This window comes from Gemmatimonadota bacterium (assembly GCA_040388625.1).
In the GTDB taxonomy this organism is placed as follows: domain Bacteria; phylum Gemmatimonadota; class Gemmatimonadetes; order Gemmatimonadales; family Gemmatimonadaceae; genus Fen-1247.
This window is the reverse complement of sequence record JAZKBK010000001.1, coordinates 57672-115342: the sequence shown is the minus strand read 5'-3', so window position 1 is coordinate 115342 and position 57671 is coordinate 57672. Positions and strand designations below refer to the sequence as shown.

At 61.6% G+C, this 57671-nt stretch carries 40 protein-coding genes and 2 tRNA genes (2 of these 42 cut by a window edge); 10 read left to right on the top strand and 32 right to left on the bottom strand.

Features of this window, described 5'->3' with window-relative positions:
• The 6 genes from V4529_00460 to V4529_00435 form a co-directional block, all read right to left on the bottom strand.
• Window positions 1-452, bottom strand: the beginning of a protein-coding gene (locus tag V4529_00460) for an acetoacetate--CoA ligase (GenBank protein MES2356797.1). It extends 1594 nt beyond the left edge of the window; 452 of the gene's 2046 nt are visible here — the first part of the coding sequence; its start codon is at window positions 450-452; its stop codon lies beyond the left edge, outside the window.
• A 179-nt stretch (window positions 453-631) separates the two neighbouring features.
• Window positions 632-1831 (bottom strand): homogentisate 1,2-dioxygenase, encoded by a 1200-nt coding sequence (locus tag V4529_00455; protein ID MES2356796.1) that lies wholly within the window; start codon window positions 1829-1831, stop codon window positions 632-634.
• Window positions 1832-1834: 3 nt separating this feature from the next.
• A complete protein-coding gene (gene hppD, locus V4529_00450; GenBank protein MES2356795.1) occupies window positions 1835-2977 on the bottom strand; it encodes a 4-hydroxyphenylpyruvate dioxygenase in 1143 nt (380 codons plus the stop codon).
• 37 nt (window positions 2978-3014) lie between these two features.
• A complete protein-coding gene (locus V4529_00445) occupies window positions 3015-3218 on the bottom strand; it encodes a hypothetical protein (protein ID MES2356794.1) in 204 nt (67 codons plus the stop codon).
• Window positions 3211-4002, bottom strand: coding sequence for a Stp1/IreP family PP2C-type Ser/Thr phosphatase (locus tag V4529_00440; GenBank protein MES2356793.1), 792 nt, complete (start codon window positions 4000-4002; stop codon window positions 3211-3213). Before V4529_00440 ends, V4529_00445 begins: the two co-directional genes overlap by 8 nt.
• Window positions 4003-4050: 48 nt before the next feature.
• Window positions 4051-5859 (bottom strand): ABC transporter ATP-binding protein, encoded by a 1809-nt coding sequence (locus tag V4529_00435; GenBank protein ID MES2356792.1) that lies wholly within the window; start codon window positions 5857-5859, stop codon window positions 4051-4053.
• A gap of 85 nt (window positions 5860-5944) precedes the next feature.
• Between V4529_00435 and V4529_00430 the strand changes: the two genes are divergently transcribed.
• The 5 genes from V4529_00430 to V4529_00410 all read left to right on the top strand — a co-directional run bounded on the left by V4529_00430 (window position 5945) and on the right by V4529_00410 (window position 12814).
• Window positions 5945-6211, top strand: a complete 267-nt coding sequence (locus V4529_00430) for a GlsB/YeaQ/YmgE family stress response membrane protein (GenBank protein ID MES2356791.1) — start codon at window positions 5945-5947, stop codon at window positions 6209-6211.
• Between the two features lie 126 nt (window positions 6212-6337).
• Window positions 6338-9235 carry an excinuclease ABC subunit UvrA gene (uvrA, locus tag V4529_00425; GenBank protein ID MES2356790.1) on the top strand — a complete coding sequence of 966 codons (2898 nt, stop codon included), beginning with the start codon at window positions 6338-6340 and terminating at the stop codon, window positions 9233-9235.
• An 81-nt stretch (window positions 9236-9316) separates the two neighbouring features.
• Window positions 9317-9390: transfer RNA gene (locus V4529_00420), tRNA-Asn, on the top strand.
• A 174-nt stretch (window positions 9391-9564) separates the two neighbouring features.
• Window positions 9565-10359, top strand: a complete 795-nt coding sequence (locus V4529_00415) for a hypothetical protein (protein ID MES2356789.1) — start codon at window positions 9565-9567, stop codon at window positions 10357-10359.
• Between the two features lie 67 nt (window positions 10360-10426).
• On the top strand, window positions 10427-12814 hold the full coding sequence (locus tag V4529_00410) for a DNA polymerase domain-containing protein (GenBank protein ID MES2356788.1): 2388 nt from the start codon (window positions 10427-10429) through the stop codon (window positions 12812-12814).
• On the opposite strand, the gene V4529_00405 is transcribed toward V4529_00410, so the two are convergent.
• From V4529_00405 to V4529_00395, 3 genes are read right to left on the bottom strand one after another with little or no spacing between them, the layout of a single operon-like run.
• Window positions 12797-14092: an ATP-binding protein gene (locus V4529_00405; protein MES2356787.1), complete on the bottom strand. Its 1296-nt coding sequence runs from the start codon at window positions 14090-14092 to the stop codon at window positions 12797-12799. The genes V4529_00410 and V4529_00405 overlap by 18 nt on opposite strands.
• Window positions 14093-14149: 57 nt before the next feature.
• Window positions 14150-15565 carry an ATPase domain-containing protein gene (locus tag V4529_00400; protein MES2356786.1) on the bottom strand — a complete coding sequence of 472 codons (1416 nt, stop codon included), beginning with the start codon at window positions 15563-15565 and terminating at the stop codon, window positions 14150-14152.
• Window positions 15562-15990 (bottom strand): response regulator, encoded by a 429-nt coding sequence (locus V4529_00395; protein ID MES2356785.1) that lies wholly within the window; start codon window positions 15988-15990, stop codon window positions 15562-15564. Before V4529_00395 ends, V4529_00400 begins: the two co-directional genes overlap by 4 nt.
• Window positions 15991-16279: 289 nt before the next feature.
• Between V4529_00395 and V4529_00390 the strand changes: the two genes are divergently transcribed.
• A complete protein-coding gene (locus V4529_00390; protein ID MES2356784.1) occupies window positions 16280-17710 on the top strand; it encodes a HAMP domain-containing sensor histidine kinase in 1431 nt (476 codons plus the stop codon).
• A 93-nt stretch (window positions 17711-17803) separates the two neighbouring features.
• Here V4529_00390 and V4529_00385 read toward each other — a convergent pair whose 3' ends face one another.
• The 3 genes from V4529_00385 to V4529_00375 are packed head-to-tail and all read right to left on the bottom strand — an operon-like array spanning window position 17804 to window position 22954.
• Window positions 17804-19711 carry a hypothetical protein gene (locus tag V4529_00385; protein ID MES2356783.1) on the bottom strand — a complete coding sequence of 636 codons (1908 nt, stop codon included), beginning with the start codon at window positions 19709-19711 and terminating at the stop codon, window positions 17804-17806.
• 59 nt (window positions 19712-19770) lie between these two features.
• Entirely contained in the window at window positions 19771-21243 is a 1473-nt protein-coding gene (locus V4529_00380; GenBank protein MES2356782.1) for a Xaa-Pro peptidase family protein, read from the bottom strand.
• 52 nt (window positions 21244-21295) lie between these two features.
• The gene (locus V4529_00375; protein MES2356781.1) at window positions 21296-22954 is read right to left on the bottom strand and encodes a DUF885 family protein; all 1659 of its coding nucleotides are present in this window, start codon (window positions 22952-22954) and stop codon (window positions 21296-21298) included.
• 231 nt (window positions 22955-23185) lie between these two features.
• Here V4529_00375 and V4529_00370 point away from each other — a divergent pair, with 231 nt between their 5' ends.
• Window positions 23186-26377, top strand: coding sequence for a hypothetical protein (locus tag V4529_00370; protein ID MES2356780.1), 3192 nt, complete (start codon window positions 23186-23188; stop codon window positions 26375-26377).
• Between the two features lie 221 nt (window positions 26378-26598).
• Here the strand turns inward: V4529_00370 and V4529_00365 are convergent, their stop codons facing one another.
• The 12 genes from V4529_00365 to V4529_00310 form a co-directional block, all read right to left on the bottom strand.
• Entirely contained in the window at window positions 26599-28134 is a 1536-nt protein-coding gene (locus tag V4529_00365) for a SusD/RagB family nutrient-binding outer membrane lipoprotein (GenBank protein ID MES2356779.1), read from the bottom strand.
• Between the two features lie 28 nt (window positions 28135-28162).
• A complete protein-coding gene (locus V4529_00360; GenBank protein ID MES2356778.1) occupies window positions 28163-31261 on the bottom strand; it encodes a SusC/RagA family TonB-linked outer membrane protein in 3099 nt (1032 codons plus the stop codon).
• A gap of 405 nt (window positions 31262-31666) precedes the next feature.
• Window positions 31667-34048: an ATP-binding protein gene (locus V4529_00355; GenBank protein ID MES2356777.1), complete on the bottom strand. Its 2382-nt coding sequence runs from the start codon at window positions 34046-34048 to the stop codon at window positions 31667-31669.
• Window positions 34049-34263: 215 nt separating this feature from the next.
• Complete coding sequence (locus V4529_00350) at window positions 34264-35970, bottom strand: M1 family metallopeptidase (protein ID MES2356776.1); 1707 nt, start codon at window positions 35968-35970, stop codon at window positions 34264-34266.
• A 114-nt stretch (window positions 35971-36084) separates the two neighbouring features.
• Complete coding sequence (locus tag V4529_00345; protein MES2356775.1) at window positions 36085-36639, bottom strand: superoxide dismutase family protein; 555 nt, start codon at window positions 36637-36639, stop codon at window positions 36085-36087.
• A gap of 219 nt (window positions 36640-36858) precedes the next feature.
• Window positions 36859-37068 carry a cold-shock protein gene (locus V4529_00340; GenBank protein ID MES2356774.1) on the bottom strand — a complete coding sequence of 70 codons (210 nt, stop codon included), beginning with the start codon at window positions 37066-37068 and terminating at the stop codon, window positions 36859-36861.
• A gap of 322 nt (window positions 37069-37390) precedes the next feature.
• Window positions 37391-40624: a hypothetical protein gene (locus V4529_00335; protein ID MES2356773.1), complete on the bottom strand. Its 3234-nt coding sequence runs from the start codon at window positions 40622-40624 to the stop codon at window positions 37391-37393.
• A gap of 160 nt (window positions 40625-40784) precedes the next feature.
• Entirely contained in the window at window positions 40785-43070 is a 2286-nt protein-coding gene (locus tag V4529_00330; GenBank protein ID MES2356772.1) for an ATP-binding protein, read from the bottom strand.
• Window positions 43071-43137: 67 nt separating this feature from the next.
• A complete protein-coding gene (gene uppS, locus V4529_00325; GenBank protein ID MES2356771.1) occupies window positions 43138-43833 on the bottom strand; it encodes a polyprenyl diphosphate synthase in 696 nt (231 codons plus the stop codon).
• A gap of 78 nt (window positions 43834-43911) precedes the next feature.
• Window positions 43912-44325: a transcriptional regulator gene (locus V4529_00320; protein MES2356770.1), complete on the bottom strand. Its 414-nt coding sequence runs from the start codon at window positions 44323-44325 to the stop codon at window positions 43912-43914.
• Window positions 44318-44935, bottom strand: a complete 618-nt coding sequence (locus V4529_00315) for a hypothetical protein (protein ID MES2356769.1) — start codon at window positions 44933-44935, stop codon at window positions 44318-44320. The genes V4529_00320 and V4529_00315 overlap by 8 nt, the downstream gene beginning before the upstream one ends.
• A 209-nt stretch (window positions 44936-45144) precedes the next feature.
• On the bottom strand, window positions 45145-45768 hold the full coding sequence (locus V4529_00310) for a type 1 glutamine amidotransferase domain-containing protein (GenBank protein ID MES2356768.1): 624 nt from the start codon (window positions 45766-45768) through the stop codon (window positions 45145-45147).
• Between the two features lie 80 nt (window positions 45769-45848).
• Between V4529_00310 and V4529_00305 the strand changes: the two genes are divergently transcribed.
• Together V4529_00305 and moaC are read left to right on the top strand one after the other, a co-directional pair.
• Complete coding sequence (locus tag V4529_00305) at window positions 45849-46919, top strand: hypothetical protein (protein ID MES2356767.1); 1071 nt, start codon at window positions 45849-45851, stop codon at window positions 46917-46919.
• Complete coding sequence (moaC, locus tag V4529_00300; protein ID MES2356766.1) at window positions 46916-47419, top strand: cyclic pyranopterin monophosphate synthase MoaC; 504 nt, start codon at window positions 46916-46918, stop codon at window positions 47417-47419. The genes V4529_00305 and moaC overlap by 4 nt, the downstream gene beginning before the upstream one ends.
• 12 nt (window positions 47420-47431) lie before the next feature.
• Here moaC and V4529_00295 read toward each other — a convergent pair whose 3' ends face one another.
• Window positions 47432-49498 (bottom strand): ATPase, T2SS/T4P/T4SS family, encoded by a 2067-nt coding sequence (locus V4529_00295; protein MES2356765.1) that lies wholly within the window; start codon window positions 49496-49498, stop codon window positions 47432-47434.
• A gap of 127 nt (window positions 49499-49625) precedes the next feature.
• Window positions 49626-50510 (bottom strand): nucleotidyltransferase, encoded by an 885-nt coding sequence (locus V4529_00290; GenBank protein MES2356764.1) that lies wholly within the window; start codon window positions 50508-50510, stop codon window positions 49626-49628.
• Between the two features lie 97 nt (window positions 50511-50607).
• Between V4529_00290 and V4529_00285 the strand changes: the two genes are divergently transcribed.
• Entirely contained in the window at window positions 50608-51441 is an 834-nt protein-coding gene (locus V4529_00285; GenBank protein ID MES2356763.1) for a metallophosphoesterase, read from the top strand.
• Between the two features lie 63 nt (window positions 51442-51504).
• On the opposite strand, the gene V4529_00280 is transcribed toward V4529_00285, so the two are convergent.
• The 6 genes from V4529_00280 to V4529_00255 form a co-directional block, all read right to left on the bottom strand.
• Window positions 51505-52341, bottom strand: a complete 837-nt coding sequence (locus V4529_00280; GenBank protein ID MES2356762.1) for a carboxypeptidase regulatory-like domain-containing protein — start codon at window positions 52339-52341, stop codon at window positions 51505-51507.
• A 141-nt stretch (window positions 52342-52482) separates the two neighbouring features.
• Window positions 52483-52773, bottom strand: coding sequence for a hypothetical protein (locus tag V4529_00275; GenBank protein ID MES2356761.1), 291 nt, complete (start codon window positions 52771-52773; stop codon window positions 52483-52485).
• An 80-nt stretch (window positions 52774-52853) separates the two neighbouring features.
• Window positions 52854-52927: transfer RNA gene (locus V4529_00270), tRNA-Lys, on the bottom strand.
• A 134-nt stretch (window positions 52928-53061) separates the two neighbouring features.
• The gene (locus V4529_00265; GenBank protein MES2356760.1) at window positions 53062-54102 is read right to left on the bottom strand and encodes an acetamidase/formamidase family protein; all 1041 of its coding nucleotides are present in this window, start codon (window positions 54100-54102) and stop codon (window positions 53062-53064) included.
• 63 nt (window positions 54103-54165) lie between these two features.
• A complete protein-coding gene (locus V4529_00260; GenBank protein ID MES2356759.1) occupies window positions 54166-57285 on the bottom strand; it encodes an efflux RND transporter permease subunit in 3120 nt (1039 codons plus the stop codon).
• Window positions 57282-57671, bottom strand: partial view of an efflux RND transporter periplasmic adaptor subunit gene (locus V4529_00255; GenBank protein ID MES2356758.1) — the end only. It continues 858 nt past the right edge of the window; the window shows 390 of its 1248 coding nt (coding positions 859-1248); its start codon lies beyond the right edge, outside the window — the gene reads right to left on this strand; its stop codon occupies window positions 57282-57284. The genes V4529_00260 and V4529_00255 overlap by 4 nt, the downstream gene beginning before the upstream one ends.

Below are 57671 nucleotides of genomic sequence, written 5' to 3'. Positions count from 1 at the left end.
CTCACCTCACCGCCCAGCTCCGCGAAAGTCAGCTGATGCTGCCGTCCCTTCTCATTCCACGATATGATCGCGGGCCGGTCGTCTCTGAAACGCAGGAGATTCTCGGCGAAGTTGAGCTTCGTTCCGTCAAACCATTTCGGTCCGAGCTCCGCATCCGGCGGCGCCATGCGATCCAGTCCGATGCACCTGCTCGAATCGAAACCGTCTGCGATCAGCCCGCAGAAATCAGCGACCGCACGCCAGAATTCTTCACGATCGAGGATTGACCACTCGTGCAGCACGCCATACGGCAGCGGGATACCGCTCTCGCCAGCCGCGAGCTCGCCGCGCGAGCGCAGCGACGCTATGAACCGCGTAAGGTTCGCGTCGCGCACCTGCTCCGGCGACGGACGCCAGATTGGCTGCACTTGTGGTGTCGTCATTCCCGTGCCGGCGATTCGGAGATTCGTCATTCCCGCGAAAGCGGGAATCCATCTGCTGCCGATCGACTCCCTGCTGTCATCGCATCCAGAGATCGACAACATGGATTCCCGCTTTCGCGGGAATGACGAGGACTACATGGATTCCCGCTTCCGCGGGAATGACGCCTCTGGGATTGACGAGGTTCAGCGACGCCCACCGGCAACGAAACTTACGAGGTCGGCGGTGAGAACGCTGTCTGCTCGTGCTGCGCCGAGATCCACGACTTGTGGTAGTTCGGATCTTCGATGTCGAGTGCCTGCTTCGCGACTTTGAGCGGGCGGAACGTGTCCATCATCACCGCAAGCTCGTCGGTGTACTTGGCACCGATCGACGCCTCCGCCCGACCTGGATGCGGTCCATGCGGCAGACCGTCCGGGTGATGCGTGATCGAGCCGAACTCGATTCCCTTGCGCGACATGAATTCGCTCGACGCATAGTACAACACCTCGTCCGAGTCCACGTTGGAGTGGTTGTACGGAGCAGGTATTGCTTCCGGATGGAAGTCATACGGACGCGGGCAGAACGAGCAGACCACGAAGCCGTCGCCCTGGAACGTCTGGTGCACCGGAGGTGGCTGGTGCACACGTCCAACGATCGGCTCGAAGTCCATGATATTGAACGCCCACGGATAGAAATATCCGTCCCATCCAACAACATCGAACGGATGGTGATCCAGAACCAGCTCGTTGATCCCGTCGTACTGCTTCACGTAGATCGGAAAGTCACCCATCTCGTCGTGCGGCGGAACGAACACGGGACGCCGAATGTCGCGCTCCGAATACGGCGCGCCTTCCACAAGCTGGCCAAACTCGTTGCGATACCTCTTTGGCGAGCGTATGTGTCCCCTGCTCTCCATGATGAGAAGCTTGGGCTGTTCCGCCTTCTTGTCAAAGCGATACTTGTGCATGATGCCGCGATGGATGACGAGATAGTCACCCTCGCCAAAGGGCAGCTCGCCAAAAATCGACTCGAGCACGCCCTTGCCCTTGCTCACGTACACCAGCTCGTCGGCCTGCGCGTTCCTGTAGAAGTGCTTGTCTTCCACATTCGGCTCGACGTACAGCATCGCCACGTCCTGATTGAACAGCAGCGGAATGCGATCCATCGTCGGACTGCCGCCCTTCTTTATGCGCGACGTGAGGAAGTGGCGGTGACGAAGCGTCACGTCCTTGTCTTCCTCGAACTTCATTTCCTTGACGCGGCGCACCGACTTCACAGTCGTCGGCGGGTATACGTGATACAGCAGCGAAGACGTTCCCGTGAACCCTTCGTGTCCCATCAGCTCTTCCGCGTATATCCCGCCGTCCGGCTTGCGGAAGGCGATGTGTCGCTTCCGCGGGATCGCGCCCAACGTGTGATAGGTAGGCATGGCTTACGTATTCCCGCGCAATTCCTGCTCTCGCTCGATCGCTTCGAACAGCGCCTTGAAGTTGCCAGCGCCGAAGCTCTTGGCTCCCTTGCGCTGAATGATTTCGTAGAACACCGTGGGCCGATCCTCGACCGGCTTGGTGAATATCTGCAGCAGATATCCGTCCGGATCCCGATCGACCAGAATGCCGAGCCTTGCGAGCTCGTCGATCGGCTCGTCGATCTTGCCGATGCGGTCCTTGAGGTCGGCGTAGTAAGTGCCAGGCACACCGCTGAGGAACTGAACTCCGCGAGCGACCAGCTGCTTCACGGTTCCGATGATGTCGTCGGTCGCAAGTGCCATGTGCTGTACGCCGGGTCCCTTGTAGAAGTCCAGGTACTCGTCGATCTGCGACTTCTTCTTGCCTGCCGCCGGCTCGTTGATCGGGAACTTGATGCGATCGTTGCCGTTTGCCATCACCTTCGACATCAGCGACGAGTATTCCGTGCTGATCATCTTGTCGTCGAACGTGAGGAGATTGCGAAAACCCATCACCGTCGCATAGAAATCGACCCACACGTTCATCTTGCCGAGCTCGACGTTGCCGACGCAGTGGTCCACGTACTTGAGACCAACCGACGGCGGCTGATACGCCTGCGTCACCGGACGGAAGCCCGGCATGAACAGTCCCTTGTAGTTCTTTCGCTCCACCAGCGAGTGAATCGTCTCACCGTACGTCTTGATCGCCGCGATGACAATCTCGCCGTTGTCATCACGCATCACACGCGGCTCGTGCACCGACTCGGCGCCCCGCTCGACAGCCTTCGCGTAAGCGTCGCGTGCGTCCTCCACCCAGAGTGCCAGGTCGCGTACGCCGTCACCATGGCGATAGACGTGATCGGCGATGACCTTGGCGTCGTCGCTCAGATCGGGACGAATCGCCGTGGTGAGAACGAAACGGATCTTGTCCTGCTGCAGCAGATAGCTCGCCCGGTCGCGGACACCGGTCTCCGGACCGCGGTACGCAACCATGTGGAAGCCGAATGCACTCACGTAATAATGGGCCGCCTGCTTCGCATTCCCCACGTAGAACTCGATGTAATCGGTTCCGTTGATCGGGAACGTGTCTCCTGTCGCAGCCTGCTCTGGTAATGTCGCCGTTGCCATTTGGTACCTCCGTTGTGTTACATGCCGATCCCGGGCGTCAACCCTTTCTTGAAGCGCCGTGCGCCTCTGCCAGCTTCCGGGCTATGCCGCGATAGAACTGCGCGTCGGGACCCTTTCCCTGATCTTCCAGCGAGAGAGAGGCCAACTCGAGCGCGTATAGAATATTTCCAAGATAGAGTCGCGCCAACTCGCCAACATCCTGCTTCGATTCGGACGGTTGTTCGAAAGGCTCTTCAACCAATTGAGCCCGCTCCGGGATTTGTCGGATGCGCCCCGGTCGCCATGGCAGACGACGAGTGCACGCGCACGACGACGACCGTAATGTTGTCTACACCTCCGCGCGCATTTGCTTCCGAGATCATGGCGTCCACAAGGCGGTCCGGGGTCGCGCGGGAGCCAAGCAGCTGCTGCAAACGCCAGTCGTCCACCATGCCGGTGAGACCGTCGCTGGCCAGCAGGAACACGTCGCCCTGACGAACTTCGCCGTCGGTTATGTCGGGCTCAACGTCCCAGCCCATTCCGACGCAGCGCGTTATCACGTTGCTCTGCTTGTGGTTCTTGGCTGCATCGCGCGTGATGAGGCCGGCGTCGATCTGTTCCTGCACCACCGAATGGTCGTGCGTGATCTGGCGCAGCTCGCCATCGCGGAACAGATAGATCCGGGAGTCGCCCAAGTGACCGATGATGAACCGCTCGTCGCCCAGCACCAGCACCGATGCGGTGCTTCCCATCCCCATCTTGTCCCGCTCGGCGGCGCTCCGCTCGAAGACGGCTCGATTGGCGTGGCGCAGCGCAAGCGATACCAACTCGAGCGCGTCGGCACTCTCGAGGTCCTTCAGCTTCTCCAGGTCCACGGAGACGACTTCGACGGCCATCTGGCTTGCGACCTCACCGGCCGCATGCCCGCCCATCCCGTCCGCGACCATGAAAAGGCCGCGATACTCGTTGGCGTCCGCAAAGAAGCTGTCCTCGTTCCCTTTCCGAACTCGTCCGACGTCCGAGCCGGCGGCTACTGCAAAATGCACTAGAGGCTCACTAGAGGCTCACAAGCGTGATCGTTTCAAAGGTGATTCTTAAATCTGCAAGCGCCAGAGGCGTGCGTACAGGCCATCCAGCGCAAGAAGTGCGTCATGTGTTCCGTGCTCCACCACCTCGCCGTGGTGCATCACGATAATATCGTCCGCGTCTACAATGGTACTGAGCCGGTGTGCGATGGCGATTGTCGTCCGTCCCGCCAGAAGGACGCTCAGCGCCTGCTGGATCTCAGCCTCGACCTCGCTGTCGACAGCGCTCGTCGCCTCGTCCAGGATCAACAGGGCCGGATCGGCTGCAACCGCCCGTGCGAACGATAACAACTGGCGCTCGCCCACGCTTATCGACGCGCCGCGCTCGCCCAGCACCTGATGATAGCCATTTGCAAGGCGCCGGATGATTCTGTCCGCCCCTACCTGCTCCGCGGCCGCCTGCACCTGGGCATCCGTGAGCGGCGCCGACAGACGGATGTTTGACGCAACGTCCCCGGCGAACAGGAAGATGTCCTGCTGCACGTAGCCGATCAGCTCGCGAAGCTGCTCCACCGGCATGTCGCGCACGTCCCTTCCATTGACGAGGATCCGCCCCTTCTGCGGATCGTAGAATCGCATCAGCAGACTGACGATCGTCGTCTTTCCAGCGCCGGTGTGCCCCACTATCGCCAGCGTCTGCCCGGGCCGCGCGGTGAAGCTGACGTTGCGAAGCACCCATTCGGGCTCGGTGGCCGTCCTGGACGCCGCCGAGTGCGGGCGGTCATATGCAAACCAGACGTTCTGGAATTCAACGAGGACGGTCTTTGGCCGCTCTCGCGCCAGGTGCGCGTCACCCGAGACATCCACCCATGGCTCCGTGTCCAGCAGATGAAAAATCCGCTCCGAGCTGGCCATCGCGGTCTGGAGAGTGTTGTATTTGTCCGACAGGTCCTGTAGAGGCTGGAAGAAGCGCCGCACCAGTTGCAGAAAGGCCGCTACGGTTCCGACCGTCAGTGTCGCAGCCTCGACGCGCGCGGCGCCCGCGACCAGGAGACTTGCCAGCGCTACCGACGTAAGAATCTCGATCGCCGGGAAGTACAGCGCATAGACCGTGATCGAGCGCAGATGTGCATCCAGGTGGCTCTTGTTCAGCTCATCGAAGCGCCGAGCCTCGTCTCGCTCTCTTCCGAACAGTTGAACGACTCGCATTCCGACCAGCCTTTCCTGCAGGAAGGCGTTGATTCGGGCCAGGCGAGTGCGAATGTCGCGATATGCCTCGCGAACCTTGACGCGAAACACGTGCGAGACGAGAACGACGAGGGGAATCACGCCGAACGCCGCCAGCGCCAGCCGCCAGTCGGTCACGAGCATCGCGATGCTGATTGCGAGCAGTGTGAACAGGTCGCCCATGCCGCTCACCACACCCGCGGTGAACAGCTCGTTCAGCGTCTCGACGTCAGACGTCACGCGCGTGATTAGGCGGCCAGCGGGATTTCGGTCGAAGAAGGCGATCGGCAGCCGCTGCAGGTGACTGAAAAGCTGCAGCCGGAGGTCGCGCATGACGTTCTGGCCCAGTAGTGCGGTGAACCAGGTCTGGCCGTACGAGGTTCCAAGCTCCAGAACGAGCGACAGTCCGTACACTATGACTGCGAGCTTTATCGCTGCATAATCGTGCCTGGGAATCGCGACGTCGATCACGCGTTGCGTCAAAAACGGCCCTACGAGCTGTAGGGCGCCTTCGATCATGAGGAAGAACAGCGCGATGGCGATCAGGGCTCGGTACGGCGCTGCGAAGGCCAGGAGCCTCCGCATCAACCGGCTGTCGTAAGCTTTGCCGAGCGCCTCTTCTTCGTGGAATGACAGGGCGGGCGCGGTCATGCGGCCTTCAATCTAACCGCGCGCAATTGTGGTACGGTGGTTGCCATGATGATATGTGTCGTCTTTCCACAACATCGGAGGTTGTATGAGCATCATTGCCTGGATCGTGCTCGGCTTGCTGGCGGGTGCCATCGCAAAGGCCATTTCGCCGGGGACCGACCCTGGTGGGATAGTCGTAACGATGATCATCGGAATCATTGGCGCCTTCATCGGCGGCTGGATTGGCGGTATGATCACCGGCGTAGGCCTCACAGGTTTCTCGCTGTGGAGCCTCGTCCTGGCCATCGTCGGCGCGCTGATCCTGCTCTGGATCTATCGCATGAGCGTCCGCGGGCGTACCACCACGGTCTAGCGTGCGAATGGTTCCGTAGGGCGCTGGTTGGAGGCAGGCGCGCATGCGTCGGCCGACCATCCTGCGCCTTACGCCCGCCACCGTCAGCTACGGGCTTTCTTCGCCCCTATTCGCTATCTTTCAAGGGTGAAGGATTATCTGGTCGTCCGTGGGGCTCGGCAACATAATCTGAAAGGATTCGACCTCGAGATACCGAGGCGAAGCTATACGGTCATCACGGGGCCTTCAGGCTCCGGGAAGTCATCGCTCGCGTTCGATACGATCTACGCCGAAGGGCAGCGGCGCTACGTCGAGTCCCTGTCGGCCTATGCGCGCCAGTTCCTCGAGCGCATGGAAAAGCCGGACGTCGATTCGATCGACGGTCTGTCGCCAGCAGTAGCGATCGAGCAGAAGAATCCCACCAAGACATCGCGCTCCACCGTTGGCACCGCAACGGAGATCTACGATTACCTGCGATTGATGTGGGCCCGGATCGGCCGCACGTTCTGCCCCCGGTGCGGCCGCGAGATGCGCCCCGATTCGGTTTCGTCGGTCACGGACACGGTGCTGTCGCTTGCGCCGGACACGCGCTTTGCGGTGACGTTTCCGCTCAAACTGTCGGCACGCGTCACCACACCTGTCGTGATCGAGAATCTGCGCGCCCAGGGATTCCTGCGTGTATCGGTCGATGGTGCCATCAAGTCGCTGGATGAGATCGGCGCAGACGACGACCTCACGCGTGCGAAGGAACTTCTCGTCGTCGTGGACCGACTGTCGGTGAAACCCGACGCGAGCAGTCGCCTCGCGGAATCGATCGGCACATCGTTCCGCGAAGGTGACGGTGACGTGGTAATCGTGTTCACCACGCCGGTGCGCTCTCCGTTGAATGGTGAGATGGTCACGCGGCTCAGATTCACGGATCGGTTCGAGTGTGCCAACGACGGCACGCGCCTCCCCGCTCCCACCCCGCAGCTGTTCTCGTTCAACAATCCGCGCGGCGCATGTCCGCGTTGCAATGGATTCGGCGCGATACTCGAATACGACGAGTCGCTCGTGATTCCGTATCCCGATAGATCGCTTCGTGATGGTGCGATCGAGCCGTGGACCAAGCCACGTTACGACAACAAGCGCAGAACGCTGGCGGAATTCGCGAAGAAGAACGGCATTCCGATGGATGTGCCGTGGCTCGATCTGTCGTCCGCGCATCGCGAAATGCTCCTGAACACCGAAGCGCGTCGCGGCTACGTGGGGATATTCCCGTTCCTTCGCGCGCTGGAAGAGAAGCGGTACAAACAGTACATACGCGTCTTTCTCAGGCAGTACCAGACAGCGCAGGAATGTCCTGCGTGTCATGGCGCCAAGCTGCAGCCAGAGGCGCTGAACGTGCTGGTCGGCGGCCGCAACATCGCGCAGGTCGCCGAGCTTCCGATCGACCGGCTGAGCGACTGGCTCGAGACGCTGGAGTTGAGCGACTACGAGATCGCGATCGCCGAGATGATTCTGCGGGAGTCGCGAGATCGGGTGCGTTTTCTGCGCGACGTGGGGCTGGACTATCTCACGCTCAACCGGTCGACGCGTACACTTTCGGGCGGCGAGGCGCAGCGCATCGGGCTGGCAAATTCACTGGGCTCGCGCCTCGTCGATACTCTGTACGTGCTGGATGAGCCGTCGGTCGGATTGCACCCACGCGACATGAACAGGCTGCTGTCGTTGCTGCGCAGATTGCGCGACGCAGGCAACACGGTGATCGTCGTCGAGCACGATCCAGCGGCGATGGAAGTCGCGGATTACATGGTGGAGCTGGGACCAGGCAGCGGTGCGCACGGCGGGTCAGTGATGTTCGCCGGGCCGATGTCGCGTATCGCGGAGAGTCCACTCACCGGAAAGTATCTGAGCGGTGAGCTATCCGTCCCACTGCCGGAAGAGCGCCGTCGTGTGGGGCCGCGCTGGATCGCGCTCAACGGTGCGCGCGAGCACAACCTTCACGGAGTCGATGTGAAGATTCCGGTTGGCGCGATGACGGTGGTCACCGGTGTATCTGGATCTGGAAAGAGCACGCTCGTGCACGACGTGTTGTACCACGCGTTGGAAACCCACACGCAGGGTGAGCATTCGGCGAAGCGACACCTCGGTGAGGCCGTCGGTGCATACGAGAGCATCAGCGGCGTCGAGGCTATCGACGATGTAGTGATGATCGATCAGAGTCCGATCGGACGCTCGCCGCGGTCAAATCCCGTGACGTACATCAAGGCGATGGACGAGATTCGCGCGATATTCGCGGATGCGCCGCTGTCGCGTCAACGCAAGTACACGCCCGGCACGTTCAGCTTCAACGTCGAGGGTGGCCGTTGCAGCAAGTGCGAGGGCGCGGGTTACACGGAAGTCGAGATGGTGTTCATGGCCGACGTCTTCGTTCCATGCGACGAATGCGGCGGCCGACGGTTCAAGGCGCCGGTTCTCGAAGTGCGCGTCAACGGAAAGAACATCGACGACGTGCTGCAGCTTACGGTGGATCAGGCCATAAGGTTCTTCGCGCGCGAGGAAAAGCTCGGTCAGGCGCTCTGGCACCTGCAACAAGTCGGACTTGGCTATCTACGACTGGGGCAACCTGCAACGACACTATCGGGCGGCGAGGCTCAACGCATCAAGATTGCCCGCGAGCTTGCGCTGGCGAGCAAGAAAGGCGGCCGCAAGCTGTACATCATGGACGAGCCGACCACGGGTCTGCATCTGGACGACATCCGGAAGCTCGTGCTCGTGCTGGATCGTCTCGTCTCCGCGGGTCACACGATGGTGCTTATCGAGCACAACCTCGACGTGATCAAGCTGGCGGACTGGGTCATCGACATGGGTCCGGAAGGCGGTGATGGCGGTGGCCAGCTGGTGGCAATGGGCCGGCCCGAGGAGATCGTCAGGGTGGCGGGCTCCCATACCGGCCGATGGCTCGCTCCCTTGCTTGCGGCAGGCGCTCCAATTCATGAAGCACCGTCCGAGTCCGAGAGGGGTACTACACGTGGCGGGTCGAAGACGCTGCGGGTGGGGTAAGTCGAGCGCGTCTGCAGTTGAGCTTGGCAGGTTTGCGCGCTAAATTGGTAGGTCTCCCCCGGAACAGATCCCGCGGGACATTCCCCAGTAGCTCAGTTGGTTAGAGCATTCGACTGTTAATCGAAGGGTCGTAGGTTCAAGTCCTACCTGGGGAGCTGAGCAGGTAATTGCCTCGCCTTGAGTAGCTACTCAAGGCGAGGTTTTGCTTTAGCGAAAGCTCCACATCGTGTGGCCGCGTGGCCTGGCCACCGTCGCCGCGGATGTTCGTTATTGTGTACTGGCGTCCTACGCCGAGCGCGAACTCCCAATCCATTCACGAGAGAGCGAACATGTCGACAAATCGCGCTATCCTCGAACACCGACGACCGGCGATTGCCTGGATGATTGCAGCAGTCATTACGGTCACGCCATTCCTTGCCACCGCCACAGCGCAACACCAGGCCTCGGCAAATGCACCCAAATCGGGCGTCGAGCTTCTTCAGCGCATGCACGACCGCTACGCCAAAACGTGGTACCACTCGCTCAGTTTCACGCAATCGACCGAAGTCCATCTCCCGAACGATTCGGTGGTGCACCAGACGTGGTGGGAGACGGCGTCGGTGCCCGGCTATCTGCGCATCCGCCGTCTCGCAAACGACGACCGGAACGTCAGCATCTATCGCAAGGATTCGCTCTACACGCGCCGCAACGGTGGACCGTGGCAGGGACGCAAGCTGCGCAACGATCTCATGGTCCTGGGCTTCGACGTGTATCGGCAGCCCGTGGATACGTCCGCGCAGATCCTGCGTGAAGAGGGATACAACCTTGACGTGGTGTCGGATGGAACGTGGGATGGACGGCCCGTGTGGGTCGTCGGCGCACAAAATGGCGACAGCACGACTCCGCAGTTCTGGATCGACAAGGAGCGGCTCGTTTACGTCCATTCGATCATGCGCGGGCTTCGTGACACAACCAAAACAGCCACGGTGACGTTCGGCGATTATGCACCGCTCGCAGGAGGCTGGATCTCGCGCGACGTGTCGATCGAGGAAGGCGGCAAGCTCCTCCAGCGCGAAGTTTACCGGGACATCAAGGCGAACGTCGACGCACCACCAGCGATATTCGATCCGGCGCAGATACCATAGCACTATGGCTGGGAAGCAAGACGTCGCACTTTCGTAGATCGATCACGATTGCCCATCTGATGTACTCATGAACCCTGAGACGGACGAGTGGCTCTGGGGCTGGGACGCAACACCGGGGATCGTATCCGTTCATGCGGACCATGACGGACGCGCAACGGTGTGGCGCCGCATCGCCGAAACGGGGGCACTCGTACGTGAGCAGGAGCGCTTTCGCCCATGGGTGCTGCTCGCGCACATCGACGACCTGAATCATCTGGGCAGCAGACTCGATCATGGCAACAGCCCATCGGCTGCATTTCGCCATCGTGAGCTGGAAGGACCGGGCGCGCTCCGTCATCTCGTTACCGCGACTGACGGTCGCTCCCTCACTGCAGCCATTCTCCGCGGTGCGTCCGAAAGGATGGGACAGCGTATCAATCACATCAGCGAGCTTGGCCAGCAGAACGTGCTGTCGCTGCCACCCGAAGAGCAGTATCTCGTCGCAACTGGACGCAATTATTTTCGCGATCTCCCGTTCGACGCACTGCACCGCATGCAGTTCGATCTCGAGACCACCGGCCTCGACCCGCAGCAGGATCGCATCTTCATGATCTCGATCCGCTATCACACGGGCGACACGGAAGTGCTCGAAGCGACGAGCGATGACGACGCTGCCGAAGCCGATCTGATCCGTCGTCTCGTCCAATCCGTGCACGCGGCCGATCCCGACGTGATAGAGAATCACAACCTGCATGGCTTCGATCTTCCGTTTCTGGACCAGCGCTCCCGTATGCTCGGCGCCCCGCTCTCACTCGGCAGAATCCAGACCGCGGGATTGCGACAGCGCGCAGCGCGGCGCGGTATTCGATCCAGTGACCCCAACGACCGGAGACGCGTAAGATTCGTCGCGCCAGGTAGAGAGCTCATAGACACTCTCGATGCGGTACGGCGCTACGACTTCTCGACGCGCGAACTGCCGGGATACGGGCTCAAGGCCGTCGCGAAGCATCTCGGCATCGCGGCCCCGGATCGCGAGTACATACGCGGCGATCAGATCTACACGACATTCCGTACCGATCCGGATCGCGTGCGTCGATACGCAACGGACGACGTCGAGGAGGTGGCGCAGCTGTCGCGTCTCCTCGGCGGCGCGGCGTATGCACTCGCGCAGATGGTTCCGAGACGGTACGAACGACTGGCGGATGCCGGCGCCGCGACCGGCGTCATCGATCCTCTGATCGTGCGCGCGTACATACGCTCCGGCGCGGCGCTGCCTGCACATCAACCTGGCGACGGAACTTCACATAGTGGCGCAGCGCTACATCTCTTCGCGGCCGGTGTCGCACATCGCGTCGTCAAGGCGGACGTAGCAAGTCTGTATCCATCGCTGATGCGCACGTATCGCATCGGACCCGCGCGCGATCGGCTCGGCGTTCTTCTGGCACTCGTCGATGGTCTGGTCGAGCGCCGACTTGAGGCCAAGGCTCGCGCGAGGATCTCTGTGCCGGGTTCGGCTCAACGACACAGCAACGAAGCGATGTCCGCAGCACTCAAGATAGTCGTGAACTCCGCGTACGGTTATCTCGGCGCGGGCGGCCTCACGCGATTCGCCGACATTCACGCGGCGAACGAAGTCACACGACGCGGACGCGAAGTGCTTGGACTTCTATGCAGGGAGCTCGCCGCTCGCGGCGTGACGCTACTCGAAGCCGATACGGACGGCGTGTATTTCGCGGTGCCTGCAAGCTGGAATGAAGCGGATGAGCGCCGCGTCGTCGCGGATGTCGCAACGCTGCTACCGCCACTGGTCCAGCTCGAATTCGAGGGACGCTACGCAGCCATGCTGTCACACGAGCCCAAGAATTATGCACTGCTCGGCTACGATGGAACGCTATTGCTGAGAGGCGTCGCCTTCAGATCGAGCCGCTCTGAGCCGTTTGGCGAGGCATTCCTGCGGCAGGCGATCGCACGACTGCTCGCCGGCGATGTGCCGGGCGTTCGGCGTGCATATCTCGCGACTGTCGCCGCGCTTCAGACGCGGCTTCTCTCGACGCATGATGTATCGGCGCGACTCCGCCTCTCCAAACCGCCGCAGGATTATCTCGCGACCAGAGCGAAGCGTCGCGAGATTCCATACGAGGCACTGTTGAGTGCGGGCCGGACGACGTGGAGCGTCGGGGACCGCATTCGCGTGTACCGCAAGCAGAACGGCGAGTACGGGCTCCTCACTTCGCACGAGGACGAGAGCGCGGATCAGGATCCGCGCGATTATTCCGTGGACCATTATGTCCGGCTGCTCCACACTACCTACGCACAGCGAATGGCGCGCGCGTTCACCCCGCTGGACTTTACCACCGTATTCGCGGACGCGGACCAGTTCTCCATCTTCCAGCCATCCATCGAATCAGTACGCACAGTTCTTACGACCAGCACCGCGACCATGATGCTGTCGACCGAATCACTGCCCCATTCGTAGCACGGGCAACGTGAGTGTGAACTCCGACCCGCGGCCCAATTCGCTGGTGACACTCAACTCGCCACCAAGCCGTCGCGCGAGATCCCGGCTGATTGCCAGCCCCAGGCCGACACCCTCGCTCGGATGATTGAGTTTCCGCCCGACCTGAACGAACGGCTGCCATATGCCATCGATCTGATCGGGTGGTATGCCGCGCCCTGTATCCTGCACGGAGACGCGCACACGTTTCTGTCCTGTTGATCCACCGCTCACGGGTCCGCACGTCATGCGTATCGCTCCGCCGGGCTCGGTGAACTTGATTGCGTTGGTGAGAAGGTTGAGTACAATCTGTTGCAGCCTGTGCGGATCGGCACGCACGATGACACGACAGTCGAGCGGCTCGTATGCGTACTCGATTCCCCGCGCTCTCGCCTGCGGCATGGTCATTATTTCAGCTTCTCGCAGGATCTCGTGCAGATCGACGTCGTCGAAATGCAGTTCGGTATGTCCGGAGCCGAGTCGTGCGAAATCGAGCACCTCCGTTATGAGGCGCAACAAGTGAGCCTGGCTCGCCTTGATGCGCCTGAGGTCGTCTGCCTGCTCGACGGTGATCGGACCTCGTAATCCCATCTCCAGCAGCTCGACGTAGCCGCCGATTGCGTTCAGCGGCGTGCGCAGCTCATGACTCATCGCCGCGAGAAACGACGTCTTGCTCGTGTCGGCTTGCAACGCGGCGTCGCGAGCGGATTCGGCTTCGCGAAGCGCAACCTCGGCAACGACGCGCGCTTCGTGCTCCGCTTCATAAAGGCGCACGTTTTCGGCGAGCAGCGCGGAACTCTCGAGCTGTTTCGCGAGGCGCGCGTTTTCGAGCGGCGCGGCAATCTGGTCCGCCAGCGCAGCGAGCAACCACTCGTCATCTTCCGATACCGGGAGTCCATCCGGCCGCACCGTGGCCAGAAGCCCGACGACGTTTCCATGCGACACCAGCGGAACACCGACGAAGCCACCCGCCAGGTTGGCACCCAGCAAGCCACGCAACCGACTCACCAGGGCCTCGTTCGCCGGCTGTCTGAAACGCTCGACGATTTCCGCATCGACTCCTATCGACGCACGCACGCGGAGCAGTCCGTCGTCATCCGTGAGCAGCAGCACCGCCTTCTCGGACCGCATCAGATGCGCCGACTGTGAGACCGCCAGATCGAGAATCTCATCGAGCGATCGCGCGTACGTGAATTCCCGACTGAGTCGAGTCAGCTGGTGGAGGTCCTCGATACGGCCGGGCCGTTCCATGTCGTCCATCATTTCATCAGAAGCCGGTAGTCTTCCGCAGGGTCACATCCACGCTGGCTCATCGAGTCAGACGACGTGAACGCCATCACGACGGATTTCCACGCGGTGTGGCAACGGGTCGTGATCGCTGTTGCGTGTCTTCACTACTCGTATTGTACGCTCCCCGGCCAGGCCTTCACCCCGCTCCAGGACCAACACGTTATCGGACATGTAACTCCACCGTTGCTCTTCCTCTCGTCTGCCTGTAACACCAGGCGCCGACTCGAGATTGAGGAGCGTCGTCACGTTACGGACCACGAAGTGCTGCACGAGCGAATATAGAAAGTCATTCAGACGATGCGGATCGCTCGCAGCTGTCGACAGATCACCAACGGCATCGATTACGACACGCCGCACATTCGCCGTCTCGATGAAGTTGAATATCTCCACGATGACGCTGTCGATCTGCAACTCCACGGGGGATCTGTAGAGGTGATGAAAGCCCGTTGTGTAGGCGATTTCCGGATCTGTCCCGAGCGCTCGGATCATCCGCTGCACCTGAGCAGGGTTTTCCTGGAAGTTCACGAAAAGCACTGCCTCGCCGTCGCGATGCGCCTGCAAAGCGAACTGAAGCCCGATGGTCGACTTGCCAGCACCGGTTGGGCCGGCGACGAGCGTGGTGCTGCCACGCCACACGCCGCCGCCCATGATCTCGTCCAGCCCCTCGATTCCGGTGGCCGTTCGCTCGAGGAGCGGGACATAGCTCTCGAACTTTGGTGTCACCAGGCGCGGAAAGATCGCGAGACCCGTAGACGTGATGCGAAACGCGTGCCTGCCCTCGCTGTAGCCGCTTCCGCGCAGCTTCAGCACCCGGACGTATCGCTCATCCCGGGCACCAAGCGTATTGCGTTCCAGCTGCACGATGGAATCCGCAACCGCAAACTCCGGATATTGCTCGATGTTGTCCTGCGTGTATTCACCCAGGAGAAACACAGTCATATCGTAAGCCGACACGACTCCCGCGAGCTGCGATACGAGTCGCCGCATCTCCGAGGTGGATTGAGCGATGTCGTGTACGGCCTTGAACGAGTCGATCACCACGATCGATGGCGACAGCCGCTTTATGGATTCCAGAAGGTGTGGTACCAGCGCGGCCGGCCCGTCAGCAATCAGCTTGGCGCCGAGATCGTCATACAGGATACCTGTGCCGACCTGGTCGATGTCGAAAAAGTCGAGCCGCTGTGCGTAGCTCACGACCTTTGACATGGGCTCTGACAGAGTGGTCAGATAGAGTAGAGGCCTGGTCGGATTCGCATTGTGAAAGAGCAGCTGCTCGGCGAAGATCGTCTTTCCAGTGCCGGGCTGGCCCATGATGATGTTGATCGAATTCGCGGGAAAGCCGCCGCCCAGAATCGCGTCGGCCTGCGGGTTCCCCGTACTGATGCGGGGGAACACGACGGAGCCGTCCGCGACGCCCGATTCGTCCATCAGTGCATCAGTCATCGAAGCTGTCCCGGTTGCGTCCCTGGTGCGGTATGAGGAGATGTTGCGGCTCTCCTCTCCAGCAACTCACGAACAGTTTGAACCAGCCGTTGCTCGGCCAGTGGCTTGATCAGAAACGCATCCGCGCCGGCGTCGCGCGCACGCCCATGTGCGGCGAGAATGCTGAACACGAGCACGACGGTGTCGGCAAGTTCGGGGTCCTCCTTGACAGCCCGGCACAACGCCAGACCATCCAGCTTGGGAACCATGATCTCGGTGACAATGATCGCGGGCCGCCTCTCACGTGCGAGCTGCAATGCGGCGACGCCGTCTTCGGCAAAGTCCACCGCGAAACCAGCTTCGTTGAGAAAAAAGGACTCGAGCTCACGCACGTTGGGGTCGCGTTCAACAACCAGGACCAACGCGCTTGCTTCGTCTGTATTCACGGATTCGCAATTACGGCAAGGCCAGACAACGGCGTTGAGGCGCAGGCGCACATGCCACGGACGCAGGATCAGAAAAAAAGGCCTCCGGTGCACGACCGGCACGAACCAGTGATCCGGCGTTCGCCAGGCGACGCGAGCAGTCGTAAGATAATCATCTGAAGTCAGGCCGCTCGGATCACCCCGAATGCACCGGCGTACGCTGCCACCTCCAGCAAGTTCCGGGACGAAGGCCTGAAATTCCAGTATGGCTACCTATAGTCCCCGTACGGGAGGTCGAGCCTTAAGGGCAATGTCCTCGACGACGATGTTTGCCGTGGCCACCGGCCCGATACACTCCCCTCCCCGCTCCGATAGCGACGAGCTGACCTTCCTGCTCGCCGCGGAGCGGGCTCGGGCCGAGGGGCTGCTGAACGTACTGCGGCTGGTGATCGTGGTCGTGCTGACTGTGGCGGCACTGGCCTACTCAACGGCCTTGCCACGCCCTCTGCGGGCCGCCAATGCAGCGGTTCTCGCTCCGATGCTGCTCTGGTCAGTGGTGCTGGCATCCTTCGTCCCCAACCGCGACGGTGCGTATCCTCACTGGCTGTCCGCCGTCGCCCCGATCGTCGACGCAACGGCCGTTACAGCGATCATCCTGTGCTATGGGCTGCTCGGCTCGCCGTCGGTCGCGCTCAAGGCGCCCATCACACTCGTCTACTTCGCAATATTGGCGGCACGCCCGATCATGGGATCGGCGCGGTCCACAGGAATTACCGCCGCCTGCATTACTGCTGAATATCTCGCGGTACTGTTGATACTGGTTCAAGTTGCGCACGTGACGCTATGGTCGGATCCGATCACGGCTGCCGCGTCAGCCAATGTGGCGATTCTGGACGAAGGGATGAAGCTGGTGCTCCTCGCCGCAGCCGGTGTAGTTGCCACTTATGTAAGTGCGTGGCACGAACGAGTGCTGCGGCGTGCGCTGGCCGCACAGATCGTGCGAAACACTGAACAACGCGACCTCTCGATTCGCCTTCAGGAGGCAGACAAGCTCGCAGCGCTTGGCACACTCGCCGCCTGCGTAGCGCACGAGGTGAACAGCCCCCTCACCGCGATCGCGCTGTCCGCGGAGATGCTCGGCCGCGGTCTCACGGATCCAGCCGATCGCGAGGAAGCCACCGCGATCGCCAGTGACGCGCGGCGCACCGCGACCGCGCTGCACGATCTTCTCGCCTTCGCACGCCAGGGCCAGACGGAGCCCGCTACAGTGCTGCTCGGCGACGTTGTTACGAGAAGCGTCGGGACTCTCCGGTCGCTCCTGCGCGAGCGCAGAGTGACCGTCGAGCGTGATGCCGAGAGTAGCGCGGTTCCGGTGAACGGCGACGCCAGCGCGCTCGAGCGCGTGGTGATCAATCTGATCATCAACGCAGCTCAGGCGATGGAATCGCAGACCACCGAGCGCATCATTCGGATTCGTGTCAGCGGCGACGGCGACACTGCGACGCTCTCAGTGGAAGACAGCGGACCCGGTTTCCTTCCCGGCGCGGTCGAGCATGTATTCGAGCGATTCTTCACGACCAAACCGGCCGGCAAGGGAACCGGACTTGGCCTGTGGATGGTGTCCGACATCGTGACCAGACATGGCGGTACGATCTCTGCTACGGATACTGGTCACGGTGCCCGCTTCACCGTGAAACTTCCTGTGGTCGGTTACAGCGAAGGCGCCGAGGCCGCTGCGTAGCGACCTGATCACGAATGATCACGTCGCGCACAGCGGGCCTGGGTCGAGATGTCCGCGCGCCTATAGCGTAGAAGGTCGCGCGTGTGGAATCTTCTATCTGCCTCCGCCACACCCCGGCATGCGGAACGCGCCGATCTTCGTGGAGTAGCGCGTCTCACCCTTCCTGAGATAGTCGCCGACGTACCAGATCGTGCAGTCGTCGCTCGGATCGATCGCCGTCTGGGTGTAGTCCTCCCAGCGTAACGTCGATTCCTGCGCGGCCTCGCCGTCCACGAGCGTCGTCTCGCGCAACGTCATTTGTCCCTTCGGATCGCCCGCCAATCGCCCAGCGAAACGCTGACCGACGAAGTCCGTCTTGCCACCGAACGAATATCCGATCCCGATGTTGCCGAACTTGTCCATCGCCGGACTCGGCATCCATCTGTATAGCGAGTCGGGAGCGAACGTGCCCTGCTGGTACAGGCTCACGTTGCGGGCCTTGTCCAGACGGAATTCATACCAGCGTACGCCGCCGCCGCCAAGCGCTGTGTTGATTGAATGAACGCCGACGATCGACTCCTGGTTGCCGATGCGCCGATACACGAGGCGCGTCATGAGCTTGTCACCCTGGGAATCGATGCGATGCTCGGTTCCGGGCTGTGGAACACAATTCGTGAGCTGTCCGTTGCACAGAAAGTGATACGGAGCGACAGCGATCTTCTCCGGTCCGGTGAGCGTAGTCCGTGATGGATCATTCCAGTCGACGTGATACTTCCAGACGTAAATCCCGTCGTCCTCGAAGATCTTTCTGAGTTGAGTTCCACCGGTGGCCATCACGATATTCGGCGCGCCAGCCGGCGGAAGTTGCGTTCCATCCACGTCTGCGTTGTTGAGGAAGCTCACGTCATCCACGATCATGCACTGTTCGGTTGCATCCTCGCCCTTCAACATCCGGACCCGGTCGGCGACACAGGCGTGCTTCTGGATTACGGCGTCCCCGGTGCTCGTGGGCACGTAATATCCGTCCGGCCAGATCGCAGGACGCGGATAATCTGGAAAGAGCGGACGCGCGAATTCGTATCGATAGTAGGGACCGAACGGACTCGACGTGGTGCTCACGGCGTAACACATTGCATAGCCGCCGCTGTCCGCCGGCGGCCGCGTGCCTGGACGACGTCCCTGCGGACCTTCCGCAGGAAGTTGAGTCGGGTGTGCCTTCGGAGGCTGATAGAGCTCGACAGCCTTGCCAGGCTGTCCTGGCTGACCCTTCTGGCTCAGATTCGCCGGTTCTCCCGCCTTGGGAGCCGCCGGTTCCACCGGGCGGCGCGGCAACCGGGTGAAGATCGGCATAACTACCAGCCAGCGATCTGCGAGCTGATCGTAGCGTACGACAGCATCGCCGTTATTGTGCGACTCGCACGCACCACCAAATCCCTTGAAGATGTTGTTCGTCTCCACCGGGCCGTACAGCACCTTGCCTGTCGTGTCGAACAGTGCGCCCTTCTTGGTATAGATCGCCATCCGCGAGTTGACGAGCTGAACGATGTAATCGCGTCCAACTGCGAGACTGTTGTCGGCGGGACTCCGCATCACGGCATTTCCCTGCGGCCCAACGAAGTCGGCGCCGAGGCCCCCGAAACTTGCGAAGAGCACGGGCGCCGATCGCGATCCCTGGCGATGCTGCTCCACCTTCTCACCACCTTTCGGAATCACTATCGGCGCCACCACTATCGTTGTGTCTGCCATCTCACGCACACCGTCCGGGTCAGGCGCCAACGCGTTGCGCGGAATGTCATCCGGACCACCGCTGGCTTCCAGTTCCGACGGCCGGTAGTTCTCGGCGCTCAATACACCGGAGACGTCGTGCGCCACAGCGCGATGTACCGTTGCATGCGTGTCAGGGGTGGCCGGCGCGTCCGGCTTCTGACGCCGCACGACTGTGGTTGCAACGACCGCACCCAGCAGTCCAGCCGTCACGACCGAAATGGCGATTCGATTCGAAATGTTTTTGATGAGCGTCAAGGCTTGCTCGATATTTGAAGTGAGTTCATGAATGTACCGGACTCTCCGATCCTGCCGTTCTACTTTGCCGCTGGAAGCTTGAGCGCGGCGTCGCTCAGGCCGCGCTGCGCCATCAGCTTCTCGATGTCGGCAACTTCGACGGGCACGAATCCGGACATGTTCACATATCCCGTCTTCGTGATCAGCAGCATGTCTTCAAGCCGGAATCCGAGATGTTCGTCGGGAATCCGCATCTCCGGCTCGATGGTGAAGATCTCGCCCGGTTGAAGAGTCGCGCCAGCATAGGGCGTGTCGTGAACCGACATTCCGACAGTATGACCGAGGGCGCGTACCGTCTTCCCGCGGTAGAGATCGATGAACGAATTTGCCGCATCCTTGATCTTGCTGTCGCTGAACTTGTAGTTGGCAACGATCTTTTCCATCTTCCCGACTGCTTCCTGCGCAATGTCGTTGGCGGACACGTAGGGCTTGATGGACGTCATCAGCGCCTGATACAGCCGGAGGTAGATGGTGTACATCTCCTTTTGCCGGGCAGTGAATTTGCCGTTTGCGGGGAAGATCCGCGTGACGTCCGACGTGTAGTAGTTGTAGTCGGGCGCGTAGTCGAACTGCACCAGATCGCCATCCTGCAATATCGCGGTATCCTTGTGGTAGTGCGTGTAGTACGTGTTCTTTCCCGTCGCTATCAGTGCGAAGTAGGCCGGACCATACGAACCGTGCTTCTTGAACACGAACTCCGCATCCGCCTGTAGCTCGTACTCGTGCATTCCGGGTTTCGCGTCACGCATGGCTTCCATGATGCCGAGGCCGGCGATATTGGTGGCCTCGCGAATGATCTCGATCTCGCGTGGACTCTTGATCGCGCGGAGAGTGTCGATGATCGGATCCAGGTTCCTGATCTCGATCGCGGGTGCTGCAGCCTTCATCTTCTGCTGGAATGCTTCCTCGCGCGAATCGCGGCCGTCCCACGGATCGGCCTTGGTTGCGCGAGCCAGCGCGACCGGATCGGCGGCCGATGCACTTCCAAGCACTTCCGCACGGAACGGCGTGAAGATCTGTCGTCCTGCAGTGCCGGCCGCGATGAGCGCGGGCCCGAACTTGTCCCGCTCCACGACGGACTCGATGCCGGTATCCTTCTCTGCGGAATCGCCTGGTATGAGCGAAGGCCCGAACATGGAGAGCTCGCGCTTTTCGCTGGTCGGACTCAGGAACAGCGTCGACTTTCTAGTGCGTCCGTCGATCATGAGGATCGCACGAGGCTCGATGACGCCGGTCAGATAATAGAATTCGTTGTTCTGACGCAAGGGCTGCTCGCCGGGCCGCTCCGTGGTGCCCTGAATGATCGCGACGCCGTCGCCGATCGACTTCATGACAGCGGCGCGGCGCGCGGCAAACTCACTCGCGGGAAAGATGCGGCCGATCACCGGCTGTGCCTGCAAGCTCGACGACAGGCAGAGCAACCCGAGTGTTGCGACTGCCAGGTTGCTGCACACCTTCCGCATACGCTCGAATGCATGCGTCCCAGATTTCATGCGAATCTCCATTCTGTGGGGATATTGCGTTGCTGCCAGACGGCCCGGTGCGCTAATGCGACCGCGCCGAGTCGGGCCGTGTCATTGCCCTGATCTGATCGGCGTTGCCGGTAAGCTCCCAGCGGATCAGCGACATCGGTATCAATCCGGCATCGATGAACTCGTCCATGAAGCGTTTGGTCGAGTAGGCATCGCCAAGCTGTTTCGCGCGTTCATCGAGCAGCTCGTCGAACTGGATCTTCCCCATGATGTAACTCGTACCATACGCCGGTTGCTGCAGATACAGGTGCTGTTCACCGGTGACCGTCTCACCATCCACTCGCAGCCAACCCCGCGGCGTCCACTCGGATGCGAACTTCTTGGCCTGATCCATTGTGAACTCGTTGCTCTGCAGGTGCAGATCGCCCAGTGCGCGTGCCGCGCGTTCGGCCACCAGCACGTAGATGAGCTCGTTCGACCGCGGATGCGTGTCCACGAAACCTTCCCGCATCATCATCTCTTCGAACGCGGTGGCAAACCCTTCGGTGCGTGTGACAAAGGTGTTGTAGAGCAACGCGTCGCGTCTTATTGGATCCGGATGCGGCTGGGCCGCCATTCTCGCGAGATCGAACCAGTGGAAGTCGTGCGTGAGCATGATCATCGGATCGCGGTACGAAACCTCGTCGAAGAACTCGCGCGGCCTGTCCGCCGGACGATAACGACCGATTCTCGCGCGCAGCGCCGGGTCCATGTACGGCTGGACCGTAAGGACGTCATGATCACGCAGGAAGTTCATGTACTCCGTCACGGCGGCGTTGAAGCGATGGACGTAGGTCGCCGAGTCCGAGATGGGAACAAGGGGCGGGAGCTTGCGGTTCCTGTCTTCCTCGAGCTTGAGCGAGGCACGCGAACGCGACAGCTCTCGACGCATCAGTACTTCTTCCTCGGCCCACGTGTACGGCACGAGCTGGACGTTCTTCAGGTACCAGTTGTAATTGTCGACTCCCACTCCGGACGGACCCGTCTTGGATGGCGCCTGCTGCTCCAGCCACGCGGCAAATTCGTCGGTTGCTGTGCGAGCCTGTTGCGCCGCGGAGGCGACGCCGGGGTTGGTCGTCGCGACCCTTGCAGACAATGCCGCGAGCGCGCTACTCTGCGCCTTGATGTCGGCGATGCCGTAATTCCACAGATCCTTGGCGTTGCCGTCGAGATTGACCCGGGCTGCCTTGAGCAGCTTCGGAATCGTCCGCAGCCGCACTGCAAGGCTGTCCGCGCTCGCTGGCGACAAGGGGAACGTGTACATCCACATCTCGATCGCGCCTGACACTACGGTGCCTTCGCGCGCCGGCTGATCGCTTCGTGAAGGGAAGTAATAAACGTAGAACGATGGGTTTCTCGCCCAGGGCCTCAGCACGCGGTGACTGAAGTCCAGCCCGTTCATCTCCGCGCGCACGATGTTGTAATCCACCTGCTGTGGAGTGGTCCAGCCAGTGGTATCCATGGCAGCGAGACGACGCTGGTACCGTGCGAGCTCGGTGTGCTGCGCGGTCATCGCCGCCACGGAATAATCTGGCGCGCCGTCGACGATCTTTGGCTGCTCGAACGTGCGCCAGTCATGGAACAGCGCTACGAGATCCGCATAGTTGGTGCGTTGCGTAGCTCGCGTCTCGCTCGCGGGCGAACATGCTGTCGCGAGCGCGAGCATTCCCACAAATGCCAGTTTCACAGTCATCGGGCCTGGGGTTGGATCAGCGTTCAACGGCTCTGGAGACGAATTCGCGAATGTCGCCTCTTACCAATTCTCGGATACAGTATACAATACGGTTAAATACGGCGGCCCGGAAGGGTACGTTGCGGCAGGCCCCCTGCCGGACACCCCCCGGGCGATCCACAAACGAACTCGCCGTACCTCGTGATGTCGCGTTTTCAATACGTTCGGCGCCACCGCGCCGGGAGGATGGGCATGGAGTTCAAACCGATCGTTGCCGCGCTGGCGGCGCTCTCGCTTGCGGCAGTCCCGGTGCCGTCCCTGGCACAGAAGGTTGCTCCCGATTACCTCGCCGGTCTCAAATGGAGATCCATTGGTCCGTACCGCGCTGGCAACATTTCGTCGGTGACGGGAATACCTGGCGACCCCACGACCTACTATGTCGGGACACCCGAGGGCGGCGTTTGGAAAACGACCAGTGCCGGCACCGTTTGGTATCCCGTGTTCGACGACGCTCACGTCGCTTCGATCGGAGCGGTAGCAGCCGCACCGTCGAGTCCCAACACGGTCTATGTCGGCACCGGTGATCCCTCCGGCTGGTCATTCTCACCCGGCAACGGCGTTTACAAGACGACCGACGGCGGAAAGACCTGGCGCAATATCGGCCTGGAAAAAACGCGCTACATAAACGCGATAATCGTCGATCCCAAAAACCCCAACATAGTTCTGGTGGGCGCAATCGGAGCACCCGCTTCGGGTGGCCCCGCCAACGACGCGCGTGGCGTTTACCGCACTTCGGATGGCGGCGCGACATGGAAACGCGTGCTGTACAAGGACCCCTACACCGGCGTCAAGAACATGACCTTCGACGCTTCCGATCCACGGATCATCTATGCGTCGCTTCAGCGCGGGATGACCGGCGTTTCACCCGCCGAGCTCTCGGCGCTCGCCCCGCTCGGAAATGGGATGTACAAGTCGGTGGACCAGGGAGTCACGTGGACTCCGGTAGGCGGCAAGGGGCTTCCAGAGCGGATCCCGAGCTATGAGATGGCAGTTGCGTCCGGAACGCATGGCAGGCGCGTCTACGCCGAAGCGCAGGGCGCCGGCCGCGATGCCGGTGGAGTCTACCGCTCCGACGACGGCGGCAACTCTTGGACGCTCGGCACCAAGGAACTGGGAAGTGCCGGCGGCAGGATCTACGTCGATCCCAAGAATCCTGACGTCGTTTATCTCATGGGGACCTCGATGTATCGCTCTCTGGACGGCGCACACACTTTCAATTCATACAAGGGCGCGCCCGGCGGAGACGACAATCGGGATCTCTGGATCGATCCGTCCAATCCGCGCCGGATGTTGATGGGAGCCGATCAGGGGCCAACCATAAGTGTCGACAACGGCGTGACATGGACACCCTGGTACATCATGCCCAACGGGCAGTTTTACAACGTCGCAATCGATGGAGGCTTTCCATACAGGGTGTGTGGATCACAACAGGACAGCGGAACTGCATGTGTCCTGAGCCGGAGCGATTACGGCCGGATCCGTGAGAACGACTGGTACGCTGTCGGTGGTTTCGAGCGCGGCGCGATCGCGCCGGATCCTCTCAATCCCCGCTGGATATTCACGCAGGGATGGTATCACACCCTCCGCAGGTACGATCGGACGACGGGCCAGGTGGCGGTGCTTTACACGCCGACGCCGGAGGATCGTTTCGGTGGTCTGCCACCAACAGTATTCCTGCCGCAGGACCCCCGCGTCATGTATCTCGCCGCGCAGTATGTGATGGAATCCGACGACAGCGCTCGGCATTTTCACAAGATCAGCCCCGATCTCACCGCTCCGGGCGCGCCACTGGACACGAGCTCAACCGCGCCGCGCTTCCGACGGTATGATGCCTTCATTCAGACGCTGTCCGTATCGACTCTGACGAAAGGCGAGATATGGGCCGGCACAAACAACGGCGTCATCCAGCTCACTCGCGATGGTGGAAAGAGCTGGACCAACGTCACGCCGGCCGGCCTTCCCGCGCGCGCGGGCATCAACATCATCGACGCTTCGCACAGCAATGATGGGACTGCGTACGCTGCGGTTGGCGCGCCGGGCGACGTGCATCCGTACATCTATCGCACCACCGATTACGGCAGGAGCTGGACGAAGATCGTGAACGGCCTGCCAGACGAAGGTCTCGTTCGCGTGGTGCGCGAAGATCCGGTCAAGCCGAACTTGCTATATGCTGGTACGGTCACCGGTGCGTGGGTTTCATTCGACAGCGGAAATCACTGGCAATCGCTTCAGATCAACCTTCCCCACACCGTTGTAAGCGACATCGCGATTCACGACAACGACATAGCGATATCGACGTATGGCCGCGGCCTCTGGGTGATGGACGACGTCACGCCTCTCCGCGATGCAGAACAGGCAATCGCTGCTGGCAATGCGCCGTATCTGTACGCTCCGGAGACGACCTACCGCGTCCGCTGGGACAACGACCAGGATACGCCAAGGCCGCCCGAAGTTCCGGCGGGCGAGAACGCGCCGGAAGGTGCGATGATCTACTACCACCTCGCCTCAGCCGCGTCCGGACCGATAAGCATCTCCATTCGCGACGAGGCCGGAAACCTGGTTCGGCAGTACACGAACACGGCACCGCCGCCCAGTCTCATGCCGAACGTTCCCACGTACTGGTTCTCGCCGCCAGAGGGACTGCCCACTACGGCGGGCCTGCATCGCGTGCTCTGGGACCTGCGCTATCCGGACCCCAGGACGCTGCCGTACGGCTATTCCGGCAACATGCTCACGTACACCGAGTACACGCTCACGTGGCACGCCGTACGGGGAAATACGCCGCGCGTTCAACCGCCGGGAATCATGGCCATCCCGGGCAAGTACACTGTCGAGCTGACAGTCGACGGTCACACGTACAAGCAGAGCTTCACGCTCAGGAACGATCCGCGCGTACCCGTCACTCAGGAACAGCTCGCGGCGCAATTCGAGTCGGAGAAAGTGATTACTGCCGGGATGGCGACCAGCTACGACGGTTACTACGTCGTCGACCGGATGCGCAATGCGCTCGCCGCCAACGAAGCAAGGATTGCCGGCAAGCCGAATGCATCCGAGGTCACTGCAGCGATCGGATCATTGTCCAGACAACTGTCACAGCTTGCGGACGGCGAGTTCGGTTTCGCCAATCGCGACCTGACGAGGCACCTCGAAGATGCCGACTTCGGCGATCTCCTGCCAACCGAGAGCAACCTGGGCGCAGTCCAGGCGAACTGTCGACAGATCGACGCCGCTCTGACAGAGCTCCACAGGCTACGCACAACGACGATACCGCAACTGAATACCGTACTGGAGCACGCTCAGCTCACGCCACTTCCACTCGGCGAAGTGCCGAGCGCTCCGTCGTGCGGAGTCGCGCACGATGCGGTGGCTCGAGCCGGCAGATAACACGGAGGGTTCCGTTCACGACGAAGCCGGTGTGGCGACCGCCACACCGGCTTCTTTACGCCCTCGATCCACTCTCCTCTGGCCATTCGTACGCCATGACCCGATCGCAGTCGCGCGCACATCCATCGCGTGGCGTGCGAATACACGCACGAAAAAGCGGGAGCCCATCACACAGGTACGGTGATGGGCTCCCGCTTTATCTTCCCGCCTTTGCTACGAGCCTACTGGCAGGTTGGAGCTGCCGTGGGCTTGGTATCCCAGTACACGCGTGTACCGAAGTTGTCCGGACCCTGTCGCGCGATCGCAGCGTTGAGGTTCGTCGCGTTGACCGACGCTTCAGTGGTCGAGTAGTAGTAACGACGCGGAATGTACGGAACTATCGTGCTCGGCCCTGGAACGATGACCGGTGTACAGGTGCGGCGCCACTCTGCCCATGCCTGGCCGTCATCGCCGAACAGCGCGATGTATTTCTGTGTTGCGATCTGCTTGAGCCCCGCCGTGCCGCCCTGATACACGATACTCGGCTGAGCCATGAACGCGGCGATCGCTGTAGCGTCCGTAACTCCCCACTGCGCCATCGACGCCTGAATTGCAGCATAGTAATCCGCGGCCGCCTCGCCATGCGGGACACCGCCGATGCCGCGCTCCGCCGCCTCGGCGCGGATGAACATCAACTCGGCGTACGTCATGAGCTTGGATGGAAACGAGAGTCCGGCAGAAGTACCGAAGGTGCCGTAGGATGTGACGCCCGGATAGAACACAAGACCGGGACGCGACGCCTTTCGGTACCAAACGTTGGCAGAGTCCTGCAGGAGCGCCGCCGGCATTCCGCCGTATCCGTTGGGATACGCCGAGCTGTCGACGACTGGCTGGCCATAGACCTTGATACGCGGATCGTTCGCCATGAGCGCCGTCATCGTGCGTGCAAGACGTGCGTCGTCGCGCGTCTTGAGCACATCCGCGAACGGATTGTCCGACACACCGTCGCCAGGCCACGCGAGCTTGGCGTTGTCAGCGTTGGACGTGAACACGCCGCCCGCGTCGGTGAAGGCTGCCTTGAGCTCCGCGTCGGCGGTCGTCGGATCGACGTTTACGAGACGCATCGCATAACGGGCACGGAGCGAATTGGCGAACTTCCGCCACTGCGCGAGATCGCCTCCGTATATGGGATCGGCAGTTCCAAGACCTGCCGAGCCAGCTGTTGCGCCGCCCATTGCATCAGAAGCTGCCTTGAGCGTGGCGAAGAAACCAGCGTAGATGTCCTTCTGCGCATCGTACTTCGGAGCGACCACGCCTGAATCTGCCTTGAGCGCGTCCGAGTACGGGACATCACCGAAGTAATCCGTCAGGTAGCTGAAATCCCACGTCTGCAAGACCATCGCCGGACCGAAAATGCCCGGTGCGGACGCGGCCTTCCCTTTCGAGATTACCTGCCGCAGATCCTGCAGGTCATTGTTGTAAGGCCCGTTGAATGTGCCTGTCGTACCGTCGGCCTGAAGACTGATGTACGAGTCTGCCGTCGGATAAGTCGTGTTGGCGATCTGTTGAATGATGATCGCGGGGCCTCCGAAACCCACCCAGCGCCCGACTGCGGCCGAAGTCGCGCTCGTGAAGAGCGCGCCTGCCGGTGCGGAAGTCGGACTGTTTGGATTCCGGTTGGCGGTCGTGATGTTTTCGGTGTTACACGCCACCGCTCCGGCAATCACCGTGAGCCCGGTAAGGCCGTGTGTGAGGCCGCGTAGCCAAGTCTTGTTCATTGATTCCTCCTCGGTATGCGGTGGCGAATTATGGGGTGACCTGGAACGTGATGCCGATGCTGCGCGTCGTCGGCATTGGAGCAAATTCAAGCCCCTGTGCATTTCCAGTGTTGTACGTGAACTCAGGGTCGATGTTCGGCACGTTCGTTTGCGTCCAGAGATTCCGTCCTACGAGTGCGACGTTGATCGTTTGAGCGCTGAATCGGTTCGCAAGAGTGGTTGGCAGGTCATAGCCAACTCGTACCTCGCGCAGCTTGACGTACGTATCGGTGTACGTGTACGCCTGATTGAACAGCCACAGCGATTGGAAGTACTGCTCCGACGTGACGTTGACCGTGTTCGGCTTGCCTGACGCCTTGTCGATCCCCTTGACCACGATGCCGGGATTGTTCCAGTCAACCTCGCGTCCCTTCAGCGTGTTCGCGCACATTCCGCTCTGATCGCACATCATGTTGGTATTGCTGAAGAACTGACCGCCCACGTGGAAGTCGAACAGAAAGCTTCCGGTGAAGCGCTTGAACTTGAATTCGTTGTTCCAGCCACCGACCCACCGTGGATTCACGTTGCCGAGTACAGCCGCCGGCCCGCGGATCGGAAGCCCCTTCTGTGTGAGCAGATTGCCGCTGGAGTCGCGAAGGAACGTGTAGCCGGTGAGCTGGCCATACGGCTGACCAGCGGTGGCCACCACCGATGCGCTACGCTGAGTGCCGAGCACGACGGTAGTGAGACCAGGCGTCAGTGCGACGACCTTGCTCTTGTTGCTGGCATAGTTGAACGTGGTCGTCCAGTTCAGTCCGTTGTCGGAACGCAGCGGCGTTATACCGAGCGTGGCCTCGAATCCCTTGTTGGAGATCTGACCCGCGTTGATTGCCTGTGTCAGGTAACCGGACGTGGGCGGAATCACGAGGTTGAGGATCTGATTCTTCGTTTCCTTGTCGTAGTAGCTCGCGTCGACCGTGACTCGGCTGTCCAGGAAAGCGAGCTCTGCGCCGACTTCGGAGCTCGTCGTCTGCTCCGGCTTGAGATTCGCGTTGGCGAGATTGTCGGAGAGCGAGAATTTCGGCAGCGATCCAAACTTGGTCGAAGAGCCGTTGAACACCGTCGCCAACTGGTATGGCGTAGCGTCGCTGCCGACACGCGCGAATGCGCCGCGCAGCTTGGCGTATGTGAGCACCTTGGACTTCAACTGCGGAAGAGCGTTGGTGAGAACCAGCGACGTATTCACGCCCGGGTAGAAGTACGAGTTCTGACCCTGAGGGAGTGTCGACGACCAGTCGGTTCTGCCGGTTGCCTCGACAGTCCACCAGTTGTCCCACGTGAGCGCGCCAGACTCGTAAACACTGTTCACGCGCCGATCGGAATCGAACTGCTGAAGCGTCGGCGTGATGGCGGCGTTTGAGACGTTGTAGATGCCGGGTACCGAGATGCCTGGCGTCGAGACGTTCGTGGATCCGAACGTGTTGCGACGCAGGGTTCCACCGAGCAGGCCGGTAAATGCGAGACGCGTCCTCAGCTGCTTGTTCACGTTGAGCAGCAGATCCACGTTGCTCTCGGTGTTGTCCTGAGTCGCGTTCGAGAACGCGCCGGCGTAGTTCGGATCGGAATACTGGATGTTGCCAGCCGCGAAATCGCGATTGATCTTCCAGTTGTAGTAATCCTGACCGCCGCGAAGTGTAGCGGAGAGCCAGTCGTTCACCGTGTACGTTCCGCTCACGCTTCCGATTACGCGGTTGCGGATGTCGTATTCCGGGTTGTCGTACTGCAGCCAGTACGGGTTGTTGTGGAAGTTGTAGTTCCAGTTGTACAGGTTGCCGTTGGCGTCGTACTGCTGCGCCTTGAGCTCGTTCATGTTCACCTGACGGCCGAACCAGATGAACTGCTCGAGAATGCTCGTATTGTAGCCTTGGCCAGGCCGATTGTGGGCAGTCCCCTGAACGTACTGAACATTTCCGGAAGTCGTGAACTTGCTGCCGAGCCGGAAGTTACCAGCGAGAGAACTGGACAGATTGCGGAACGTGTTGTTCGGGATGACCCCTTGCGTCTCGTTGTTTCCGATGGAGAAGCGGCCGTTCGCGTTGTCGGTTCCGCCAGACACGGCGAAAGTATTGGCGAAGCTGTGTCCGGTCTGGAAGAAACTATCCGCGTTGTCCGGGTGGGGAATGAACGGAGTCGGTATCCGATTGCCCTGTGCATCGACTGGGCTGTCGAACTGCGGGATCAGCTGCCCGTTCATGCGCGGGCCGTAGCTCTGATCGTAACCGTCGTTCACACCACCGCCCTTGCCGTCCTTGAATGCGAAGTTACCACCGGAACCCTGGCCGTAGAGATTCTGCCAGTCCATATAAGTAGAAGGCCTGTCCCAGGTGTAGGTACTGGTAAGAGCCGTCCGGAGCTTGGCGTTGGAGTTGGCGCCGTGCTTGGTTGTGATTACGATGACGCCGTTCGCTGCGCGTGAGCCGTATAGCGCGGCGGCGTTCGGCCCCTTGAGCACCGAAACGGACTCGATGTCTTCGGGGTTGATGTCGTTGATGACGCTGCCCAGGTCGAGTCCGGAGCTGGCCGAGTTCGAAAGCGAGCCGACATTGAATGATCCGCCGCGATCGTCGCTCGAAACGGGTATGCCATCCACCACGAATAGTGGATTGTTGTCGCCGTTGATCGAGTTGGAACCGCGGATGGTGATCTTCGTCGAAGCACCCGGTGTGCCGGAGCTTGTCACGACCATGCCTGAAACCTTGCCTGCCAGCTGGTCGACGAAGTTCTGCGAGTGGGTTGCGTTGAGCTCCTTGCTCGAAATCTCCTGCTGCGCGGTTCCGAGCTGACTCTTTTCACGCTGCTGGCCGAGGGCAGTTGTAACGACACCCTCGAGCTGATTGATGAGGGCCGCGAGGGTGAAATTGGCCGTCGTCGTCGAGCCGAGGTGAGGAGAGATGACGATGCTCTGCGAGCGGTAACCGATTCTCCGCACCATTACGGTGACGGAAGTACTGGTCAGCCGCGACGCCGGAATTGCGAAGGTATAGCGTCCCTGATCATCGGTGACAGCTCCGACACTCAATGCCGGAATTGCGACGGTCGCCGCGGGAATTGCTTCACCGGTTTCAGCGGTGACTCGGCCTGAGACCACGGCCGTTTGCGCCTGCGCCACAGCAGGGAGTGCCAGTACGGACCCGGCTATGGCAGCAAAGGCGGCACAACAACAAACAAATCGCTTCATTTGGGTCCTCCAGAGGGGGCAGAGGGGCGTGCACACTTTCCAGCCTTCAGGTACTCCACTGACGGTCAACTCGGCGCGACGGAGCGGAAGTCGGGTTGGGACTTTCGCCGTTCACCGTAGTGGAACGGCCTGCTGGACACGCATCGACTAGGACGCGTGCTCGAAATGGTACGGGGCGGAGCGACTGCGATGTAACATTATGGATACAATATCCGCTGACACGGATATAATATCCGGCGCGTGCACGGAAAGGGCAAGCACGCAAATCGCCAGGTCCGGGCCGCGCTCCCGAGGACCCCGACCGGCCCTTCTATCCTACTCCAGACCCCCGCCCCGCGGCTCCGCGGCGGGCATCAGCAACGTGAACACCGACCCTGCCCCTTGCTCGCTGTCCACCGTTATCTCGCCATCCATCCTGTGCGCCAGTTGCTGGCTGATCGCGAGCCCCAGCCCCGTGCCGGCCTGCTCGCGCGTGTACGGGCTGCGACGATCGCTCTCCCCCTGCACGAACGCCTCGAAAATGTGCTCCAGCTGTTCCCGCGGAACGCCGATCCCCGTATCGCGAATGCTGAAGCCGACGAATGACCGCCCGCGCGTGAGCGATTGGCCGCGCGGCGTATGGTCGACCAGCCTGCAATCGACGGTTACGGCGCCGCCCGGGTCGGTGAACTTGACTGCGTTGGCCAACAGGTTGACCAGTATCTGCCGCACCCGGTCCGGATCGCCTACGTACCGCGGTGTGTCGGTGTCGCAGGCACCGGTGCAGCGCTCGCTGATCCGCACTCCCTTCGCAATCGCCTGAGGAGCCACGAGCGACAGCGCCGCGTTCATCGTATCCGATGCCAGAACCTCTCCCATATCCACTCGCAGCGTGCCGGATTCGATCTTCGCGAGATCGAGCACGTCATTTACAAGCGTGAGAAGATGTGCGGTGCTTGCACGAATTCGCGCCAGCTGTGCGCGCTGTTCGTCGGTCAGCGGGCCCGCCAGCTCCAGGGCGAGCAGCTCGGCGTAGCCAAGGACTGCGTTGATCGGCGTCCGGATCTCATGCGACATCGTCGCCAGAAAGTTGCTCTTCGCCTTGTTCGCCGACGCCGCACGAACCGTCGCCGCCTCCGCAACCGCTCTCGCCGTCTGCGCTTCACGGAACAGACGCGCATTGTCGATCGCGGTCGCCGCGCGCGCCGCAAGATCCTTCGCGAGCGCCACGTCGTCCGTCGCATAGTGGCGCCCCGACTCTCCCATCACGAGCGTGAGGACGCCGAGTGTGAGACCACGGGCCTGCAACGGTACCATTATGACCGACGAGAAGTGAAGATGCTGCAGCGCGGTCAGATGCTCCGCGCTGCGAGCGGCGCGACCAAGCATGTCATCCGTGACAAATGGAATGAATTGCGTTGCACCATCGCGCACCACAGCGGGTGTACCGTCGGGCGAATCCCAATCGATCGGGAACCGCTCCTCCAGCGTGAGACCGAGTGCGCGCTTCGCCGGATCCTTGTGTGCGACGGCGAGCCGAGTGAGACGCGGCGGCCATTCCCGCAACCTTGGTTCCCTCACGATGTCCACCGCACACCAATCGGCGAGCATGGGAACCGCTGCTTCTGTCAGTGATGCGAGGGTTGCCTCGTAGTCGAGCGAAGATGACAGCAGCCGGGTCGCCTCCGCCAGAAATTCACCGCGTTCGGCCTGGACGGCGCGCTCATCATAAAGACGCGCCCGCTCGAGCGCCTGCGCACACTGTTGTCCCACGGTGCGGAGAAACGTCTCGGTCGGCTCGTCGAAGTCCTGCGGCTCACTGAAGCTGAACGCGATGGTCGCGACCGCAAGGCCACCGATGAACACCGGTACGCCAACAAACCCCTCGTAGCCGACATCAGCAACAGTCGGATAGCGTCGTCGTGCATCATCACGCGAGCGTACGAGAACGACATCGCCGCGAAGCACCGCGTCGGAAAGCGGCCGGCCTGGCTGCAGATCGAAACGACGGTAGGCTTCCGAGATCTCTGCGCTGAAGCCACGGGTACGAATTATTTCGAATTGCACGCTGCCACCGTCGTCGTGCGAGATCACCGCGAATGATCCCGCGTCGGCGCCGACCGCCGACATCCCCGCGTCGAGTATCAGGTCCGCCACATCCGATGCGGTGGCAGCCTTGTTCAACTCCGTGGAGAGCGCAAGCAGCCGCTTCGCGCGCTCGGCGGACGACGCGGCAAGCTGCGCGCGCAGCTCCGCCTCGGCGTTGCTCAGCTCGAGCTCCTCAGTCAGCATCTGAGCTTCTTCCACCTGCTGCTCGAGCTCGCTCGCCTGCTCCTGCAACTGAGCGTGGGCCGCACCAATGACACGCTCACTCTCCACCTGCTGCGATATGTCGCGCAGGAAGCCGGAGAAGAGCCTCTGACCCTGCCACTCGAATTCACCGAAGGAGATCTCGACCGGCAGCTCGGTGCCGGACTTGGTGCGGACCGGCACTCGTAACCCCTGCCATGCAATCCGTCGCACACCAGTGTTCACGTAATGCGCGACGCCGGCGGCGTGTCGCTCGCGGAGATCCGCCGGGATCAGCATGTGAAGCGACTGTCCGACCATTTCCCCTACGCTGTAGCCGAACGCGCGCTCCGCTGCCTCATTCGCGAAGACGATGGTGCTTGTCTCGTCGATCGTGAGAATCGGGTCCGGCGAGCTTTCTGCCAGCACCCCGTTATGCGGCGCCGGGCTTGATTTGGGCGGCAGCGTCATGCGCGCAATTTACGGCATTGCAGCGGATTTATCATGGTTGCCACCGGGTTCGTATTCGCACAGACAGGTCGTCGCGCGACCGCACCACCTCGACAACCATGCTCCGCGCCACGCATGGGGCTGAGGAACAGATTTCTCAGCCCCATGCAGCGCACCCGAGCACCACCACCCCATTACCGCGAAGCGACCGATGCCGGCTTCTCCGCGGGTTTGTCCATGTTCTGCGAATTGACGTAGAAGTTCTCGTCCACATGGAACGAATCGGGCGACTTGAGCGACAGCGTGGCCGTCTTCCACGTCTCCGTCGGATAGACGAAGGCGGTGCCGTGATCCGTGAGCGAAACCTTCACCGGCATCGCGAATCCGGGAACGACGTTGGACCAGCGATACGACAGCTGGGAGCCGTTGATGCGATATTCAAAGGTCGGAACCATCGTCGTGTTGAGGTACTCCTGGAATAACTTGCCGAGATCGATCCCTGCGTGCTTGCTGATGTAGTTCTCCACTTCAGTTCCGCTTACGATCTGGTGCCGGTACGTCTTCTGCAGGCCGCGCAAAATACCGCGCCACTTTGCGTCGTTGTTGACAATCTGACGAATCGTGTGCAGCATGTTGCCGCCCTTGTAGTACATGTCGCCCGAGCCTTCGTCATTCACGTTGAAGTGTCCGACGATCGGCTTGTCGTTCCTGATCAGCTTCCGTGTGCCGATCACGTACGCAGCGCCCGCAGCCTTCCCGTCCTGACATTCAGTGTAAAGGTTCTCGGAATAATTCGCGAAGCTCTCGTGGATCCACATGTCCGCGTGATCCTTCGCCGTGAGGCTGTTGCCCCACCACTCGTGCGCGCTCTCGTGCACTATGATGAAGTCCCACTTGAGTCCCCATCCAGTCTTCGAGAGATCGCGGCCCAGATACCCGTTCTCGTAGTGGTTGCCGTACGCGACGCCGCTCTGATGCTCCATGCCGAGGTGCGGAGCCTCGATGAGTTTGTAGCCGTCCTTGTACCACGGGTACGGACCGAACCAGTGCTCGAAGCATGCGAGCATGGATTTCGCCTGCGGGAACTGTTTCCTGGCCTTGTCGACGTTGTACGCGAGCGGCCAGAAGTCGAGCGTCAGAGTACCGTCCTCGCCCTTGTACGTATCGCTGAAGTGAGCGTACTTGCCGGCGTTGACTTCGACATCATAATTGTTGATCGGATTCTCGACGAACCAGTCGTACGTCGTCGTGTGATCGGCATTGTGCGTGGTCTTCCGCAGGCGGCCGTTGGAAACGTCGATGATCGAATCCGGTACCGTTATGGCAATGCGCTGACTGTCGGGCTCGTCGGCCTCGAGATCCTTGTTGGGCCACCACACGCTTGCGCCCAATCCCTCGCAGGCGGTCGCGATCCACGAGTGGCCTGCACTGTCGTGCGCCCATACGAAACCGCCATCCCACGGAGCGCGTTTCGCGACGCGCGGCCGTCCGTGGTAGAACACCGTCATCGACTTGCTATGGCCGACAGGCTGCGGCGCTACGAGCGAAACGAAGAATGCGTTCCCGTCACGCCGATAGCTGACCTTCTGCCCATCCTGCACCATACTGTCGACTTCCATGGGGACCTGAAGATCGACCTGCATTTCGCGCGCAGGCTTGACGATGCGGTACGTGATGCCGTTATAACCGCTGATCGTGCTGTCGGATGGATCGACCTTCACGTGCAGGTCGTAGAACGTCGCGTCCCACCATGCGCGCTCAGGCGTGTCGCTGCCGCGCAGCGTGTCGGCATGAGTGAACACACGCGGAGTGTCCTGTTGAGCAGCAATCGGCACAATCGGGACGACTGCAACCACGCCCATTATGAAGGTGGTTGCACAGAGAAGAGTGATCTTTCGCATGTCTCGAGTTGCGGGGGTAACAGGTCGGGCAAATGGGGCCGGCCGGAACGGGATATCGTATACAATCTTACGCCTTGACCGGCCGGCCGCCACGCCCGAATCCGTTGCAGATCGTCAGGCGGTCCCCGACATGATCTCCCCGCACGCTATGCGCGCACCTGCATTTCCAGCCGGATCGCTCATGTTGTCATCCGCCGCTGCGTGGATCACCAGCGCGCTTCCGTCGGCATCGAACAGGCTGTGCGCACCCGGCGTCAGCGACACGCGGCTCGTCCTCGCATCGTACTCCGCGTTGCCCGACGCATCCACGGTCATGTTCGGAAGATCGCCCGCATGCGGTCCTGAAGGGTTGTTCAACCCGTGATGTTTTGATTCCGGATTGAAATGACCGCCGGCAGAGGTGAACGCCGGCGCGACGCACGAACCAACTGCATGTATGTGTACTCCATGCAGTCCGGAGGGCAATCCTGCGACTTTCATGTGGACGTGCACCGTGCCGCCGGCATCCTGCGTGAGTGTCGCGGTTCCGATGCGCTCGCCCGCGGAACTCATGACGACCGCATGTGCACTTGCGGCGGGCGGAGCTGCGCTGAGCGGTGCACCCGCGGACGCGCACGCGGCAAGCGTCCCAACTGACAATCCCGCTGCAGCAATTTTCAGGATAGACATCGATTCGTCCCCGTTCGTGGTTTGTGGTTCGGGTTACTTCCGCGCCGGTCGCCGTGCGAGAGAGCGACGCATCTCGTTAGGACGGCGCAATCCTCGCGCCGGCGCGAGCGTTTCCCAAGATACGGCGTCCGGTAGTTCGCTGCTGGCGATCACGAGATCGCAAAAAAGGGCCAGACCGCTTTCGCGATCTGGCCCTCTCTTCGAAAAGTGGCTCGACTACTAGCCGATCTTCGTTACGTTCTCGGCCGCGGGACCCTTCTGGCCCTGCACGATCTCGAACTCGACGCGCTCGCCTTCGGCGAGAGTCTTGAAGCCGGATCCACCAATCGCGGAATGATGAACGAAGCAATCCTTCGTACCATTCTCAGGCGTGATGAAGCCGAAGCCCTTCGCGTCGTTGAACCACTTAACAGTACCGGTCGTACGCATGCGTTGTCCTTTTGCAGTTTTGGTCGAAATGGGTATGCCGTACGACCATGAGGTAGTGTTCGTGATCAGTGCCCTCACGATGGGGATCCTAGCCCGGATCGGGTTTTAACCCGACTGCAACGCCGGACAGCAAAAAGGAGCCTGCAATACCAGGCTCCTAGTTACATGGGAACTTGTCGTACACGAATGCACGCGTCGCACTAATGAATTTACCGTGTACGGGAGAATACGCAAGCCCCAATTTCATTCTTTTTTCCCAAGACCCCTCCTGCCGGGCCGCGACGAGCGTCGCAGCCCGGCAGGAGATCCGTTTCAGCGCCTGTTACGGGTTGCCGTCGTCGTCTTCCTCACCCGCAAAACCGGACGAGCTGTCGTCGTCCAGCCCCGGGCTGCGCTCGACGTGGACCGTCTGACGCTGCACCTCGCTTCCCACCGTCATCGTCACAAGGTAGTCGCCTGTGCCAGCCAACGGCGCCGAGCGACCGCCGAACCCGCGGCCGGACGGATAGCTGCTCCCGGGGATCCTGACGAGCTGGAAAACCTCTCTGAGAAGCGTCTGGTCGATCGGCGCTTCCCCGCCCGGCCCACCGGGGCCGCCACGACCACCGGCACGCGCACCGGCCGCTCCAGGACGACCAGCGGCACCTGGCGCCCGCGGAGCCGGCGACTCCGCCGGACGGGCGACGAACCGCTCGCTCGGTGCAGTACCACGCCCGAAGCCTCCAAAACCACCACCACCGCTCAAGAGCTGTGCCTTGATGCGGGTCAGCTCCGCAGCGTTGCCGCCGGCCTTCGTCATCGAGTCGATAACGAAGTCGACCCGCTGCATGTACGCCACGCTATCGCGATGCTGCGATGGCGAGAGCGGCTCCGGCTTCGTCTTCATACGGAAATCCCAATAGGCACGGCTTATCGACGCACCCGAGGCACGCGGTCCGTTCACGACTGCAACGGTGTCGCCGCCTGCATTGGTAACCGTGAACTTCACCGAATCGCGCACACCCGGCGCGAGACGATACGTGAACTGCGCACCGTAAGGAGCGCTCGTGCCCTGGAAGGTCTTCTGTCCAGTCTCCTGACCTTCGACAGGCGACTCACCGTACTCGAATGCAGTGGACGGCGTGAAGAAGTGCGTACCCGTTCCGCGTGCAGCTGCATCCTTCATCTGTTCGAGCGGCGCGATATCGACGATCCAGACGCTGCGTCCGAACGTTCCGGCGATCAGCTCGTGATCGCGCGGCTGAATCTTGAGATCGTAAATCGGCACCGTCGGAAGGCCGGTCATGAAACGCTGCCAGTGCGCGCCGCGATCCATCGACACGTACGCTGCGACGTCGGTACCCAGGAACAGCAGGTCGCGGTTGACAGGATCCTCCCGAATCACGCGCACCCAGTTCGGTGCGTCGGTCGGAATGTCGTTCGCGATGGAGTGGAATGTCTTGCCGAAATCAGTCGTCACGAACACGTACGGAGTGAAGTCGTTCCGCTCATGATTGTCGAACGTAACGTAGAATGTTGCGGAGTCGAACGCAGACGGCTCGATTCGGCTGACCTCGGTTCCCTTCGGGACCCCGGTGAAGCGCGTGCTGATATTTTCCCACTTCGCACCGTCGTCGCGAGTGAGCCATACGTTGCCGTCGTCAGTGCCGGCGTACAGCAATCCGGCACGGATAGGCGACTCCGCGAGCGTGGTCACCGTACCATACGTCTCTGCGCCAGTTGCATCAACTGTGATGCCGCCGGTGGTATGCATGCTGACGTTGATCTTGGCGGTGTCCTGAGTCGAGAGATCCGGCGAGATGGGAAACATGTGGTCACCGCGATCGAGCGACTTGATAACCCGATTGCCGCCCATGTACATCGTCTGCGGCGCGTGCGACGACAGAATGTACGGAGACTCCCAGTTGAAGCGCATGTCGGAGATAATCGAGTCCGCTTTCTGGCGAGCCCTTATCTCTGCGAGGGTCTTCTTCATGGCGGGCGTTTCGGGCTGCGTGGTATCGCCGCGCGCGATGACCAGCGAATCTTCTAACTGTTGATAGCGCTCGCGGTACGACGGCTTGCGAATCTGCGAACGCTCGCCGGTTGCATAGTTCAGGCGACCGACCGCACCACCCTGCGACTCCGCATATATGGTGTTCGGGTCTGTCTGATCCTGCGCAGTGTAGAAGCCGTCACCACCACCGACTACAAACCACATGGCGTTGGTGATGTTGCCGCGGGCGCGCCGGCTCGGCCCACACCACGAGCCATTGTCCTGCAATCCACCACACACCCGGTACGGGATTGCCATGTCGTAGCTGACAGCGTAGAACTGACCGATGGGCAGCGTGCTGATGAAGTCGTAGTTGCCGCCCCGATCCCACGTCTGGGAGATCCCACCGTCGTCACCAACGATGAAATGCGCCGGGTCATTCGGGTCGATCCACATCGCATGGTGATCGACGTGAATTCCGATCGTCGCATCGCGCACAGTCTTGCCGCCGTCGTCGGAGAAATTGACAGGCGTCGACGACCAGTAGACGCGATTCGGGTCCTTGGGATCGACGCGCACCTGCGAATAGTAAAAGGGCCGCACATCGCGATCGTTCATCTTCGTCCACGTGGAGCCGGCGTCCTCCGAGCGATACAGTCCGCTCTCCAACTTCTGACGCCCCTTGGTGCTGGTGCTCTTCTTTGGATTCGGCAACGAATCGGCTTCCACAAGCGCGTACACGATCTTCGGATTGCTTGGCGCAATCGCGAGACCGATGCGTCCCTTCATCGTTGCCGGAAAGCCACCGCCCTTGATCTCGGTCCAGGTAGCGCCGGCATCGGTTGTCTTCCAGAGTCCGCTGCCGGGGCCACCGCTCGTGAGAAAATACGGACCACGCACGCGCTCCCAACTCGCCGCATACAACGTGTTCGGATCGGACGGATCCATCGCCACGTCGACAAAGCCAGCCTTGTCGCTGATGAACTTGATCAGTTTCCAGGTGGTGCCGCCGTCAACGGTCTTGTAGAGGCCGCGTTCCTTGTTCGGTCCCCACGCGTGGCCAAGCGCCGCGACGTACACGGTATTGGCATCCTTCGGACTCACGACGATGCGTCCGATCTGCTGTGTTTCCTTGAGTCCGATGAACGCCCACTTATGGCCGCCGTCCGTACTCTTGTACATTCCGCCGCCAGGAGATATCGAATTCCGCGAGTCTTCATCGCCCGTGCCGGCGTAGATGACGTTCGTGTCCGATGGAGCTATCGCGATCTCACCCATGGAGCTCACAGGCTCGTGCTCGAACACCGGCTCGAATGTGGTCCCGGCGTTGGTGGTCTTCCAGATGCCGCTCGCCGCGGTCGCAACGTAGAACGTGCGCGAAGGAGACCCGATGCCGGCGATACTCGCAATGCGGCCGTCGACATTTGCCGGCCCGATGTTTCGCCACTTGAATCCCGCAAGCGTCGCCGAGTCGAGCGCGGAAGCCGATGACGCCCGTGCGACTGGAGCCTGGGCAGAGAGCGGTGCCGCAACACTGGCAGCACCAAGAGTGAGGAACCGAAGCCATCGCGATACAGGCATTAGTCCGCCGGGTGGGAGAATAGTCTTGAGACGGCGCGAACCAGCCAGCCGGCCAGCGCGTCGTTCCATCCTGGGGAAAGTACGACCTGCCGGCGTCATTCGCTGTGGCGGGGTGCAAAACTACGGGGCTGCCTCCCCGAGGAGGGCGAGCAGTCGCCGCTCAGGCTATCTCGATCGTCTCCGCTGCCCGATCCAGGGTATTTCTGACGGCCCGCGCAAGATCGTCGCGCGTAAACGGCTTCTCCACGACCGTGATCCCGAGCTCCGCCACCCTGTGCTGCAGCATCATGTCCTCCGTGTAGCCAGACATGAAGAGCACCCGAAGCCACGGATACACCGGCAGCAGGCACTCCACCAGTTCGCGCCCGCTCATTCCCGGCATCACAACGTCCGTCAGCAGGAGATCCACGTGTGATGACACCGACGCGAGCGTGCGAATCGCCTCCTCGCCGTCAGCGGCATCGAACACCGTGTAGCCCCGCGACTCGAGAATACGACGCGTGAGGCGCCGGAGTGGCTCCTCATCCTCGACCACCAGGACGGTTTCCGAACCGCGGCCCGCGTCCGGAGCGAGGGTTTCGACCGACGCCGTGGCAATTTCGTCACCGACACATGGAAAGCGAAGCTGAAACTCCGTTCCTTCCTCGAGGACGCTCTGCACCTCGATGTCGCCTCCCGATGCCTTGACGATTCCGTACACGGTCGAGAGACCGAGCCCGGTTCCCTTGCCCTGCTCCTTGGTGGTGAAGAACGGCTCGAAGATTCGAGCGCGCGTCTGCTCATCCATCCCGACTCCCGAATCGGCGACGGACAACGTGACGCACTCGCCCGGAATTCCATTCGTATCGGCGACAGCAGTCCCGGTGCAGACGCGAACCGTCCCGCCCCCTGGCATCGCATCACGCGCGTTCACCACGAGGTTCACGATTATCTGCTCGAGTTGTCCGCGATCGAGCTTCACCAATCCAATGTCCTCGCTGTACTCGGTCGAGAGCGTCATGTTCTCGCCGATCAATCGGCGCAGCATCGTCTCCATCTCGCGCACGACCGCATTGAGATCGAGCATCTGCGGCTGCACCAGCTGTCGCCGACTGAAGGCCAGCAGCTGTCGCGTGAGCGACGCGGCGCGGTTGGTAGCGGCCTTGATCTCACGTACGTCGGCCGACAGTGAACTGGACTGATCGCGCAGATCGTGCAACAGGAAGTCGCTCGACGCGCCAATCACCGTCAGCAGATTGTTGAAGTCGTGCGCGATTCCGCCGGCAAGCCGCCCAACAGCTTCCATCTTCTGCGCCTGCCGGAACTCTTCCTCGAATTGCCGCTGGCGCGAGACGTCGCGCAACACCGCCGTGAACAATCCCTGTTTTCCAGTGCGCGCATAGGCCATCGACACTTCGACTGGAATCTCATCCTCGTTCGGGCGAACGACCAGCGTGTCCCACACCTCGGGGCTTGCCTCGCCGAGGTGCGCTGAGCGGCGCGCCGCGAGCATGTGCTCTTCGAACGCGAGCGAGCTGCGCTCCGCAATTGCCGTACGGATGCGCGCGCCGGGAATCAGATTCTCGTCCAGGCCGAACAGACGTCGTGCGGCGGCGTTGAAGTACACGACCCTCTCATCATCGTCGAACGAAACGACGGCGTCCGTTGCAGAGCCGAGAATTCCAGCGAGCCGCATCTCGCTCCGCTCGGCTTCGACAGTCTGTCGCAGCATCTCGGTCGTCGCGGCCTCGAGCTCACGATTCGTAGCGGTCAGCTCGTTGGCCTGAAGCTGGAGCTGCAGCGATTGATTCTCGAGTTCCTCGGTCATGCGGCGCTGTGCACGAACATTGCGCGCGTGCATGATGTTCACGAAAAAGGCGAGCAGCACCGCCAGCACTGCGGTGGCGGCGATAAGAAGAAGTATGAGCTGCCCTTCCGCGCTCAGGCCCGCTGCAGTCCCGGATGCGCTGCGATCCACCGTCGTCGCGATGGAGCGCAGCAGCTCGTCGATCTTGCGATCGGATTCGTTGCTGCGCTGCGAGCGCACGACATCTGCCGCAGCCTTGGCACCTGCATCGCGCCGAAGTCGGACGGTTTCATCGAGCTCGGCCAGGCGGAGACGGACGAAATATCCGAGCGAATCGAGCCGCGCCGCCACGGCCGGATACGGCGCGGAAACATCGCGCAACGCGGACAGCGCGCGCACCGTTCCGTCCGATGCAGCAGTGTAAGTGCCGGCGTAACGTGGATCGTCGGTGACTACGAGATCGCGTTCCGCCAGATTGGCGTCGCGCATGCGACCATCGAGCGCGCGCACCGCGTCCATTACGGCCAGCGCGCTGCGTGCCTGCGCGGTCACCGATTGGGCTCCGTCCGCTCGCTGATAGGCCAGCCAACCCATCACGCAGACCATGAGGGCGGACAGGTAGGCTGCCACGACGTTCGGGCGGAGGGAAAGTCGGAGCATGAACGTGATCTTAGCGCTTCACACGCGATCGTGCCACCGCCCCGTCCATGAGGATTCTGTTAGGGAATCAACCTGCCGCCGCTACAGACTCCTGGACGCCACCGTACCTACGGTCGCGCGCGTGGAACTCGCGCACAGCCGCGAGCAGGTCCGCCGGCGAAAATTCCGGCCACATGAGATCGGTGAAATAGAGCTCGGCGTAGGCGCATTCCCAGAGCAGAAAGTCGCTGAGTCGCTGCTCCCCACCGGTCCGGATCAGAAGGTCGACGTCGCGGACAGGACCGGCGTGCGTAACCTCGTTCATCAACCGCACGAAGCTGTCGCGCGTGAGTGCGCGCCCGCCAGCACGCTCGGCGGCCATCACCATTGCATCGCGCGCGGAGTAATCCAGAGCGATGCGGAGGTCGAGCCGGGTCCCGCCCCGAGTCGTTTCTTCCGCCGTTTCGGCCGTCCGGCGCAGCTCGACCGGTATGCGGTCGCGTCTTCCGATGATCCGCATGCGAACGCCGTTCTGGACGCAGCGATCCATCTCGGAAAGCAGATAGCGCCTGAACAGCCGCATCAGCATGCTGACCTCACGCGTGGGACGCTTCCAGTTATCAGCCGAAAATGCGTACAGTGTGAGCGCGCCGATGCCTGCATTCTCGGCGCTTTCGACGATGGTGCGCACGACCCGCGCTCCGACTACGTGGCCAGACGTCCGCGGCCGGCCGCGGGCTGTTGCCCAACGTCCGTTTCCGTCCATGATGATTGCCACGTGCAGCTTGTCACTGGGATGACCGTCCGACCCAGTGAGTAACGTCGTTCCGGTTGATGCCGGCTTCGAGGGTGAGTGCACTGGCTAGCGTTCCCTCGTTGCGCGAATCAGCGCTTCCATGTGATCCAGGTATCGAGCAAGCGCCGATCTTCCGGTGGCGGTAAGAGAGTATTGCGTATGCGGCACGCGTCCTTCGAATGTCTTGGTGCAGGTGATGTAACGAGCATCCTCGAGCTTCCTGGCGTGTACGCTCAGGTTGCCGTCGGTGGTCTGCATCAGCGTCTTGAGCTCGTTGAAGCTGAGGACGTCATTGACGGCCAGGGCGCTGACGATCCCGAGGCGCAACCGTTCATGAATAAGACGATCGAGCGCGGCAGGCACGGCGTCTACGGCGCGTCCATTGATGGGCGCGAGCGGCGTCGGTGCGACGTGGTCGGCGGAAGCCGGAGCCACTGCCTGGGAGTGCGCCTTGGGTCTGGCGCGGCCTGCCTTAGCCACCGTACCTCCGCGCGATTGGAATTCCGAAAGCAATGTGAAACCCTCCGAACGCGATGGCGAGAATCCAGTCGTTCCACGCGAGCGGTGTGAATAGAGCGAGCGCGCCCGCGGCAAGGAAGCAGAGCCCCATGACCGGAACGATCTCGACGGAGAATGCGCCACCCGCAGCAACGGCAGCGCCATATAGAAGAAGCCAGAGGCCGGGCAGGATCGCGGTCATCCCGGCGCGGTGAAGGACTATCGTGAGAACCGCACCAGCGAGGAGCGGCGGAGAAACGGCGAGCACGAACTTGCGACCAGGACCCGATAGAAGTGGAACGCCGGAGGCGCGTGCCTTGGCCAGCATCGCCCAGAGCTGGACCACGATACCGGCTGCCGCGAGTGCGAGCCATACATCCAGCCAGCGAGCCGTCGATGGTTGGGCAGACGCTATGAAGGAAGCCGCGACAGCCATGAATCCGACGATGACCATCCCCCATCCTGAAACGGCGGTGAACGCACCAGCGTTCTCCATCGTGGACCTGATGAATGCGAGATTGTCCATCGCGCGCGCGTGCAACGCTGGCGGCTCCGGGGCCGGATCCTCGCGTATCGGCAGCACCTTGGTCATGGGGTCGAAGTTTGCGGGGTGGCTGTCACGGTGTCAAGTACTTTTTCCGATAAAGTACATTTAGAATTGTGGGTGGCGACTAGTGGTTTCGCTGTGGAATCCGTCATTCCCGCGAAAGCGGGAATCCATCTGTTGCCGAGAATCCGCCTGCCGTCGTCGTAGCCAGAGATCGATAACATGGATTCCCGCTTTCGCGGGAATGACGAGCCCTACAGCGCTGACGGTCCTGGAGCCGGATCGCTCGCCGGAAAGCTCTGCTCTATCACCCGATCGAGCGTTCGTTCGTCAATCGCGCTCGCGATCGTATCCACCAGCGCCGCGTCGAACGCCGGCAGGTCGCCGGGGTTGCGGCTCGTGACGAGCTTCTGATCCGCAATCACAGTTCGATCGACCCAGTCACCACCGGCGTTCGTGATATCGGTCCGAAGACTGGGATATGATGTGAGCGTCCGGCCGCGCACGCAGCCCGCCTCGACTAGCAGCCATGGCCCATGACAGATGGCACCGACCGGCTTGTCGGCATCCATGAAGGACCGCACGAACTCGACCGCAGCCGGATTCATCCGGAGCGTATCGGGGTTCTTGACACCACCGGGCAGAACGAGCGCGTCGTAGTCCCGCACCGATGCATCAGCGACGAGCCGGTCCACCTTGAACTTGCGCCCCTTCTCCCCCTTGGTGATCGACTGAATCTCACCGTTCTGCAGAGAAAGCAGCTCCGCCTTCGCTCCCGCCTGGGTTACGGCGGCCCATGGCTCAGCCAATTCCGACTCGTCAACGCCGTTCGTCGCCAGAAATGCGACGCGGCGGCCGTCCAGTTTGCCTGATGACATCTGTATAGCCTCACGATTTGCGTGTTCTTCAAGGAATCTATGCTGCTCTACACCGTCACACACCGTGCCATATTTCCGACATGCCGATCGTACCTCTAACCGGCCACGAAAACATTCGCCGGCGACTGCGGCGAATGATCGACGCCGCTACGCTTCCCGGCTCGATTCTGTTCGAAGGACAACGTGGCATTGGGAAGCAGCGCCTGGCGCTCTGGCTCGCACAGCTACTCGTCTGTGAGCATTCCGACAAGCCATGTGGAACCTGCCTGGCGTGCAGGAGTGTGCTGGAGTTGCGCCATCCCGACGTCTTCTGGGTGTACCCACGCCCGCGTCTCACCGACTCCTCGGCGACATCCGACGATGTCATCGAGGATCTGGGAGAGTCGAGCAGTGAACGCATCGCGAGTCATGGACTGTATCCGCGGCCTTCCGGGAGCGAGGCGATCTTTCTTGCGACCACGCTCACAATTGTCGGCAAGGCCGCGATGTCGCCGTCGATGGGTCGTCGCAAGGTCTTCATCGTGGGCGACGCGGAGCGCATGGTTGCGCAGGAGGGATCCGATCAGGCAGCGAACGCGTTTCTCAAGCTGCTGGAGGAACCGCCTGCGGACACGACGATTCTGTTGACATCGAGCGAGCCCGGCGCACTGCTCCCCACGGTTCGCTCGCGCGTCGTGAGCATTCGCTGCGCGCCGCTCACCGACGCAGAAGTGCTGGCGTTCATTCGGGATCCGAATGTGAAGGCGATGCTTGATTCGCTGGATCTTCCGCGCGGCGATACGGAGCGCGTCGCGCTTGCACGTGGCGCACCGGGCGATCTGCTGTCGGCTGTCGCGCTTTCGAGCGCACGCGCGGCTGCGCTCAAGCTGCTGCAGGCGTCGTCGTCGCGCGGCGCCGAGCGTTATGCTGCGGCGCTTGCGCAGGGCACGGCGGGGGCGCGCGGGGCGTTCAGCGACATGCTCGCCGAGCTCAACGTGCTTCTGCGCGAGCGCGCAGAGTCTTCGCTGTCGAGTGGTGACACCGCCGGCGCATACGCGGCGGCGAAAGCAACCATCGCCGTGACCGAAGCGCAGGCGCGCGCCGATGGAAACGTGAGTCCACAACTGACAGCCGCCGCGTTGCTCGATGCGCTGCAGGGGGTGCCCGCTTGATTCCCGCCCAACGTCCGGATAACCCGCGTCTGACTCATACGAACCAAGCCGGTGAAGCGCACATGGTGGATGTCAGCGCAAAGACCGACACGCTTCGCACTGCAACTGCTGCCGGCAACATCACGATGTCGGCCGTCGCCGTCGCCGCGATTCGCGACAACATGGTTGCCAAGGGCGACGTGCTGGGAGTTGCGCGGATCGCCGGAATCATGGCGGCGAAACGAACCGCCGAGCTGATTCCGTTGTGTCATCAGATCGCGTTGTCGCACGTCGACGTCGTGCTGTCGATCGACGATTCGATTTCCGGAATTCGCGCCGAGGCAACTGCAGTGAGCACCGGAACGACCGGCGTGGAGATGGAAGCGATCGTGGCGGTATCGATCGCGCTCGCGACGATCTACGACATGGCGAAGAGCGTGGACAGATCGATGGTCATTGGCGGCGTGCGGCTGCTACGAAAGAGCGGCGGTAAATCGGGGGAGTACGCAGCTGGAGCTTGAGGAAAGCGCTGTCTAGTTGGCCGCCCGTCTCAACACAGCACGAATGCGTGCGATGAACCGCGCCGGGTCCAGGGGCTTGCGCAGGTAATCGTCGGCGCCTTCGTTCATGAGGTTGATTTCCATCTCCTCACCATCGGTGCTCGTAAGCACAACGATCGGCACGCCCGCCGTCGCCGCCGACGCGCGCATCTTTCTCAGCACGTCGAGGCCTGTCACGCGTGGCATGCTCAGGTCGAGCGTGACGAGCGCGAATCGTGAATCGTGCGCGAGCAGATCCAGCGCGGCCTGTCCGTCCGTTGCCTGCTCGACCGTGAATCCGGTCGCCTTCAACACTCCAACGGCCAGCTCGCGCGTGACGGGATCGTCATCGACGACGAGAATGCGCGGACGTTCATCGCCTCTCTCGGGTGGGCCTTCGCCCTCTCCGAGCACGCGTTCCACTTCGTCGAGTGTCGTATCACCGACGACGACGTGGCCGAGTGCCACTTCGCGAATGGGACGCATCCCGCCCTTCTCCGCCGCGCGTTGCAGATCGAGCGCGGGCGCATTGCGCGTCAGCTTTTCCTGAAAGTCGGGACTGCTCACCAACACTTCGTCGAGTGGAATGCGTCCGCGATAGCCCGTCTCACCGCATTCCTTGCAGCCAACGGCGCGACGCGCCTGGCGCACTCCGAATGCACGCTCCAGGCGCACGGTGCCGGCATCGCGTTGCTCGGGCTGCTCGATTGAACAGACACTGCACAAACGGCGAATCAGTCTCTGTCCCACCACGCCGCGCAGCGCGGGAGCCAGGGCGGCGCGATCGAGACCGAGGTCGATCAGGCGCTGTATCGCTCCGACTGCATCGTTGGTGTGAAGCGTGGACAACACGAGGTGGCCGGTTGCGGCAGCCTGCAGCGCGACGCTGGCCGTCTCAGCATCGCGAATCTCGCCGACGAATACGACGTCGGGATCCTGGCGGAGAATTGCGCGCAACGCCGATGCGAACGTGACGTCCCGCTTCGGGTCGATCTGAATCTGCGTGACACCCGGCAGCTCGTACTCGACCGGATCTTCCACGGTCATGATGTTGATCGCCTGCGCGGCGAGCTCGCGCACTCCGCCGTAGAGCGTCGTCGTCTTTCCCGATCCCGTCGGCCCGGTGACGATGACCACGCCTTCACGGAACGACAGCAGATACTTGAGCCGCGCCAGCTCGTGATCCGCAATTCCGAGATCTTCGAGCGAGCGCGACGCGTCAGGATTCAGAATGCGAACGACAGCCTTCTCCGCCTCGCGCGTCGGCACCGTCGAGATGCGCAGGTCGAATGTGCGGCCTGCGATCGACACGCGCGTGCGGCCGTCCTGCGGACGCAGCCTGTCGGCGATGTCGAGCTTGGCGAGGACCTTTATGCGCGACACGACGCGCGTGAGCGCAATCAACGGCATCTGCATGTACTGTCGCATGACGCCGTCGACTCTGAACCGTACCACACCCTGATGCCGACCGGGCTCGAGATGGATGTCGCTCGCATTGCATGCGATTGCCGCATGCAGAACCATGTTCGTGAGCTGAATCACCGGCGCGGCGTCTGCCTCGCTCGCCGCGACCTGATCGGCTACTTCCGTCTCGACCACCTTGACGTCACTCAACGTGACGTCCATCGAGCGCAGCAACCCCTCCATCGCCCGCTCGGGCGAATAGTGTGCATTGATTGCGTCCAGCAGCGCCTGATAGGGAGCGACCTCCAGCACCACGCGACGGCCAGCCGTGAACTGCACAGCCTGCTCCGCGTTGTAGTCGGTGGGATCGCTGGTCGCGACGACTATCTCGTTCTGTGACTCACGAAGCGGCAGAACATGATGTTTCCGCGCGGTCTTCTCGGGAACGAGCTTGACGGCGCGCGGTTCGACGGCGTCGAGTGCGGCAGGCTGGATGCGAAACAGCGCTGCCACCTGGGAGGCGAGCTCTGCCTCCGATACTGCGTAAGCGTTGGCCACGGCGCGCCATGCGGATTCCAGAGTGGTGCTTGCCACAATCGCTGGCTTGGAGGCGGCCTGCCAACCAGCTTTGTCGGCGGCGTTAATCAGCCAATTCATCTGTAGCAAGGTAACCGGCGCGGGACTGCAAACGATAAGGCATCAATATGCAAGGATCGGCATTCGAGCCCAAACTACTTACCGTGCAGCAATCCCGCGACCGTGTTGCAGGTCGATATTGCCGATATTACCGGCCGATAGCCGCGGTCCAGTCGCTTATCTGCTCTGCCGTCATGTTGCCGATCGGGAGCTGGCGCGCGTCCGCATAACCCCACGCGGTGGTGTCCGGAAGGTACTGTTCCCGCGAGATCAGCGTGCCCTGACAGAGCCGGCCAGTGGGCGCGTCGCTGTCCAACTCGTCCCGCAATCTCTCCATGAGAATTCGCATGACCCGCGCTGGAATGCGCGCCCGCTCGGCTGGATAGACGAACCCGAAAAGGACGAGATTGAATAGCAGCACCCGCCACCTCTCGCCGAACCGGTCGAGCAACCGGTCCCAATCCAGCCGCTCCGCGCGAGACCGGAGAATGTGGACGACGTCGGCGCCATCGTATCGCTCGCGCTCCATGACGAACGCCTTGGACCAGAGCATCTCTTCCGCCGGAACCAGCTTTACCGGCACGCCGAGTACCGTGCCGGCGCGGGCGCGGGTGAACCATTGCTCATCGACCGGAGTCACCGCGTTCCCGGAATTGAAGATGATGTCGACGAAGTAGCGCCGGTGGAAGACCTTCGCGAGCCAGTGCGGAAAGGCCATATCGGTGCGGAGTCCCGACCGGGCAAGCACTGCCAGCACGGGTTCGATGTCGTCGCCCCGGACGAAGATGTCGAAGTCCTTGGACGACCGCTCGATACCGGTGTACGGCATGAAGGCATGGGTTCCGCCCACCAGGAATTCCAGACCGGCGCCGCCTAGGATGCGCATCACACGGGCGTAGAACGCCTGAGCAGCGGGCGATGCCACGTCCTGCCTCGATGGCTTGCGGATGCCAGCGCGGCGCTCGAAATCACCGGATGAGGCTTGACTGTCTGGAACCATCTGGTCGACGAAGGCGGCTGAAGTCGAGGTCATATGGGAACGAATGTTGAACGGTGAGGAGGCGCCTGCTGCAAGTGTGGGGCTCGCAGTTCATGAACAATCGTTCGAAACCATGTCTATTTCGCCACTGATGCCAATTTCTCCCGACCGCGTGCGAATCGCCGCGATGAGTGACATTCACTGCAGCCGGACTTCGCAGGGGGCCTTGCAGCCGATCTTTGCTGCGGCCGCCGAGCGTGCAGATGTCATCGCGATATGCGGTGACCTTACGGACTATGGGTTGCCGGAAGAGGCACGCGTGCTGGTAAAGGAGCTTGCTGGAATTGGCGCGCAGGTGGTCGCCGTGCTCGGGAATCACGATTACGAATCCGGGAAGCAGACTGAGCTGCACGACATTCTGAACGATGCCGGAGTCCATGTGCTCGACGGCGAAGCGGTGGAGATACTCGGCGTCGGATTCGCGGGCACAAAGGGATTCGCGGGCGGTTTCGGGAGCGGAACGCTCGGCGCGTGGGGCGAGGCGGAGGTCAAGAGCTTCGTCAACGAGGCGATACACGAAGCGCTGAAACTGGAGACCGCGCTCGCGCGCATTCGCACCGAGCCGCGTGTGGCGATCATGCACTATTCGCCCGTCCGTGCAACGGTGGTGGGCGAGTCACCCGAGATATTTCCGTTCCTGGGATGCGGCAGACTGGAAGAGCCGTTGGCGCGCTATCCCGTGGCTGCTGTACTGCATGGTCACGCGCACAACGGTACGCCTGAGGGAGCGACGAGCGGCGGCGTTCCGGTCTACAACGTCGCGATGCCACTGCTGCTCAAGCTGAATCCCGATTCAATGCCGGTGAAGTTCATCGAAGTGGCTGCACGACCCGGCGGGCATTCAACCGACATTTCCTCTCGCACATACATCGGCCCCGAGCGGCGCGGCGGCAGCACGGCGACGCGATCCACCGGAAGCGCGTAGGCGTATTGCCGCGACGCGTTAGGTGCACATCACGTGCACATCACGTGCACATCACGTACGCTGCTACTTGGTCCAGACGACGATACTGCCGCAATAACCCTTCTGCGGCGACGGAAGAAATCTGTCCGATGCGCGAAGGAGGCTACTGTAAACCTCGACCGCCTTGATGTCGCTTCCGGCGACGAAGTCATCTCCGTCCGGCACAGGATGGCCGTCCAGGTACACCTGCAGACGGCAATGATCGCTCGAGGAGACATAGCGTGCAGATGACGTATGCGGCCGGCCGATCAACGTCACACCTGGAACACCATACATGAGGTCGCTTACCGAGGTGGGCCGGCGCCGCTCGACCTCGTCGGGTGAAATGAAGTAGCCGGAGAGATGTGCCTTTCTATCGAAGAATCCAGTCGCCCGAAACCGGTCGTCACGATACGGGTCAGTTCCCATCGCGCGCGCCGCTTCGACGTCGACGGTCGTGAGCGATGGAGGGGTGGGCGAGAGATGTACGACGACGGGCTTGATCGTTCCAGGCTTGAGGATCAGATCGAAATCGACGGGAACGTATCCGAGACGCCGAATAGTGAATCGCGTCTTGCCGGCCGGTATGTCGGTAAGCGAGAATTCGCCCGAGTCAGTGGTGGTGATGACCTGGCGCGCTTCGCCCCAGACGACCGTCGCAAATGGAATGGGAGTATCGGCGGAGTCCCGAACGAGACCGCGAACCGACGAAGGTCGCTGAATAGCCTGGTCAGGAGGCCTTGTCGTCGGCGCGCCAGCGAGGGGTTGCTGGGCTCCGGTCGAGCTGGCGAAAGCGAGCGCCAGTACGCATCCCGTTATGAACGCGCGGCTGTATCCGTGCCGGCAACAGATCCACGACGAAAGCAGATCTTTCGTATCCATCGTAGCCTCGCCGCAGGAGATCCTGATGGTGGGTCTGACAGACACCACGATAGGTGTGGGATCGCAGCGGCGCCAGTACAAACTGCAAACCATCACCCAACGATTACGTTGCGGCACGAATGGCCGCTTCGGCGCGCTGTGCTATCGCAGAAGTGAATAGACAGCTATGACCGCGGAGTTGTAGACGCGGGCGTAGTCGGCTGGGAGCCGCTCGATGCTTTCCATGATCTCTCGCTTGAGATCGCGGACCATGATTCGGGCTGCGGACACTTCATCGCGCGTGTCATCCGGCGCCATGTGATTGAGCCCGTGAATGGCATTCCAGAGATGCCGGACGAGTTCGTTCACATGTTCGACCCGCTCTGTGACAGCGGAAACGCCTGGGTCGGGAAGCTGCGGTAGATCTGAGTCGAGGCCGCCAGTGTCGTTCATGGAAGAATGACGTTACGGGCGCCGCGGTCCCGTGGCAAGGACGAAGTCGCGAGCGCGGGCTGGGAGCGGCCCAACCACAATGAGCGGGGTGGGAATCGAACCCACGACCTGAAGCTTAAAAGGCTCCTGCTCTAACCAACTGAGCTACCCGCCCGAAATCCACTTACGGCAAGGGAATTTAAACGAATTGCCGGCGGAGGCGGATGCATTCCGCCGCGGGACCCGGCGACCCGTCGTCATTCCCGCTTTCGCGGGAATGACGAAATCTCTCTCACGTCATCCGACGCGCTACCTCTTGGCGGTGGCCGTTTCCTTCGTGAAGATCGACTTGGGAATCATCACGTGGACACCGACGTTCCCGTCGACGAGCTGAGTAATATCGACGTCGCAGGCGACACTCACGAGCATGTATGCGTCGTCCTTGCTGAGCCCGCGGCTCATAAGGAAGTCGATGGCCTGACGGATCGCCGTCTTGGTCGCAGTAACGAGATCCTTGTCGGTGCCCATGGTGATCCAGTGGGTCGGAGTCTCGGCGCGCGGCCACGTAAGGTGCATGTCCTTACGGACAATCACGTGAAATGTTCCGACGAGCGAGGTTTCCAGCGCAGTGATGTCCACCTCGCCATTTCCCTGGCCTGCATGTCCGTCGCCGATCTCGAGCAGCGCACCGGCGGTGTGGACCGGGATATACAGTGTAGTGCCGGCGACAAGCTCCTTGTTATCGAGGTTGCCGGCGTGCATTCCCGGCGGCGCGCTGTTGAGCCGGCCGAGTGCGGGATCCGGCGCGTCACCTATGCTGCCGAAGAACGGTCGCAGTGGAATGTCGATTCCGTCAGCGAAGTGCGCGAGCATTTTCTGCTTGTCGAGCGGAATTATGCGCATTCTGGAGTAGCCGAAATCCTCGGGCAGAAAGCCACTCTTCCCGCCGAACGCGTTGTACGCATACGGAATCGCCAGATCGATCTTCTTTATGCGCACCTCCAGCACGTCACCGGAGTCCGCCCCGTTCACGTATATGGGGCCGGTGAGAATGTGTCCGCCTGGCCCCTTGTCGGTGACCTTGGCGTAAATGTCGCGCAGAGACTGCTCCACGTCAGCCGGCTTAACACCCGCCCCTTCGAGACGCGTGGGGCTCGAGGTTATCAGTGTGCCAACGACGATCTGATCTCCGGAATTGATGTGCAGCACTGGCTTCGCCGCTGCGTCATAATAGCCCCAGGCAACTGTCGTAGGGCTCGGCATCAGCGTGTGTGACACGGGAGACGATTGCGCGGCGACGCTGGCCGATGCGCACACGATGGCCCCCAGAAGCGGCACGATTCGCGACATGTTAGGACAGTGTAAAGGTGACCGGCGCGATGCCCGTGCATCGCACCAGAGACGATTATATCACTATTCCGGCCGTGCCGTCCGCGGCGCGAGAGCGCCGCGTGTTCCGCGTATCCTGGATGTTACGCTGCGGGCCATGTCGCGAATCCTGCCGGGAAGCTCGTCGAAGTACGTGTAGAACACCGGTGTCACGTACAGCGTGACGAGCTGAGAGAACGCGAGACCCCCGACCACCGCGATACCAAGCGGACGTCTGGACTCGGCGCCCGCTCCGGTCCCGAGCGCGATCGGCAGCGTCGCCATGAGGGCGGCCATCGACGTCATCATGATCGGGCGAAATCTTACGCTCGCCGCCTCGACGATCGCGTCCGCCGGACTCTTGTGCTCGTTGCGCTCTGCTTCGATCGCAAAGTCGATCATCATGATCGCGTTCTTCTTCACAATGCCTACGAGCAGAATGAGTCCCACAAAGCCGTACACGTCGAGCGGCATGTGGAAGATGTACAGCGACAGCAGCGCGCCGAAGGCGGCGAACGGCAACCCCGTGAGAATCGTCAGCGGGTGAATGAAACTCTCGTAGAGAATTCCAAGCACCATGTAGATCACGAAGATCGCCAGGATGAGAAGTGCAACGAGCCCCTGCTGACTCTGCTGAAATGCCTGTGCGGTACCGGAGAAACTCGTGGTTATGCCGGGAGGAACGGTGGTGGCGGCCGCCGCCTGAATCGCGCTGGTGGCCTCGCCGAGCGCCGAACCGGGGCGCGTGTTGAACGAGATTGTAACGGACGGCAGCTGGCCAGAGTGGTTTATTGCGAGCGGACCGACTGTCTGCGTCAGCGTCGCGACCGTACTCAACGGAACGAGTGTGTGCGTCGCCGACGATTTGACGTACAGCATGCGCAGCGCGTTGATATCCTGCTGAAACTGCGGGAGCAGCTCCATGATGACGAAGTACTCGTTGTTCGGCGTGTAGATGTTCGAGACCTGGCGCGAACCGTACGCGTCGTTCAGCGCAGTTTCGATATCCTGAGCAGTGACTCCGAGTGCGGACGCATGATCGCGGTCGATGTTCACGTTCACCTGCGGATTGGCAATCTGCAGATCGCTCGTCACATCCTGCAACTCGGGAAGGCCACGCATGCGCACTTCCATTTTTTCCGCGGCCGCATCCAGTGCCGCGATATCAGGACCCTGCATCGTGTACTGATACAGACTCTTCGACGAGCGGGAACCGATCTGAATGGCGGGGGGCACCTGCATGAACACGTTCATGCCGGGAACGCCGGTAAGCTTGGGGCGCAGCTCGTTGACGATCTCATCAGCACTCAGCCGCTGGCCGAACGGCTTGAGACTGAGAAAAATGCGCCCCTGATTTCCGCTGCCACCACCGGAGCCGACGGAAGACATGTACGCGGCCACGTTCGTATCCTTCGCGACGATGTCGGCAATCTGCTTCTGGTGCGTGACCATATCCGCGAACGACGTTCCCTGTGCCGCCTCTGTTGTAGCGGAGATCTGACCTGTGTCCTGAGTTGGAATGAAGCCGGTCTGAACGACCTTGGCCAACACTCCGGTGGCGACGAGTATCAGGAGCGAGAACATCAACGCCGCAAACCGGTGGCGCATCACCCAGCCGAGGCTGTTGGTGTATCCGCCGGCGAGCTTCTCGTATGCACGCTCCGTGGCGTTGAACATGCGCCCGTGGTCGTGCGACGGTGGCTTGAGGAACCGGCTCGACAACATCGGCGTCAGCGTGAGCGACACGAAGCCGGAGACAAGAATCGCCGCGCCGATGGTCACCGCAAATTCGTGGAACAGGCGGCCCACAATACCGCCCATGAACAGGAGAGGGATGAACACCGCCGTGAGCGACAGGGTCATCGACAGAATCGTGAAGCCGATCTCGGCGGATCCGTCGAACGCCGCCTGCAGCGGAGTCTTTCCCATCTCCATGTGTCGCACGATGTTCTCGAGCATGACGATCGCGTCGTCGACGACGAATCCGACGGCGAGAGTGAGCGCCATCAGCGACAGATTATCCAGCGAGTAGCCGAGCAGGTACATCACGGCGAACGTTCCCACCAGCGACATCGGGAGCGCGAGACTCGGGATGACAGTCGCCGAGATGTTTCTCAGGAACAGGAAGATCACCATGATCACAAGGAACAGCGTGAGCACGAGTGTGGACTTCACGTCATTGACCGACGCCTCGATCGACGCAGAGCGGTCGTAGAGGACGCTTATCTTGACGCTCGCCGGGATCTGCGTGCGCAGCGATGCGAGCAGATCCTTCACGCCCTGCGCGACCGCGACGGTGTTGGTACCCGGCTGGCGCTGCACCGCAAGCACTACCGCGCGGTCGCCGTTGTACCAGCTTGCCGTCTTGTTGTTTTCGACGTCGTCCAACACCTGGCCCAGTTCGCTCAGGTGTACCGGGGCACCGTCGCGATATGCCACGACCATCTGACGAAACTGCGCGGCGTTCTGAAGCTGGCCGTTGGTTTCGACGGTCAGGGCGCGATTGGGGCCCCAGAGCGTGCCCGTTGGCATGCTCACGTTCTGCGAATTGATCGCGCTGGCGACCTCGTCTATCCCGATACCGCGATTGGCCAGCGACGTGGGGTCCAGCTGGACACGAACGGCGTACTTCTGTGCGCCGTACACGACTACCTGCGCAATGCCCGGCGTCATCGAGATCTGCTGCGCCATCACTGTCTCGCCGTACTCGTCGAGCTGCGATAGTGGCATCGTGTTGGACGTGAGCGCGAGATACAGGATGGGCGAATCGGCCGGATTCACCTTTCGATATGACGGGGGGAGAATGCCGAGCGGCAATCTGCGCAGCGTTTGCGAGATCGCCGCGTTCACATCCTGCGCGGCGGCGTCGATGTCGCGATCCAGTGTGAACTGAATCGTGATCGAAGTCGATCCGAGCTGGCTCGTCGACGTCATGTTGTCGATGCCGGCGATCGTGGAGAACTGCTTTTCGAGGGGCGTGGCGACGGATGATGCCATCGTCTCCGGACTTGCACCGGGGAGATTCGCATTCACGCTGATCGTCGGGAAGTCGACTGATGGAAGGTCGCTTACCGGAAGTCGCTGGTATGAAACGACGCCAAAGAACAGAATGGAGACCATGACGAGAGTCGTCATGATCGGCCGTCGAATGAATAATGCTGTCATGGTCGGTGCCCCGGTTTGCTGCTACCGCTCCCTGGTCCTGCAGTTCCAGAGGGTTGGCCAGCAGTCGACGGCGATCCCGACGGCGCATATGGGTTGGCTGCGCCGGCCGCGCCGGAATCAGCAATTCGTGGGGTTGCTCCGGCGGCGCTCGCCGGTCGTATGACGACCTTGGACCCCGCGACCAGACGTGACTGGCCGTCCGTTATTACACGATCGCCGTCGTTGAGCCCGGTTCCAATCACGGAGAGAGTGTCAGCGGTTCTGACGACCTGCACCGGCTGTTGGCGCGCGTCGCCGGCGTTATCCACGGTGAATACGTACGATCCGTTCTGGCCCGTGAGTACCGCCGCAGACGGAACGGTGAGCGCGTTCGGGTCGATGTACAG

What these genes read in the sequence shown, in the direction of transcription:
- V4529_00455 (MES2356796.1), bottom strand. Translation starts at nt 1,831, where the DNA reads ATGCCTACCTATCACACGTTGGGCGCGATCCCGCGGAAGCGACACATC.
- hppD (MES2356795.1), bottom strand. Translation starts at nt 2,977, where the DNA reads ATGGCAACGGCGACATTACCAGAGCAGGCTGCGACAGGAGACACGTTC.
- V4529_00435 (MES2356792.1), bottom strand. Translation starts at nt 5,859, where the DNA reads ATGACCGCGCCCGCCCTGTCATTCCACGAAGAAGAGGCGCTCGGCAAA.
- V4529_00430 (MES2356791.1), top strand. Translation starts at nt 5,945, where the DNA reads ATGAGCATCATTGCCTGGATCGTGCTCGGCTTGCTGGCGGGTGCCATC.
- V4529_00415 (MES2356789.1), top strand. Translation starts at nt 9,565, where the DNA reads ATGTCGACAAATCGCGCTATCCTCGAACACCGACGACCGGCGATTGCC.
- V4529_00410 (MES2356788.1), top strand. Translation starts at nt 10,427, where the DNA reads ATGAACCCTGAGACGGACGAGTGGCTCTGGGGCTGGGACGCAACACCG.
- V4529_00405 (MES2356787.1), bottom strand. Translation starts at nt 14,092, where the DNA reads ATGGACGACATGGAACGGCCCGGCCGTATCGAGGACCTCCACCAGCTG.
- V4529_00400 (MES2356786.1), bottom strand. Translation starts at nt 15,565, where the DNA reads ATGACTGATGCACTGATGGACGAATCGGGCGTCGCGGACGGCTCCGTC.
- V4529_00390 (MES2356784.1), top strand. Translation starts at nt 16,280, where the DNA reads ATGTCCTCGACGACGATGTTTGCCGTGGCCACCGGCCCGATACACTCC.
- V4529_00380 (MES2356782.1), bottom strand. Translation starts at nt 21,243, where the DNA reads ATGAAATCTGGGACGCATGCATTCGAGCGTATGCGGAAGGTGTGCAGC.
- V4529_00375 (MES2356781.1), bottom strand. Translation starts at nt 22,954, where the DNA reads ATGACTGTGAAACTGGCATTTGTGGGAATGCTCGCGCTCGCGACAGCA.
- V4529_00370 (MES2356780.1), top strand. Translation starts at nt 23,186, where the DNA reads ATGGAGTTCAAACCGATCGTTGCCGCGCTGGCGGCGCTCTCGCTTGCG.
- V4529_00365 (MES2356779.1), bottom strand. Translation starts at nt 28,134, where the DNA reads ATGAACAAGACTTGGCTACGCGGCCTCACACACGGCCTTACCGGGCTC.
- V4529_00350 (MES2356776.1), bottom strand. Translation starts at nt 35,970, where the DNA reads ATGCGAAAGATCACTCTTCTCTGTGCAACCACCTTCATAATGGGCGTG.
- V4529_00345 (MES2356775.1), bottom strand. Translation starts at nt 36,639, where the DNA reads ATGTCTATCCTGAAAATTGCTGCAGCGGGATTGTCAGTTGGGACGCTT.
- V4529_00340 (MES2356774.1), bottom strand. Translation starts at nt 37,068, where the DNA reads ATGCGTACGACCGGTACTGTTAAGTGGTTCAACGACGCGAAGGGCTTC.
- V4529_00335 (MES2356773.1), bottom strand. Translation starts at nt 40,624, where the DNA reads ATGCCTGTATCGCGATGGCTTCGGTTCCTCACTCTTGGTGCTGCCAGT.
- V4529_00330 (MES2356772.1), bottom strand. Translation starts at nt 43,070, where the DNA reads ATGCTCCGACTTTCCCTCCGCCCGAACGTCGTGGCAGCCTACCTGTCC.
- V4529_00315 (MES2356769.1), bottom strand. Translation starts at nt 44,935, where the DNA reads ATGACCAAGGTGCTGCCGATACGCGAGGATCCGGCCCCGGAGCCGCCA.
- V4529_00310 (MES2356768.1), bottom strand. Translation starts at nt 45,768, where the DNA reads ATGTCATCAGGCAAACTGGACGGCCGCCGCGTCGCATTTCTGGCGACG.
- V4529_00305 (MES2356767.1), top strand. Translation starts at nt 45,849, where the DNA reads ATGCCGATCGTACCTCTAACCGGCCACGAAAACATTCGCCGGCGACTG.
- V4529_00295 (MES2356765.1), bottom strand. Translation starts at nt 49,498, where the DNA reads ATGAATTGGCTGATTAACGCCGCCGACAAAGCTGGTTGGCAGGCCGCC.
- V4529_00290 (MES2356764.1), bottom strand. Translation starts at nt 50,510, where the DNA reads ATGACCTCGACTTCAGCCGCCTTCGTCGACCAGATGGTTCCAGACAGT.
- V4529_00285 (MES2356763.1), top strand. Translation starts at nt 50,608, where the DNA reads ATGCCAATTTCTCCCGACCGCGTGCGAATCGCCGCGATGAGTGACATT.
- V4529_00280 (MES2356762.1), bottom strand. Translation starts at nt 52,341, where the DNA reads ATGGATACGAAAGATCTGCTTTCGTCGTGGATCTGTTGCCGGCACGGA.
- V4529_00275 (MES2356761.1), bottom strand. Translation starts at nt 52,773, where the DNA reads ATGAACGACACTGGCGGCCTCGACTCAGATCTACCGCAGCTTCCCGAC.
- V4529_00265 (MES2356760.1), bottom strand. Translation starts at nt 54,102, where the DNA reads ATGTCGCGAATCGTGCCGCTTCTGGGGGCCATCGTGTGCGCATCGGCC.
- V4529_00260 (MES2356759.1), bottom strand. Translation starts at nt 57,285, where the DNA reads ATGACAGCATTATTCATTCGACGGCCGATCATGACGACTCTCGTCATG.